This window comes from Streptomyces sp. NPDC002867 (assembly GCF_053591895.1).
In genome coordinates, this window is sequence record NZ_JBSFUR010000009.1 from 1 (window position 1) to 55524 (window position 55524).

A 55524-nucleotide genomic window follows, 5' to 3' on the forward strand; every position below is an offset into this window, starting at 1 on the left:
TGGTACTGCAGGGGGGACCCTGTGGGAGAGTAGGACGCCGCCGAACAATCATTGTGGGAAAGCCCCGGAACACTGTTCCGGGGCTTTCCTGCGTTTCAGGGTCTCAGGAAGACGAGGTCCGACCCCTGTGCTCGGTGCCCGAGCGACTGCCGGTAAGGTCAGGGGGCATCGTTGGTACGTTTCCCACAGGAGGCCCCCGGGTGGAGGTCCAGGAGACCCGCGTCCAGACGGAGCGGGTGCTCACCATCCCCAACATCCTCAGCATGGCGCGGCTGGTCGGGGTGCCGCTCTTCCTGTGGCTGATTCTTCGCCCCGAGTTCGGTGGGCCCAAGAGCGACGGCTGGGCATTGCTCGTGCTGATGCTGAGCGGAGTGAGCGACTATCTCGACGGGAAGCTCGCCCGCCGGTGGAACCAGATCAGCAGCCTGGGCCGCATCCTCGACCCCGCCGCCGACCGGCTCTACATCCTCTCCACTCTCGTGGGACTGACCTGGCGCGAGATTCTCCCGATCTGGTTGACCGCTGCACTTCTCGCTCGGGAACTGATGCTGCTGGTGATGGTCTACATCCTCCGGAGGCACGGTTATCCGCCGCCGCAGGTGAACTTCCTGGGCAAGGCGGCCACCTTCAACCTCATGTATGCCTTCCCCTTGCTGCTCCTGAGTGACGGAACGGGGTGGCTTGCGTCACTGGCCGCGATTTTCGGATGGGCGTTCGCCGGATGGGGTACAACTCTCTATTGGTGGGCAGGGATCCTCTATGTGGTTCAGGTCCGCCGACTCGTCAAGGCGGACGCAGAGGCCGATTGACCCCGAAGACACGGTGACCGGCAGTGTCGCCGGCCGTGGATGCCCCAGAGGGTTTGTTGCGCGGGTGAAGTCGGCTGGACCGTCATCTCTTCAAGGAGGACGCTTCCGACATGAAGGCCGTCGTGATGGCTGGTGGCGAAGGAACGCGACTTCGCCCCATGACCTCGAGCATGCCCAAACCGCTCCTGCCGGTGGCGAACCGGCCGATCATGGAGCATGTACTGCGGCTGCTCAAGCGGCACGGGCTCACCGAGACCGTCGTTACCGTTCAGTTTCTCGCCTCACTCGTCAGGAACTACTTCGGTGACGGCGAAGAGCTCGGGATGGAGCTCACCTATGCCAACGAGGAGAAGCCACTCGGCACCGCGGGGAGTGTCAAGAATGCCGAGGAAGCGCTGAAGGACGACGCGTTCCTCGTCATTTCCGGTGACGCCCTCACCGATTTCGACCTCACCGACCTGATCTCCTTCCACAAGGAGAAGGGCGCCCTTGTCACCGTCTGTCTGACACGGGTGCCCAACCCTCTGGAATTCGGCATCACCATCGTCGACGAGGAGGGAAAGGTCGAGCGGTTCCTCGAGAAGCCGACCTGGGGGCAGGTCTTCTCGGACACCGTGAACACGGGCATTTACGTCATGGAGCCCGAGGTCTTCGACTACGTCGAGGCCGACGTGCCCGTCGACTGGTCGGGGGACGTGTTCCCGCAGCTCATGAAGGAAGGCAAGCCGATCTACGGCTATGTCGCCGAGGGCTACTGGGAGGACGTCGGCACGCACGAGAGCTATGTGAAGGCGCAGGCCGACGTCCTGGAGCGGAAGGTCGACGTCGAGCTCGACGGGTTCGAGATCTCTCCCGGCGTGTGGGTCGCCGAAGGGGCCGAGGTGCATCCCGACGCGGTGCTGCGGGGGCCTCTGTACATCGGGGACTACGCCAAGGTCGAAGCAGGCGCCGAGATCCGCGAGCACACGGTGGTGGGCTCCAACGTCGTCGTGAAGTCCGGGGCGTTCCTCCACAAGGCCGTGGTCCACGACAACGTCTACATCGGGCAGCAGGCCAACCTGCGAGGCTGCGTCATCGGCAAGAACACCGACATCATGCGTGCCGCGCGCATCGAGGACGGTGCGGTGATCGGTGACGAATGCCTGGTGGGTGAGGAATCGATTGTTCAGGGCAATGTGCGGGTCTATCCGTTCAAGACCATCGAGGCCGGCGCGTTCGTCAACACCTCGGTCATCTGGGAGTCCCGTGGGCAGGCGCATCTGTTCGGCGCCAGGGGTGTCACCGGCATCCTGAACGTGGAGATCACGCCCGAGCTCGCCGTGCGCCTCGCCGGGGCGTACGCGACGACGCTCAAGAAGGGCGCCACCGTCACCACGGCCCGTGACCACTCCCGTGGTGCACGTGCCCTGAAGCGGGCGGTCATCTCCGCGCTCCAGGCCAGTGCCATCGACGTCCGGGACCTGGAGAACGTGCCGTTGCCCGTGGCGCGGCAGCAGACGGCCAGGGGCAGCGCGGGCGGCATCATGATCCGTACGTCCCCGGGCGTGCCGGACTCCGTCGACATCATGTTCTTCGACGAACGCGGTGCCGACCTGTCCCAGGGCGGCCAGCGGAAGCTGGACCGGGTGTACGCGCGCCAGGAGTACCGTCGTGCGTTCCCCGGCGAGATCGGTGACCTGCACTTCCCGTCGAGCGTGTTCGACTCGTACACGGGCTCCCTGCTGCGCAACGTGGACACGTCGGGGATCGCCGAGTCCGGGCTCAAGGTCGTCATCGACGCGTCCAACGGCAGCGCCGGCCTCGTTCTGCCGAGCCTCCTCGGTCGCCTCGGTGTCGACGCGCTGACGATCAACCCGGGTCTGGACGAGTCCCGGCCGACCGAGTCCGCGGACACGCGCAGGTCGGGGCTCGTGCGGCTCGGTGAGATCGTCGCCTCCGCGAGGGCCGCGTTCGGTGTCCGCTTCGACCCCGTCGGTGAGCGGCTGTCCCTGGTCGACGAGCGCGGGCGGATCGTCGAGGACGACCGGGCGCTGCTGGTCCTGCTGGACCTCGTGGCCGCCGAGCGGCGCAGCGGCCGGGTCGCCCTGCCGGTGACCACCACGAGGATCGCCGAGCAGGTCGCCGCGTACCACGGGACCCAGGTGGAGTGGACGACGACGTCGCCGGACGACCTGACCCGTGTGGGCCGGGAGGAGACCACGATCTTCGGCGGTGACGGCCGCGGCGGCTTCATCGTGCCGGAGTTCAGCAGTGTCTTCGACGGCACGGCTGCGTTCGTGCGGCTCGTGGGGCTGGTGGCCCGTACGCAGCTCACGCTGAGCCAGATCGACGCCCGGATTCCGCGGGCGCACGTGCTCAAGCGGGACCTGGCCACGCCCTGGGCCGTCAAGGGTCTGGTGATGCGCCGGGTCGTCGAGGCCGCGGGCGATCGACATGTCGACACCACGGACGGGGTGCGCGTCGTGGAGGCCGACGGACGCTGGGTGATGGTCCTGCCCGACCCGGCCGAGGCGGTCACCCATCTGTGGGCGGAGGGACCCGACGACGCCTCGGCGCAGGCCCTGCTCGACGAATGGGCGTCGGTCGTGGACAGCGCGGGTCGGTGAGGCGCCTGCCGGTGTGCTGCCCGCCTTTCCGGGGCGGTGTCCGGCACACCGGTGGGGCCATTCGGCGGTAGCGGCTGCGACATGCGACGATGTGCGGCATGTCGCAGCAGCCCCCCGTTCGGAGCACAGGTTCTCCGCCCGCGCGTCCCGATGCGTCGATGTCGCTGCTGACGAACGTGATGGAGCACAGTCTCGACGACGGGTACGCGGAAGCGGCCGCGCGCCGGGCCGAGCGCGGGGGACTGCCCCGGACGCTGCGCGCCAAGCTCGGGCTCGCCGCCGGCCTGGTGCTGGCGGCCGTCATCGTCACCGTGGGTGCCGCCGAGGCGCGGGTATCGGCACCGGTGCTGGCGAAGGAGCGCGAGGAGCTGATCGACCGCGTCCAGGCGCAGACCGAGTCCGTGGACGAGCTGGAGGAGAGCGTCGACGCGCTCCGCGACGACGTCCAGGAGCGCCAGCGCAGGGCCCTCAACACCCAGGGCGGCGACCAGGGCGCGCTCGTGGGTCTGCTGGCCGGCGCCACGGAGGTGTCCGGGCCGGGCGTGAAACTCGTCGTGGACGACGCCAAGGGCACCGACCAGGGTGGTGACGGGCCGCGTGAGAGCAGCGGGTTCTCCGACACGGGCCGGGTCCGCGATCGTGACATGCAGCGCGTCGTCAACGGGCTGTGGGAGTCGGGAGCCGAGGCCGTCGCCATCAACGGGCAGCGACTGACGGCCCTGTCGGCGATCCGCGCCGCGGGCGACGCCATACTGGTCGACAACAGGCCGCTGGTACCGCCGTACACGGTGCTCGCGGTGGGGGACGGGAACAAGCTGAGCACCGCGTTCCAGGACAGCGCCGACGGGCAGTATCTGCACGCGTTGAAGGAGAACTTCGGTATCCGCTCCAGCATTTCCGACGAGCAGACGGTGCGGTTGCCCGCGGCCCCCAGCTTGATCGTACGTACAGCAGAGCCGATGACCGCCGACGCCGACCGGGGCAGCGGGCCGGGGACGGCAGACACAGGGAAGGGCACATCGTGATCGCCGTACTGGGCCTCGTCGTCGGAGTCGTGGTCGGACTGTTGATCCGGCCCGAGGTGCCGGCGGTGGTCGAGCCTTACCTTCCGATTGCGGTCGTCGCCGCCCTGGACGCGGTGTTCGGCGGTCTGCGGGCCATGCTCGACGGGATCTTCGTCGACAAGGTCTTCGTCGTCTCCTTCCTGTCGAACGTGGTCGTGGCCGCGCTGATCGTCTTTCTCGGCGACAAGCTCGGCGTCGGAGCGCAGTTGTCGACCGGCGTGGTCGTCGTCCTCGGTATCCGGATCTTCTCCAACGCCGCCGCGATCCGCCGGCATGTCTTCCGGGCGTGACGAACATGAACAGCGAAGAGAAACCCCACCGCAGCTCGCCGGAGCCCAGGCGCGAGCCGCTGCCGCCGCTCGCCCCGCCGCCGGCGCAGCAGCCCGATCCCCCCGCGGACGAGAGCCCCTCGCAGACAGGACGGCAGCGGCTTCGTGCCGCCGTGTGGCCGCCTCGGGTGACGCGCGCCCAACTCATCGTCGCGGTGTTGTTGTTCGTACTCGGTCTGGGCCTGGCCATCCAGGTGCGTTCGAACAGCGACGAGAGCGCGTTGCGCGGAGCGCGCCAAGAGGACCTGGTGCGCATCCTCGACGAGCTCGACAACCGGTCGCAGCGCCTGGCGGACGAGAAGCAGCGCCTGGAGGACCAGCGCACCGAGCTGGAGAACAGTTCCGACCAGGCCGAGGAGGCGCGCAAGCAGACGCTCCAGAAGGAGCAGCAGCTCGGGATCCTCGCCGGCACGGTGGCCGCGCAGGGTCCCGGCATCACGCTGACCATCGGGGACCCGTCGGGCACGGTGGAGCCCGACATGCTCCTCGACGCGATCCAGGAGCTGCGGGCCGCCGGCGCGGAGGCGATCCAGGTCAACGGGGTCCGGGTCGTCGCGGACACGTTCTTCTCCGGTACGGCGGGCGACATAGAGGTCGACGGGAAGCGCGTCAACGCGCCGTACACCTTCAAGGTCATCGGCAAGCCGCAGGACCTGGAGCCCGCGCTGAACATCCCCGGTGGTGTGGTGCAGACACTGGAGAAGGAGCAGGCCACGGCGACCGTGGAGCGTTCAGAGAAGATCATTGTCGACGCCTTGCGACCGGCGGAGCGGCCTGACTACGCTCGGTCGTCCTCCCAGTGAAACGGGGAAGCATGGAGTCTGCCGGGCCAGGGCGGAAAATGGCAGGGGGGCGACGCGCCGGATCAGTGGCGCGTGGTGGAAACTGTCCGGTGGTTACGGACGTTGTGAAGATGTCCGGGTCGGCAGGTGTGTTCGTTCAGGATTCGTCCTGCCCCACGGGCGGGTCTATTTCGGTCAAGGGGAAACGCCCGTGAAGTTGTTTGGGAAGTTGTTCGGCAAGAGCGCACGCGAGGACGGCAACGCCCGCCATCGCGCGCCGCGCCACGGCCAGAGCGAGGAGCAAGGCGCCGAGCGGCCGCTGTTCCGCGACGAGGTCGCCGGTGGTGACAATTCGGGCGGACAGGGCGCGTCGTCTGTTGACCCTGCCGGTGCCGGGCGCATAGGTTTCGGGGAACCATCAACCTCAAGTGCGGGTGGAGGGTTTGCCCCCGATCCGTATGCGACCAATCCCCACGCGGGACAACCGCGGCAGGAGGATCCCTCCATGGCGGGTCTGCCGGTTTGTACGAGGTGCGGCCACCGGAACACCGAGGCCGGTCGGTTCTGCTCCAACTGCGGTGCGCCGCTTCGCGGTGGTGCTCCGGCCGAGCGCGCCTCCGAGACGACGTCGACCATCTCGATCTCCGGGATCGAGGCGTACGACTCCGAGGTCACCGGGCAGACCGCCCTGCCCTCGCTGTCGCCCGAGGCTCAGGCGGCGGTCGACGCCCTGCCGCTCGGCTCCGCCCTCCTGGTGGTGCGCCGCGGCCCGAACTCGGGCAGCCGCTTCCTGCTGGACGGTGACCTGACGACCGCGGGCCGTCACCCGCAGAGCGACATCTTCCTCGACGACGTGACGGTCTCGCGCCGCCATGTGGAGTTCCGCCGAGGCCCGGACGGCAGCTTCAGCGTCTCCGACGTCGGCAGCCTCAACGGCACGTACGTGAACCGCGAGCGGATCGACTCGGTGGTCCTGGCGAACGGTGACGAGGTCCAGATCGGCAAGTACCGGCTGGTGTTCTACGCGAACCAGCGGGGCGTGTGACCGTTTCCCCAGACTCCGTCCGGGGGGACTCCCACAGGGAAGGTACATGCTGCGTACACCGACGGGCGGTGCCGGACACGGCACCGCCGCCCCGGGCGACCGGCTGATGAGCATCGGCGCGGTGCTGGCACGGCTGCGCGACGAGTTCCCCGAGGTGACGATCTCCAAGATCCGTTTCCTGGAGGCCGAGGGGCTCGTCGAGCCGCGCCGGTCCCCGTCGGGGTACCGCAAGTTCAGTGCCCAGGACGTCGAGCGCCTGGCCCTCGTCCTGCGCATGCAGCGCGACCACTACCTTCCCCTCAAGGTCATCCGTGAGCAGCTGGACGCCCTCGAGCGCGGCGAGCAGATCCAGCTGCCCGTCCAAGGGGCCCAGCGCGAGCTGTTCGAGGGCGGTGACGGGGGCGAGAGCGACCGCCGTACCGCCCGGCGGCTCGGCCGGGCCGAGCTCCTGGCAGCCGCCGAGGTGGGCGAGGAGGACCTGGCCGAGTGGGAGTCGTACGGGCTGCTCACGGCCGACGCGAGCGGCGGTTACGACGCCGAGTCGGTGACGGTGGCCCGGCTCGTCTGCGAGCTCGGCAGATTCGGACTCGAGCCGCGGCATCTGCGGGCGATGAAGGCGTCCGCCGACCGGGACGCCGGGCTGGTCGAGCAGATCGTGGCGCCGCTGCGCAGACACCGTAATCCGCAGACCAGAGCGCATGCGGAGGCCACCACGAGAGAGCTGGCCGCGCTGTCCGTGAGACTGCACGCGGCCCTGGTCGAAAGCGCCCTCGGAGTGCGGCTGCACTGATCTTGGCCCAGCCCGACTACCCAAACCTCGTCCGCACGTCCTAGGGTTGCTGTGTGAACGAGCTCGACGTTGTGGGTGTCCGGGTCGAAATGCCCTCGAACCAACCGATCGTGCTCCTGCGTGAAGTGGGAGGCGATCGGTACCTCCCCATTTGGATCGGACCGGGGGAGGCGACCGCGATCGCCTTCGCGCAGCAGGGGATGGCCCCCGCCAGACCCTTGACGCACGACCTGTTCAAGGACGTCCTCGACGCGGTGGGCCAGGAGCTCACCGAGGTCCGCATCACCGACCTGCGCGAGGGCGTGTTCTACGCGGAGCTGGTCTTCGCCAGCGGTGTCGAGGTGAGCGCCAGGCCGTCCGACGCCATAGCGCTCGCCCTGCGCACAGGGACCCCCATCTACGGCAGTGACGGTGTGCTCGACGACGCAGGGATCGCCATCCCGGACGAGCAGGAGGACGAGGTGGAGAAGTTCCGCGAGTTCCTCGACCAGATCTCGCCGGAGGACTTCGGTTCCAGCAGTCAGTGAGGCCGTCGCGGGCGGTGAGCGCCCGGCCGTGCGGCATCGGCGCATTCGAGCAGCCTTTCCCCGGATCGGGGCACGAGAAACCACTCTCAGGGTGATTATCACTCGGCGTGCCGAGTGTGGCGATCGTTGACGCACCCCTGGTGACTCCCTACCTTCGAGGTGGCAGGTCAAGGACGGAGGTCGGCGTGAGAAGCAGCGGCGACAGTACGGCTGGGGGCGGCCCCGGAATCAGTCCGGTGGAAGGCGGGCCGTATCCGCTGCACGACAGCGCGGCCGACCCCTCAACGGACACCATCGGATACCGCGGACCGACCGCGTGCGCGGCGGCGGGGATCACCTACCGGCAGCTCGACTACTGGGCGCGTACGGGCCTGGTGGAGCCGAGCGTGCGGCCGGCGTACGGATCGGGCACGCAACGGCTCTACAGCTTCCGGGACGTGGTCGTCCTCAAGATCGTCAAGAGGTTCCTGGACACCGGCGTCGCGTTGCAGAACATCCGCGCCGCCGTCCAGCATCTGCGTGCCCGGGGCTTTCGCGACCTCGAGCGGATGACGCTGATGAGCGACGGGGCGACGGTGTACGAGTGCTCGTCGCCCGACGAGGTCGTCGACCTGCTCCAGGGCGGTCAGGGCGTCTTCGGGATCGCGGTGGGCGTCGTGTGGCGCGACGTCGAGGCGGCCCTGTCGCAGCTGCACGGAGAACGCGTCGACACGGGCGAGACCCTGATCGGCAACAACCCCGCCGACGAGCTGGCGAGGCGCAGGCGCGACCGCGCGGGGTGATCCGGGTGCCGCGCCCCAGCGGCACCAGGCGGCCGGGCGTCGCCGCGCTGTGCGCGCGGCGACGTTGTCAGTGGTGTAGGGCAGCATCGATGGTGTGAGATCCGCGCCGACGATCCTGCATCTGGACATGGATGCCTTCTACGCCGCTGCCGAGCAGGCGGCGAAGCCTTCGTTGCGCGGAAAGGCCGTGGTGGTCGGGGGGCTCGGGCCCCGCGGAGTGGTCGCCACCGCGTCGTACGAGGCGAGGCGTTTCGGCGTGCACTCGGCGATGCCGATGGCGCAGGCCAGACGCCTCGCGCCGAACGCGGCGTACCTGGTGCCGCGGTTCTCGCTCTACCGCTCGGTCAGCGAGCAGGTCATGGAGCTGCTGGGGCGGCTGTCGCCGCTCGTGGAGCCGCTCAGCCTGGACGAGGCCTTCGTCGACCTGGAGGCGGGCGGTGCCGCCGACGACTCGGCGTCGGCCCGTGCGACGGGAGAGCGGCTGCGGGCCGACATCCGGGCGATGACGGGGCTGACCGGGTCCGTCGGCCTGGCCGGCTCCAAGATGCTGGCGAAGATCGCCTCCGAGCAGGCGAAGCCGGACGGTCTCGTCCTGATAGAGCCCGGCACCGAAAGAGAGCTCCTAGGGCCCCTGTCCGTGCGGACACTGCCCGGCGTGGGCCCCGCGACGGGCGAGCATCTCCGACGCGCGGGGATGACCACGGTCGCCGACCTCGCGGAGGCAGGCGAGGACGAGCTCGTACGCCTGCTGGGCAGGGCCCACGGCACCGCGCTGTTCCGGATGGCGCTCGGGCACGACGACCGGCCGGTGGTCGCCGAGCGGGACGCGAAGTCGGTGTCGGTGGAGGACACCTTCGACGTGGACCTGCACGACCGGGTGCGGGTGCGGATCGAGGTGGAGCGCCTCGCCGAGCGCTGCGTGCAGCGGCTGCGGGCGGGAGGGCACTCCGGCCGGACGATCGTCCTCAAGGTCCGGCGCTACGACTTCTCGACGCTCACGCGCTCGGAGACGCTCAGGGGGCCGACCGACGACCCGGCCGTGGTGCGGGAGGCGGCAGGCCGGCTGCTGGAGTCCGTTGACACGACGGGCGGTGTACGGCTGCTCGGGGTCGGGGTCACGGGGCTCGCCGACTACACGCAGGAGGATCTCTTCGCGCAGGCCGCGGCCGAGGAGGCCGCGGCCTCGGCCGCGTCGTCGGTCGAGGCCGGTGAGCCGCCGGAGGGGGCCGAGCGCGATGAGGCGCCGGTGGAGCCCGGGCCGGCCGGGCCGATCGCGCGGCACTGGTCCGCGGGGCAGGACGTCCGGCATGCCGTGTACGGGGCGGGCTGGGTGCAGGGGAGCGGCGTGGGGCGCGTGACCGTGCGCTTCGAGGAGCCGGGGTCGGCGCCGGGCCGGGTGCGCACGTTCCGGGTGGACGACGAGGACCTCCAGCCGTCGGACCCGCTGCCGCTGGTGCCGGCGGCCTCTCCGCGGACCGATGCGTCCGGGGAGGAGGCGGTCGCCTCGGGCGGGCCGGCGGCGGGGGCCGATGGGCCCGGCAGAGACGCGGCCGCTTCGGGTGGGGCGGCCACAGGGCCCCCTCACGCGATCGCTCGGCCGGGGCCTGAGGCGCCGGGTGCCCCTCTGCCGGGGGCGGGGGAGGGGAGCGCGTCCGTACCGGGCGGCGACGAGCACCCGGTGGCGCCGAGCGCCTGACGGCCGAGGGAGGCCACAGACCGCAGGGGGCTCGTCGGGAGCGGACGGGTGCTCACCGGGCAGGGCGGTCGGGGCGCCCGCGTCGGAATGCCACGGCTCGCGGGCCCAGCCGGGGCTGAGGGGGAGAGGGACCGGCGTCAGTGCTTCTCACGGGGCCAGGGAGGCATGGCGTCCGATGCGGGAAATAGGGCCCCCGACCGAGGGCTGAGGTGGGAGGGAGGGACGGCGTCAGTCCTCCTGGCCCGTGACCTGGCCGAAGGAGCGGTCGCCGGCGGACGGGGCAGGCGTTGGGGGAACCGAGAGGTCGAGGCCGTAGTGGTGATAGAGCTGAAGCTCCTGCTCGGGGGAGAGATGGCGGCCGACACCGAAGTCTGGCGCGTCCTTGATCAGGGCGCGCTCGTAGGGGACGTGGAGTGCGTTGTCGAGGACTTCGCTCGGCTCCAGGGGCACGAAGGCGTCCCGGCTGAACAGTCCCGTACGTACGGCGGCCCACTCGGGCTCGCCCGTGGCGTCGTCCAGGTAGACCTCGTCGACAGTGCCGATCTTGTGGCCGTCGCGGTCGAACGCCTTGCGGCCTATCAGGCTGCGCGGATCGATATCGGTCTGCACGGTCCCTCCAATGGGTCGCACCTGTTCTCAGTCACTACAAAAGGGCACATCCCGGGTGACGGCCACTTGAAGGTTTTTCATAGGAACGCGCTGGTACCCTGGCAATCGGCTGTTGACCCTGTGCGGGAGAGTCCACCGGTGATCCCACCGGCGGCGCCGAAGGAGCAAATCCTCCCCGGAATCTCTCAGGCCCCTGTACCGCACGGACGAGGTCACTCTGGAAAGCAGGGCGGGCGTCGGACGGCATCCGCTCTCACCGACGGTGAAAGCCGGCGCGTCGCTCCATGGCGCCCGGTGAAGCTCTCAGGTTCGAGATGACAGAGGGGGAGGCCGTCCGGGCATCCGCGCCGCGATGCCCCTCGCAGGTCGCATAAGACCAGGAGGCCTCCCACATGACCGCCAACCGCATTCCGCTCTCCCAGCTGGAGCGAGGCACACCCTTCGAGCAGCGGCACATCGGCCCCGACGCCGCTGCCCAGGCGAAGATGCTCGCGCAGGTGGGGTACGGATCGCTCGACGAGCTGACCGCCGCCGCGGTGCCGGATGTGATCAAGAGCGCCGAGGCGCTGAACCTCCCCGACGCCCGCACCGAGGCCGACGTCCTCGCCGAGCTGCGTTCGCTCGCGGACCGCAACCAGGTGCTCGCGCCCATGATCGGCCTCGGCTACTACGGCACCTTCACGCCGCCGGTCATCCTGCGCAACGTCATGGAGAACCCGGCCTGGTACACCGCGTACACGCCGTACCAGCCGGAGATCTCCCAGGGACGGCTCGAGGCCCTCCTGAACTTCCAGACCGTCGTCGCCGACCTCACCGGCCTGCCCACCTCCGGCGCCTCCCTGCTGGACGAGGGCACCGCGGCCGCCGAGGCCATGTCGCTCGCCCGCCGGGTCGGCAAGGTCAAGGACGGCGTCTTCCTCATCGACGCCGACGCCCTGCCGCAGACCATCGCCGTGATCGAGACCCGCGCCGAGCCCACCGGCGTCGAGGTCGTCACCGCCGACCTCAGCGAGGGCATCCCCGCCGAGATCGCCGAGCGCGGCGTCTTCGGCGTGCTGCTCCAGTACCCGGGCGCCTCCGGCGCCGTACGGGACCTGAAGCCGGTCATCGAGCAGGCGCACGAGCTCGGCGCGATCGTCACCGTCGCCGCCGACCTGCTGGCCCTCACCCTGCTGACCTCGCCCGGCGAGCTCGGCGCGGACATCGCCGTCGGCACGACCCAGCGCTTCGGCGTCCCCATGGGCTTCGGCGGCCCGCACGCGGGCTACATGGCGGTGCGCGACAAGTTCGCCCGCAGCCTGCCCGGGCGCCTCGTCGGCGTCTCCGTGGACGCGGACGGCAACAAGGCCTACCGGCTCGCGCTCCAGACACGTGAGCAGCACATCCGCCGCGAGAAGGCCACCAGCAACATCTGCACCGCGCAGGTGCTGCTCGCCGTGATGGCGGGCATGTACGCCGTCTACCACGGCCCCGACGGTCTGCGCGGCATCGCGGAGCGCACCCACCGCTACGCCACCGTCCTCGCCGACGGGCTGCGGGCCGGCGGCGTCGAGGTCGTGCACGGCGCCTTCTTCGACACGCTCACGCTGCGCGTGCCGGGTAAGGCCGCCGACGTCGTTGCCGCCGCGCGTGAGGGCGGGGTCAACCTGCACCTCGTGGACGCCGACCACGTCTCCGTCGCCTGTGACGAGACCACCGGCCGCGACCAGCTGACGGCCGTGTGGTCCGCCTTCGGGGTCCAGTGCGACGTCGAGGCGCTGGACGCGGCGAGCGCCGACGGCCTGCCGGCCGCGCTGCTGCGCTCCGACGAGTACCTCACCCACCCGGTCTTCCACCAGCACCGCTCCGAGACCGCGATGCTGCGCTACCTGCGCAGGCTCGCCGACCGGGACTACGCACTGGACCGCGGCATGATCCCGCTCGGCTCCTGCACGATGAAGCTGAACGCGACGACGGAGATGGAGCCGGTCACCTGGCCGGAGTTCGGCCAGATCCACCCCTTCGCGCCCGTCGAGCAGGCCGAGGGCTACCTGACGCTCATCCACGAGCTGGAGGACCGTCTCGCCGAGGTCACCGGCTACGACAAGGTCTCGATCCAGCCCAACGCCGGGTCCCAGGGCGAGCTGGCCGGTCTGCTCGCCGTGCGCGCGTACCACCGCGCCAACGGCGACGAGCAGCGCACCGTGTGCCTGATCCCGTCCTCCGCGCACGGCACCAACGCCGCCAGCGCCGTGATGGCCGGCATGAAGGTCGTCGTCGTGAAGACCGCCGACGACGGCGAGGTGGACGTCGAGGACCTGCGCGCCAAGATCGAGCAGTACGGCGACGAGCTCGCCGTACTGATGATCACCTACCCCTCGACGCACGGCGTGTTCGAGGAGCACGTGGCCGACATCTGCGCCCAGGTGCACGACGCGGGCGGCCAGGTCTACGTGGACGGCGCCAACCTCAACGCACTGGTCGGTCTCGCCAAGCCGGGCAAGTTCGGCGGCGACGTCTCGCACCTGAACCTGCACAAGACCTTCTGCATCCCGCACGGCGGCGGCGGTCCCGGCGTCGGCCCGGTCGGCGTGCGCGCACACCTCGCGCCCTACCTGCCGAACCACCCGCTGCAGCCGACCGCGGGCCCCGAGACGGGCGTCGGCCCGATCTCGGCCGCACCGTGGGGCTCGGCGGGCATCCTTCCGATCTCCTGGGCGTACGCCCGTCTCATGGGCGGCGAGGGTCTCAAGCGGGCCACGCAGGTGGCCGTTCTCGCGGCGAACTACATCGCCAAGCGCCTGGAGCCGCACTACCCGGTGCTGTACACCGGCCCGGCGGGTCTGGTCGCCCACGAGTGCATCGTCGATCTGCGGCCGCTGTCGAAGGCGACCGGTGTCAGCGTCGACGACATCGCCAAGCGCCTGATCGACTACGGCTTCCACGCGCCGACCATGTCGTTCCCGGTGGGCGGCACGCTGATGATCGAGCCGACGGAGAGCGAGGACCTGACCGAACTCGACCGCTTCTGCGACACGATGATCGCGATCCGTGCCGAGATCGAGAAGGTGGCGTCGGGCGCATGGCCCGCGGACGACAACCCGCTGCGCAACGCCCCGCACACCGCGGCCGCCCTCGGCGGTGAGTGGAACCACGCCTACAGCCGTGACGAGGCCGTCTTCCCGGCGGGTGTGAGCGCTGCGGACAAGTACTGGCCGCCGGTCCGCCGTATCGACGGCGCCTTCGGCGACCGCAACCTGGTCTGCTCCTGCCCGCCGCTGGACGAGTACGACAACTGACGCCCCGCGCGCGGCGCGCATGGATCGGGGCCGGTACGGAGAACTCTCCGGCCGGCCCCTGGTCGTCTCGGCGACCGCTCTACGCGGCCGTCATCACCTGGCCGGTCTCACGCGGCCGGTGCGGAGCGATGATCTGCCCGTCGGGCAGCAGTTCACCGGTGTCCTCGAAGAGGAGCACACCGTTGCACAGGAGGCTCCAGCCCTGCTCCGGGTGGTGTGCCACCAGGCGCGCCGCCTCCCGGTCGGCTGAGTCGGGCGTAGGGCAGGCTGGCTGGTGCTGGCACATGGATGGGTTCTTTCCCTGCGATGTGGTGAGTGTCCTGCGGCTCGATGAGCTGTTCATGGCCGCCCCCCGTCTGTGTCGGTCCGGTCCCAGTGTTCCCCCACGGGCGTCGATCCGCAGGGATTTCACAGCAGCTCTTCCTACTGATTCATGACGCATCACCCGTGCGAGCGGTTCAGCGCAACCGGCCTGTCCTTTCGGGTGGTTCGAAGTGACCCGGCAGGGCTAGTCCGGCCGGGCCATGCGCTGGTCAGCAGTACGCCCCGCGACCGGCCGGTCGCGGGGCGTACTGGAGGTGTGGTGAGGTCAGGCGGCCGGTGAGTCGAGCAGGGGCTGCGGTGTCAGCCGCAGGGTCAGCACGGGCAGCAGATCGGCGACCTGGTGCGGCCGGTGAGCCGCGATGCCGGGCGGGGCCGGTGCCAGCGGCACCAGAACGTCGGTCGGCTGAAGAGTGCCGGCGGACGCGTCGGCCTCGATGTCGCGGTGCAGCCAGAGCGTGAGCATGTACAGCTCCGGTACGGACAGCAGGCGCGGCTGGAAAGGTGCTCCCATCGCCTCTGCCTGGCGCAGCGCACGTTCCGTGGAACCGAGATAGGGCCCTTCGAAGAAGTGGGAGAAGGCCCAGCCGTCCGGCGTCAGTCTCGTGTCCGCCGCGGCCACCGCACGATCGCCGTTGCGGATGAGGAAGCGCCAGCCGGCGAGCCGGGTGTACGGGGCACCGGCGGTCGGGACCACACGGTCCAGGACATGGACCGGAAGGGGCAGTTCGGGGCTCAGAGGTCCCTGGACGGACCTGAGAGCGGGTGTCGGAGCCTCACGGACGGCCGTGGGGGAACCGAGTGCTGCGAGAACGCTGCGCAGGGCGGGCACGGGGGCCGGGGAAACATGCAGCGGCATGATGGGTCGCCTCTCACTCAAGAGACACGGTGATGCGGGGAGATGCAGACGGCACTGTCGGCGTACGGGCCGCGCGGGGCCGGAAAGACCACCTGGCGCCGAATCCCGGCCCATCCGCAGAGTTTATACGACCCGTGTTCAGTGATTGTTTCCGCTAGCCTTCCCGGTGATTTTCCGCAAGGCGAATACCGGACCCGCCGAGCCTGGGTTTCCGGCGTGTTCTCCGGGGGGCGAGGACGTGGCCTGCGGTTTCTTCCGCGGAGTGGTAGGCCGAATCCGTACGGTGTTTTCGCCCCGGCCGGATCCGGAAAGTGACCGTCGCATCACACCGTGGGAAGTGCCCGGCGAATGTGCCCCGTGCGCACTGACTCCAGACTATCGGGAGCGGACCTGCCGCGCGGGCGTTACGGATCAAAGAGTCTGGGCATTATCGTCCGTGACGCGAGCGGCCCACGCTGCGTGGCTGCCCACTCGAGGAGGGACCCTTCGATGGGGGAGAAGATCGTGGCAGGCGGGTTCGACCTGTCCGATCGTCAACGGTACCGGCGCAAGCTCCAGCAGTGCCTGGCGGGACTGGGGCGGCTGCTGGCGGAGAAGAGGTTCGACCGGCCCAGGAACCTCATGGGGCTGGAGATAGAGTTGAATCTCGCGGATGCGGACGGGACGCCGAGGATGATGAATGCGGAAGTACTCTCCCGCATCTCGAGTCCTGATTTCCAGACCGAACTGGGAATGTTCAACCTGGAAGTAAACATCGTTCCGCACCGGCTGGGCGGGCACGTTTTCGATCAGTTGGCAGAGGAGTTGCGGACCGGTCTGGGATATGCCGACCGCAGGGCCGCCGAAGTGGGCTCCGGGCTCGTGATGATCGGAATTCTGCCCACCTTGCGGCAGCACGACCTCGTCTCCGCCAATCTCTCCGACGTCGACCGCTACATGCTGCTCAACGATCAGATCGTGGCCGCGCGCGGCGAGGAGTTCACCCTCGACATCGAGGGCGTCGAGAGGCTGACCTGCACCTCGTCGTCGATAGCCCCGGAATCGGCCTGCACGTCGGTCCAACTGCACCTGCAGGTGACACCCGCCCGGTTCGCCGACGTGTGGAACGCGGCGCAGGCGGTGGGGGCCGTCCAGGTCGCCGTCGGCGCCAACTCGCCCTTCCTGTTCGGCAGGGAACTGTGGCGCGAGTCGCGGCCGCCGCTGTTCCAGCAGGCCACCGACACCCGCCCGCCCGAGCTCCAGGCGCAGGGAGTGCGGCCGCGTACCTGGTTCGGTGAGCGCTGGGTGAACTCCGCGTACGACCTCTTCGAGGAGAACCTGCGCTACTTCCCCGCGTTGCTGCCGATCTGCGACGAGGAGGACCCCCTGCGGGTGCTCGACGACGGCGGGGTCCCCCGGCTCCAGGAGCTCGTCCTGCACAACGGCACCGTGTACCGGTGGAACAGGCCGGTGTACGCCGTCGTCGACGGCGTGCCGCACCTGCGGGTGGAGAACCGCGTCCTGCCCGCCGGCCCCACGGTCGCCGACGTCGTCGCGAACGCGGCCTTCTACTACGGACTGGTGCGGGCACTGGCCGAGGAGACGCGGCCGGTGTGGACCCGGCTGCCCTTCGCTGCCGCCCACGAGAACTTCGAGGCCGCCTGCCGTCACGGCATCGACGCCGAACTGCTGTGGCCGCGCCCCGGGCGCGGCGGCGGCGTCACCCGCGTGCCCGTCGCCAAGCTCGTGCGCGACGAACTGCTCCCGCTCGCCGCGGCCGGCCTCGACGCGTGGAACATCGAGCCCGCCGACCGCGACCGGTACCTCGGCATCATCGAGGAGCGGTGCAGGCGGCGCACGAACGGCGCCTCCTGGCAGGCGGACACCTTCCACCGGGCACTGGAGGCCGGTCTCGAACGGGACGCGGCGCTCGTGGCGACCACCCGGCGTTACGGCGAGCTGATGCGCGAAGGGGAGCCGGTGCACACCTGGCCCGTGGGATTCCCCGGCGCGGCGTCGTGAGCCGGCCGAGCGTCAGCCGGCCGCGCGGCCCTTCTGCCCCACCGCCATGATCGCCTTGAGGATCACCGACGTGATCTCCGCGGGGTCGCTGACCTCGTAGCCCGCGCCGCCCGTCGCCCTGGCGATCTCGTCCACCTCCTGCAGGTCCGCCTCCGGACCGATGGCGACGGCGATCACGGGGACCGGGGTGTGGGGATTGCTCAGCTGGTTCAGCTCGGAGATCAGATTGCTGCGCGTGATGCTGAACCGGTCCTGGTTCGAGCCGTCGGTGAGCACCACCATCGCGTTCAACTTGTCCTTCACATACGTGTCCTGGGCCTTCTTGTAGACCGCGAGCGTGGTGTCGTACAGGCCGGTCGCGCCGTTGGGGACGGCGGCGAGGCCCTCGAAGGCCTTGGAGAGGCGGGCGCGCTGGGTGCCGGGCCTGCCCGCCGGACCGAGCGGGTCCGTGGGCACGACCTCGCGGTAGTCGTTCGAGCCGTCGAGCCCCGTCGCGAACTCCCACAGTCCGATCTCGTCCTCCGGCGTGAACTGGTCCAGCGTCTTCTGCAGTGCCTCCCTGGTGACGTCGAGCCGGGTCCGGGCGCCCCGCCCCGGCACCGGTGTCTGCATCGACCCCGAGACGTCGACGACCGTCGTGAGCCGGGCGCTCTGCACGGTGATGGTCCACATGCCGAGCGTCTGCTGGATCGCGTCCGCCGGGAGCGCATCGGCCGCCGCGCCCTCGGCCGCGAACGGCTGCGGAGCCCGGCCGCCCGCCGCGCGGACCAGCCGAGCGTCCACGGGCTTGTCCGGCACCCGGAACCCCTGCCGTGCGAGCGCCGTGCGCGAGCGCGGCTCGTCCAGCAGCGCCATGAAGCGGGTGGCCGCCCGGCTCTCGTCGGTGGACAGGTCGGTCTCGTCGACGAGCTCGTACGGGTAGTCCAGCATCGGGGTGCCGTCCTCGGGATAGAACAGCCGCAGGTCGGGGACGCCTTCGCCGGCCGACGCGTTGTACGCGAAAGCGGCCTGCTCCGTCAGGAACACGGCCTGGTTGCGGGCCGGGTCACCGGCGGCCTCGCCCGCGTCCGCGCGTGCCAGGGTGCTCGCGGCCTCCGTGTCCGTGTCCGACAGCCGCTGGGAGAGCAGCTTGGCCGTCGCCGCCACGCCGGTGTCCGCGTCCGGGTCCGTCCGCTGTGCGGAGCGGGAGACGCTCGTGAGCGCGAGCAGCCCGGTGGCGCTGCGGGCCGGATCGGCCGAGCCGAGGCGCACGTCGTCCGTCGCGGTGGCGGCGGCGGTGAGCTCCGCCCAGGTGTACGTCCTGCGGGGCCAGCCCAGCTGTGCGCCGGCCGACGGCACGGTGGCCAGGGTCACGGGCGTGCGGGCGACGTTGCCGGCGGGCGTGAGCGGCACGCCGTCGCCCGTGCTGCGGACGCGTTCGGCCCAGACCCCGGAATCCGGCAGCCAGACCTCGTAGTCGGGGCTGTTCGACCCCGTCGCGAGCAGGTCCGCCACCTCGTGGTTCTCGCGGGAGACGACGTGCACGTCCATGCACTGGCCGTCGGACCTGACGCCCTCCTCACGGGCCCGTTCGGCGATCTCCTCGACGGCGGGGGCGATGTCGGGGGACGCGGCCAGATCGATCCTGACGGCGGAGTCCCGGCAGGAACCCGCGAAGGAGAGCAGCCCGCTCTGCACGGCCGCCCCCGCCCCGGCCGCGACGCCGAGCACGAGAGCGGTGGCGATGACGGTCGTGCGACGGCGCACGCGGGGACGGGACCTGCCTCCCTCCGTCACCTCGGCGTCGGGCAAGCTGTGACGTCCCATGCGGTGGTGCCCCTCCTTGTGCGGTGTGCAAAGGAAAAAGGGGACCGCGTCATCGTGATGACGTGTGTCCCCCGGCCTGTCGCGTGACCTTCGTACCTGCATTCGAGACCCTAGCGGGACGAGGATGAGGACGAGACGGGATTGGCGAACTGGAGGCAGTTGTGCAGGCGGAGCCGGAAGGCATGGCCGGATCTCTTCCCCGGGAGGGCGCGTCGCAGAAGACCTTGCGGTCCGAGACGGTGCTCGTCCTCGCGCTGTCGCTGGGCGCGAGCGCGGTCTCGTCCCTGATCAGCTTTGTCGGGTCGCTGACGAAGCCAGGGGGGCTCAAGGACCAGGCCGCGATGCTGAACTCGTCGGCGGCCCCGGGGCGGCCGTGGCTCGATCTCGCCTGGCAGCTCTTCGGGATCACCACCGCTCTGGTGCCCGTGCTGCTCGTCGCGCACTTCCTGGTCCGCGAACGCGCCGGGCTCGGGGCGATCGGCTTCGACCGGAGCCGCCCGTGGTCGGACCTGGGCAGGGGCGCACTCGTGGCGGCGGGCATCGGAAGCGCCGGGCTGGCCTTCTACCTCATCGCGCGCGCCGCCGGCTTCAATCTCACCGTCGTGCCGGAATCCCTGCCGGACGTGTGGTGGAAGTACCCGGTGCTGATCCTCTCGGCGATCCAGAACTCCGTGCTGGAGGAAGTGATCGTCGTGGGCTATCTGCTGCGCAGACTGGGGCAGTTGGGGTGGTCGCCGACGGCCGCGCTGGCCGCGAGTTCGCTGCTGCGCGGCTCCTACCACCTCTACCAGGGGATCGGCGGGTTCGTCGGCAACATGGTGATGGGCGTGGTCTTCGTGCTCCTCTACCGCCGCTGGGGCCGGGTCGGCCCCTTGGTGGCGGCCCACGCGCTGCTCGACATCGTGGCCTTCGTCGGCTACGGGCTGCTGGCCGGTCATGTGTGCTGGCTGCCCACGCCGACAGGCCGCGAGAGCTGCTGACCCCGGGGCGTACGGCACCGGCCGTACGCCCCCGCGCCATGTCAGGGCGCCGTCAGCAGCTCCCCGTCGATGACGGTCACGGCGCGGCCGGTGAGCAGTGTGCGCCCGCCGCGCAGCGCCGTGCGGACCAGGCCGGAGCGGGCGGACGCCTGGAGTCCGGTCAGCTCGTCGCGGCCCTGGCGTGCGGACCAGAACGGTGCGAGCGCGGTGTGCGCGCTGCCTGTGACCGGGTCCTCGTCGATGCCGAGGCGGGGAAAGAAGCCGCGTGACACGAAGTCGTACCCCGCCGACGGGTCGGCGGCCGCCGCGGTCACGATGACGCCCCGCTCGGAGTGCGTCACCAGGGCCGCGAAGTCCGGGGTCAGGGAGCGGACCGTCGCCTCGTCGGTCAACTCCACCAGCAGGTCGCCGACGTGCTCGCCGGTGTCGTGGGCGGAGAGGACCTCGGCGCCGAGTGCCTTGGTGATGCCGTCGGGAACGGGGACGGGGGTGAGCGGCGCGGTGGGGAAGTCGAGCGTGATGGCCGCGTCGTCGTGGGCGGTCGCGGTCAGGACGCCGCACCGTGCGCCGAAGCGCACGGTGCCGCTCGCCGCGCCGGTGCTGCGCAGGACGTGGGCGGTGGCGAGGGTGGCGTGCCCGCACATGTCGACCTCGGCGACCGGCGTGAACCAGCGCAGCGCCCAGTCCGCCTCGCCCCCGCCGGGCAGCGGGTGGGCGAAGGCGGTCTCGGAGAGATTCACCTCCTTGGCCACGTCCTGGAGCCATGCGTCGTCGGGGAACGTGCCGGAGTCGAGCAGCAGGACTCCGGCGGGGTTGCCGGCGAAGGGGCGGTCGGTGAAGGCGTCGACGATTCGAATCCGCATGCCGTGACCGTAGAGCCCGCGTAAAGGCGCAGGCCAAGGCCAATCCGGGAGAGCTGGCCCTGCCGGGTATTGTCATGCGACAGATTCCGATATATCGTTGACGCATCGCGACAGGTCAACGATGGAAGGAGCGTAGCGATGCGTTCACATGGACACGGTCAGGAAGGCGAACACGGCCGAGGTCGTGGGCACTGCGGGCCCGGCCATCAGGGTCAGGGTGAACGGGAGGGCCGGCGCGCGGCGTTCGGGCCCTGGGGGCCTCCGTTCGGCGGACCCTTCGGCCGCGGGCGCGGCGGCGGCCGGGGGAGGGCGCGGCGCGGTGATGTGCGCGCCTCGATCCTGGCCCTGCTCAAGGACCGGCCGATGCACGGCTACGAGATGATCCAGGAGATCGGCGGGCGCAGCGGCGGGGCCTGGAAGCCCAGCCCCGGCTCGGTCTACCCGACGCTCCAACTGCTCGAGGACGAGGGGCTGATCGTCTCCGAGAGCGAGGGCGGCAAGAAACTGTTCACGCTCACGGACTCCGGTCGCGCCGAGGCCGAGACAGGGCCCGAGGCCCCGTGGGAGGAGGCCGGGCGCGGCGTCGACTGGGACACGGTCAACGAGGTCCGCCAGGCCGGCTTCGGGCTGATGGAGGCATTCGGCCAGGTCTGGAAGACGGGCAGCACCGAGCAGCGGCAGAAGGCCGTGGCGGTCATCAACGAGGCCCGCAAGAAGCTCTACCTGATCCTCGCCGACGAGCACTGAACCGCCCGCCGGCGCCGAGGGGTCCCGCACCGCGGGGCCCCTCGCCCGTGCTCAGGTGACCAGTCCGCCCAGCTTGCGCAGCGACTCGTTGAGCGCCGCCGTGGCCGAGTCCTTGAGCTTGCCGGCCATGAGGGAGACCGCCGCGCCCGTGAACTCGCCGTCGATGCGCACCGTCGTCGCCGAGCCGTCCGGGACGAGTTCGTAGCGGGTGCCGACGTCGACGGACATCGGCCCCTTGCCCCTGATGGCGAGCACCCGTTCCGTCTCCAACTCCTCGACGGTCCAGGTGACCTCGGCGGGGAAGCCCATCAGCTTCATGTTCTCCGCGAACGTGGCCCCCCTTTCCAGCGGCTCGGGGCCGCCCCTCGGGAAGCTGGTGTGCGTGGCGTTCCAGCGGCCGTACGAGGTGAAGTCCGTCAGCTGGGCCCAGACCTTCGCCGCCGGCGCCTCGATGCGTGCCTCCGCGCTGACCTCGGCCATGCGGCCACCCCTTCCAGTCGGGTTACGGTGCCGCGGAACGTAGCTCCAGGCGCGCGAACATTCAATACTGACGGCTCGTCAGATGCAGCGGCCGGGACAAGGCGGCGCGCCGCCCGGAGGGGGAGTTGTCGTGATCTCATCCGTGAGGAGGAGAAACCGGCCAGGTGCGCCCGACCTGCGTGGGACGCGGAAATGCTCCCCCGCGGGGACGCTGCGGCCGTCGGCCCCTGATGAGGTGGGACCTGTGCAGAACCCCATGCCACCGGTGCCCCGGCAGCCCGCCCCCGTCCATGCCGGGATCGAGGCCTCGCTCACCGTCGAACTGGCCTCCGTGGTCGCGGGCGCCCGCCGGAGGGCGCTGCGCGACGGTGACCGGCAGATCGACACGGCCCATCTGCTGCACTCGCTGCTGGAGTCGGACGCCGAGGTGCGGGTGGCGGTCGGCGACGGGGCGCAGGTCGCCCGCGTCCTGGGCTACCTCGTGCAGCGCAGCATCGGCTACGGACTGCGCTGGCAGGGGTCGGTCGAGGGCTCCGGGGTGCTCCCGCTGGTGCGGGCGGCGGCCGCCGTGCCCGGCTGGTCTCCGTCGGCCGTCGCCGCCATGACGGGCGCTCTGGCACGGGCGCAGATGCGCGGCGATCTGCGGGCCCGGGGCATCGACGTGCTCGCCCGCGTCGTCACCGATGCCGAGTGCCGTGCCGTCGACGTCCTGTGCCGTGCGGGTGTCGACACGGCGCAGGTCGGCGAGCGGATCGCGGCAGCGTCTCGACATGCGTCACGGGGGTGACGGTACTGACGCGCGCTGACATGATGGCCCGATGCGCACGTCTTCGGGAAGAAGCGCCGGCCTGGGCATCGCCCTCGGGTCGGCCTTCGCGTTCGGTGGGTCAGGGGTCGCGGCCAAGCCGCTGATCGAGGCGGGGCTCGACCCGCTCCATGTGGTGTGGCTGCGGGTGGCGGGCTCCGCCCTCGTCATGCTGCCGCTGGCCTGGCGTCATCGCGCCCTCGTCCTGCGCAGGCCCGCGCTGCTCGCCGGCTTCGGCCTGCTGGCCGTCGCGGGCGTGCAGGCCTGTTACTTCGCGGCGATCTCCCGCATCCCCGTCGGTGTCGCGCTCCTCATCGAGTACCTGGCGCCGGCCCTCGTGCTCGGCTGGGTCCGCTTCGTGCAGCGGCGTCCGGTGACCCGCGCCGCGGTCGTGGGCGTCGTCCTCGCGGCCACGGGACTCGCCTGCGTCGTCGAGGTGTGGGCCGGGCTGAGCTTCGACGTCCTCGGCCTGCTGCTCGCGCTCGGCGCCGCGTGCTGCCAGGTCGGCTACTTCGTCCTGTCGGACCAGGGCGGCGACAGCGACGACGCACCCGACCCGCTCGGCGTCATCGCGTACGGCCTCCTCATCGGCGCGGCCGTCCTCACTCTCGTGGCCAGGCCCTGGGGCATGGACTGGTCACTGCTGGCGGGCAGCGCCGGTATGAGCGGCACCCAGGTGCCCGCGGCGCTGCTGCTCGGCTGGATCGTACTGATCGCGACCGTGCTCGCGTACGTCACCGGCGTCGTCTCGGTGCGCATGCTCTCCCCGCAGGTGGCCGGTGTCGTGGCCTGCCTCGAGGCGGTCATCGCGACCGTGCTCGCCTGGGTGCTGCTCGGTGAGCACCTGTCCGCACCGCAGATCGCCGGCGGCGCCGTGGTGCTGATCGGCGCGTTCATCGCCCAGTCGCAGGCGCCCAAGGCGCCGTCGGGACCGGTCGCCGAGGGCGGACGGGAATCCGTCCGCGGCGCCGGGGCCGTCGGGGAGTTGTCCGCCGGACACCCCGGACCGTAATGTGGCGATCATGCATTCGACCGTACTTCCGCCGCCTGCCGCTTAGCGCGGGCGGCCGTTTCCTGACGAGGACCGGGCTCGGGGTGTTCCCGAGCGGTTCGCCGCTGCCCGCGTGACGGAGCCGAGCGACCTTCATCCCCTGTCCTCCACACGGAGAAGTCACGTGTCGAATTCCTCTGCAGCTCCTGTCGGCGTCCCCGTCGGACGGAGCCTCGTCTATCTCGTCTTCGCCGGCGTCGCCTGGGGCACCGCCGGTGCGGCGGCCTCCCTCGTCTTCGCGGTGAGCGACCTCGGTCCCCTCTCGCTGTCCTTCTGGCGCTGTGCGGGCGGACTTCTGCTGCTGCTCGGCGTCCTGGCCGTACGCGCCCGCGGGCGTGCGGCGGCTCCCGCGGCCTGCGCCGTCGCCGAGTCCCGCGGGCGCAAGTACCTGCGTATCGTCGGCACCGGCGTCGGGCTGACCCTCTTCCAGAGCGCGTACTTCGCGGCCGTCGAGGCGACCGGTCTCGCCGTGGGCACGGTCGTCACGCTCGGCGCGGGACCCGTTCTCATCGCCGTCGGCGCCCGGCTCACCATGGGCGAGCGCCTCGGGCGCGGCGGCACGCTCGCGGTGGCCGGAGCGCTCACCGGGCTCGGCGTGCTGGTGCTCGGCGGCGAGGGAGGCACCGTACGGCCCGTGGGCGTCGTGCTCGCCGTGCTGTCCGCCGCAGGCTACGCGGCGATCACCCTGCTGACGCGATGGTTGGGCCGGGAGGGCGGAGGCGGCGACTCGCTGTCGACGACGGCGTGGGCGTTCGCGATCGGCGCGGTCGGCCTGCTGCCCATGGCGTTCGCCGAGGGGCTGCTGCCGCACACCGCGGACCCGGTCCGGGTGGTGTGGCTGCTCGTCTACGTCGCGGCCGTGCCCACGGCGCTCGCGTACGCGCTGTACTTCGCGGGCGCGGCCGTGGTCCGCGCCGCCACCGTCTCCGTGATCATGCTGCTGGAGCCGGTCAGTGCGGCCGTCATCGCGGTGACGCTGCTCGGCGAGCACCTGACGGTGGCGACCGTCGTCGGCACACTGCTCCTGCTGACCGCCGTGGCCGGGCTCGCGGTGGCCGAGGCATGCGTCGCCGCCGTCCGCAGGCGGGCGATGGCCACGGTGTGAGAGACGGGGGCGGGGACGGCGCGGCCCCGCCCGCGGTCGCCGCACCGGTGCGTGTCAGCCGAGCGCGGCCAGGTAGTCCGGCAGGGCCACCGACTCCGCGAGGTCCGCGGACGGGACAGGGGCGCCGTACACCGGAGCCACCGGGACGACACCGGCCCAGTGCGGGAGCGCCATGTCCTCGGGCTCGTCGTTCGGGCCGCCCGTGCGGGACTTGGCGGACACCTCGGCGAGGTCGATACGGATCACGGCCGTCGCCGCCAGTTCCTTGGCGTTCGCCGGCCGTGAGTCCGCGGAGCGGCCCGCGACCGCGTGGTCGACCAGGGCGTCGAGGGCCATGCGCTTCTCGTCCTCGTCGGTGACCTGGTACGCCTTGCCGTGGATCACCGCCGAGCGGTAGTTGAGGGAGTGGTGGAAAGCCGAGCGCGCCAGCACCAGGCCGTCGACGTGGGTGACCGTCAGGCACACGTCCAGGCCCGGGTCCTCCTGGCCCGCCATCCGCAGCGGCCGCGAACCGGTCGAACCGTGGACGTACAGCGTCTCGCCGACGCGCGCGTACAGGGTCGGGAGCACGACCGGCGCGCCGTCCCGGACGAAGCCGAGGTGGCAGACGTAGGCGCTGTCGAGTATCGAGTGGACGAACTCGCGGTCGTACGAGGCCCGGTCCCGGCCCCGCGTGGGAACCGTGCGGCCGGTCGGCTCGTACGCGGGGGCGGTGTCCGGCTGGGCGGTGGGCGACATTGCGGAACTCCATTGCACTAGTGCATAATCAGTTTTGTGCTAGGAGAGTATCGGATCACGGGCCGGCGTGCATCGGAGATTGCCGCGAGCGTCGAGCGCGCGGTGGGCTCGGGCGACCTCGAACCGGGGCAACTGCTGCCTCCCATGCGGGAGTTGGCGACCGACCTCGGGGTCAATCCCAATACCGTCGCCGCCGCCTACCGCACCCTGCGCGAGCGCGGCGTCATCGAGACCGCCGGCCGCCGGGGGAGCCGAGTGCGCCCGCGCCCCGCAAGCACGCCCCGCAACGCCATCCGCGTCGAGGCGCCGCCCGGCGTGCGCGACCTCGCCGCGGGCAATCCCGACACCGCCCTCCTGCCGCCGCTCGACGAGGCGCTGGCCGCCGCCGCCCGTCACCACGCGAAGTACCCGACGCTCTACGGCCAGGGGCCGCTCGACGCCGAGTTCGCGCGCCTCGCCAGGGCCTCCCTCGACGCCGACGGTGTTCCCCCCGGGCCGCTCGCCGCCACCTCCGGCGCGCTGGACGCCATCGAGCGCGTGCTGGCCGCCCATCTGAGGGCCGGAGACGCGGTGGCGGTCGAGGATCCGGGGTGGGGGAGTCTGCTCGACCTGGTCACCGCCCTCGGACTCAAGGCACTGCCGGTCGGCCTGGACGACGACGGGCCGCTCCCCGCCGACGTCGAACGGGCCCTCGCGGCCGGGGCCCGCGCCGTCGTCGTCACCGACCGGGCGCAGAATCCCACCGGCGCGGTCCTGACGGCCGCGAGGGCAGCCGAACTGCGGTCCGTCCTCGGCCGGTTCCCGCACGCCCTCGTCGTCGAGGACGACCACGGGTACGCCATCGTCGACCAGCCGCTCCACCCCCTCGCCGGTGCCACCGCGCACTGGGCCTTCGTGCGCTCGGCGGCCAAGGCGTACGGGCCGGATCTGCGCGTCGCGGTCCTCACCGGTGACACCGTCACCGTCGACCGGGTGCTGGGGCGCCTGGGGCTCGGCCCGGGCTGGGTCAGCACGCTGCTGCAACGCGCGGTCGCCCACCTGTGGGCGTCGGGGGCGGTCGACGCCAGGGCCGTGGCCCGCGCGTACGGCGAACGGCGGGATGCGCTCATCGGGGCGCTGGCGCGCCGTGGTGTCCCGGCGTACGGGCGCAGTGGGATGAACGTGTGGGTGCCCGTGCCGGACGAGACCGGCGCGGTGACGCGGCTGCTGCACGCCGGGTGGGCCGTGGCCCCCGGGGCCCGGTTCCGGATGTCCGCGGCGCCGGGCGTGCGCATCACGGTCTCCGCCCTCACGCAGGCGGACATCGAGCCGATCGCCGCGGCGGTGGCCGCGGCGATCGGCCCGGTGCCGACGCGCAGTTACGGCTGAGCGGCGCGAGCCGGGGTGACGGCGGGCGAGGCCGCTTCCGGTGCGACACCGGCCGGGCCCGGCGCCGGGTCCGGAGCCGTGGGGGTACGCGCGCTCCTGGCGCGGCTCTGCGTGAGTGCTGCCCCCGCCAGCACGATCAGCGCGCCGACGGGCGTGTTCCAGGCGAGCTGTTCGCCCAGCAGTGTCACACCCGCCGCGGTGGCGATGACCGGGATGAAATACGTGACCATCTGCGCCGTCGTCGGACCGACTTCGGCGACCAGCCCGTACTGCATCAGCAGCGCCAGTCCCGTCCCCAGCGCGCCGAGCGCGACGACGGCGAGCAGGGGCGCGAGGGGGAACGAGGCCGGCACGCTGGTGAACAGCGGCGTGACAACGCCCAGTTGGATGGTGGCGAGCCCGAGCTGAGCGCCGGTGAGCGACAGATGGGAGTGGCTCGACCCCGCGAGCGTACGGCGCACGTAGATCCAGCCGACCGGGTAGCTGAGGGAGGCGAGCAGCGCCATCGCCGTGCCGCGGACGTCGAGGCCCGAGAAGCCCTGCCAGGCGCCGAGGACCGTCAGCACACCGAGGAACCCGATGCCCAGTCCCGCCACCCGCCGCCGGGTCGGCCGGTCCTCGGACAGCGCGACCAGGGACAGCGCCATGCCCCACAGCGGCGACGTGGCGTTGCAGATGCCTGCGAGCGTCGAGGGGATCGTCAACTCGGAGTAGGCGAAGAGGGAGAAGGGCAGCGCGTTGAGCAGGAACGCCGCGACCGCGAGATGGCCCCAGGTGCGCAGCCCGTGCGGCAGCCGCTCCCGCCGGAACGCCATGGCAGCGGCCAGGACGGCGGTGCCGAAGAAGAGCCGGCCGAAGGTGACCTGGAACGGCGCGTACGCCCCCGTGCCGACCTTGATCAGAAGGAAGCTGAAGCCCCAGACCGCCGAGAGCACCGCGAACCGGATGCGCCAGTCGACGGCGTGGGGGCGGGATACAGCGGAGGGAAGGGACGGGCGGGTACGGCCGGACGAGGCCGGCGCCGGGGCAGCGGTGGTCATGTACTCAACGATCCCGGGTTCGATATCTTAGGACAAGCGAGAAAAATTGGACCTGTTCGCTTAGTATCACTTACATGTTGAACCTGGAGCGCCTGCGCACCCTCGACGCCCTCGCCCGGCACGGTTCCGTGAGCGGCGCCGCCGACGGACTGCATGTGACGACCTCGGCCGTCTCCCAGCAGATGGCGAAGCTGGAGCGGGAGGTCGGTCAGCAACTGCTCGCCAAGAACGGGCGCGGGGTGCGCCTGACCGACGCCGGCCGACTCCTCGCCGACCATGCCGCGCGCATCCTGTCCCAGGTGGAGCTGGCGCAGTCCGACATCGAGGCGCAGCGCGGACAGGTCGTGGGGGAGGTGCGGCTCGGCGCCTTCCCCACCGCTGCCCGAGGCCTGTTCCCCGTCGCCGTCGCCGCGCTCCGCGGCGACCACCCCGACCTGCGGGTGCAGACTCGCGAGCTGGAGCCCGAACTGGGCATCCGGGCGGTCATCCGCGGCGACCTCGATCTCGCGGTGGTCCTCGACTGGAGCAACAAGCGCCTGCCCGTGCCCGGCGGCCTCAGCCAGGCCCGGCTGCTCGACGACGTGCCCGATGTCGCCATGCCGGCCGGCCATCCCCTCGCAGACCGCGACGAGGTGGACCTGGAGGAGTTCGCGGACGACGAGTGGGTCTCCTGGCCCGAGGGGGAGTTCTGCCACGACTGGCTGGTGTTCACCCTGCGCGCCAAGGGGTTCGAGCCCCGGATCGCGCACCTCGCGGGCGAACACCACACCCAGCTGGCGCTCATCGCGGCCGGTCTCGGTGTGTGCGTCGCCCCCCGGCTCGGCCGGGGACCCGTGCCCGAGGGCGTCGCGCTCGTCCCCGTACGGCAGCGGATGCGCCGCCATGTGTACGCGGTGTGGCGCACCGACGCCGACCGCAGGCCGTCCATCAGGGCGGCCGTCGACGCGCTGCGCACGGCCGCGGGGTCAGAGGGCTGACAGTTTCCTGAAGTCCCAGGAGGCGATCGCGTCGGGCGTCAGCCGCAGCCAGGCGTGCCGGCCGTCGTGCGGCATCGCCTCCAGGCCGAAGTTCTTGCGGGCGAACAGGGCCTCGGGCGCCGCCAGTTCGGGGCAGTCCGCGCCCGTTCGCGGGGCCTCGCCGACGAACACGGCGGTGCCCGCGAGCTCGACGCCCCTGAGCTCCCCGTACTCCTCGCCGTCGTCGACCACCACGGCGATGCGCGGGTCGCGGCGCAGGTCGGCCCAGCGGCGGCTGCGGGTCAGCGAGTACAGCCACAGGGACGTGCCGTCCCAGGCGAACCACAGGGCGCTCACGTGCGGGCGGCCGTCGGCCGAGACGGTGGCCACCCGGCAGGTGCGCCGCTCGGCGAGGAAGGCGTCCAGCTCCTCGGGGGTCATCATGATGCGCCGGCCGCGGCGCTGGGTGACGGCCATCGGCGTACCCCTCCCATGTGCTGACGGTGTGTCAGAAATCATGGCGCCGCTTCCTCCCTCGCGCAATGGCGGCTACTCTCGCGCGCCCCGGCACAGCGAGGAAGGGACACGCCATGGCGTCCAGGGAAGAGCTCGCCGAGCAGCTGGATCCCGCCACCACCGTGCTGCTCACCGTCGAGTGCCAGGAGGGCGTCGTCGGAGCCGGGAGCGCACTGCCCGAACTCGCCGCACAGGCCCGCTCCTCGGGCGTGCTCCACAACATCGCGCGCCTGGTGGACGCGGCGCACGAGGCGGACGTTCAGGTGATGCACGCCGTCGCGGAGCGGCGGCCCGACGGACGCGGAGCGAACGGCAACGCCCGGCTGTTCCGGTCCGCGGCCCGGCTCCCGGTGCAGCAGCACTGCGGCTCGGCCGCGGTCCGCGTCGCGTCGCCGATCACCGTGGCGGACGAGGACATCGTCGTCCGCAGGCTGCACGGCCTGTCTCCTGTGGCGGGCACCGGGGTCGATCCGGTGCTGCGCAACCTCGGCTGCCGCACCCTGGTCGTCACCGGCGTCTCGGCCAACATCGCCGTCCCGGCCGCCGTCTTCGACGCCGTCAACCTCGGCTACACCGTCGCCGTGGTGGCGGACGCCATCGCGGGGGTGCCGGCCGAGTACACCCCCGCGATGATCCGCAACACGCTGTCCCTGGTGGCGACGATCGCGACCACCGACACCGTGCTGGGTTGCTGGAAGCGGCCGCGCGGGCCCTGCGCGCCTGATGTCGCGCACACCCCTGACCCGGCGGCGGCCGCCTCCCACGCGTGACCCCCGAGGCGGTTCCGGCGCCTGACCCCGTGCGCCGGAACCGGCCGAGTCACGCGAGCTTGATGGAGTCGCCTTCCACGGTGATTTCCGCCGGGGGCAGCGGCGCGGTCGCGGGACCCGCCTTGACGCTGCCGTCCGACGCGTCGAACGCGCTGTTGTGGCAGGGGCATGTGATGACCCCGTCCGCCACGTCCTTGACCGCGCAGCCCTGATGCGTGCACTTGGACGAGAACGCCTTGAACTCGCCCGCCCGGGGCTGTGTGATCACCACGTCCCCGACGACCTTGCCGCCGCCCTCCGGGATCTCGGTGGTCCGTGCGACGACCGAGCCTCCGCCCGTGCCGCCCGTGCTGCCCGTCGCCCCGCCGCTCTGGTCGGCGGGCTTGTCGGACACCGACCCGGCCGAGTCGTCCGAACCGCCGCAGGCGGTCAGGGCGACGGCGAGACCGGCGCCGCCCGCCGCGGCGACGACGGTACGACGCGCCACGGTCCGTGCGGTCCCCTGCGATCCGGTCATGTTGGCTCCCTCTCCACGGTCGGCCCTCTGCCGGCCGGTTCGTGATGGTGTACGGGCCATCCGCCGTCGATGTTCACCCCTTCCCCGGATTGTTGCGGGCCCGTGCTCTGAGCGGTCACCGTGCGGCGGTACGTCACGCTCCGGCGCGGGCGGCCCGGTCCTCCGGTCGGACCGCCGGAGAGCCTGGGTCGATGCTCGGCGAAATCACAGCGACGCGCTCGTGGTCGCCGTGCTCCTCACGGGCCGTCAGAAGCGCCGCGACACGAGGCCGCTCGGGTCGTGGAGGGCTCCGTGGTACGCCGCACTCGAAGAACGCCGCCTCGGCGTCGCGAGCAGCGCCGGGCGACGCTCCTGCCGCTCTGTGACCCATGCCACATGCCGTTCCTGTCAGCAATCGGGGCGCTGTTCCGCTCAACTCACGACTCACCGGGAGCAAGCGAACCGACAGGAGCAACAGATGAAGCACCGCATCGTCGTCCTCGGCGCCGGCTATGCCGGGGCCTACGCGGCCGGGAACCTGGCCCGCCGGCTGTCCCCGGCGGACACCGAGATCACCGTGGTCAACGCTGGGCCGGACTTCATCGAGCGGCTGCGGCTGCATCAGCTCGCGGCCGGCCAGGAGATCGAGGCTCGGAAGCTCGCCGACGTCTTCGCGGGCACGGGGATACGGCTGCGCCTGGCTCGTGTCACCGCCGTCGACCCCGAGCGCCAGGTCGTCGCCGTGGCCGACGCCGACGGTGGCGGCGAACTCGGCTACGACACGCTTTTCTACGCGCTCGGCAGCCACGTCGCCGACAGCGGCGTCCCCGGCGTGGCCGAGCACGCCTTCGACGTCACCGGCCGGCCCTCGGCGCTGCGCCTGCGCGAGCGCCTGGACAGCCTGGGCAGGCGGGGCGAAGGCGGGAGTGTGCTGGTCGTCGGCGACGGGTTGACCGGCATCGAGACCGCCACCGAGATCGCCGAATCCCGGCCCGGCCTGTCGGTGTCGCTGGTCGCCCGCGGCGAGCTGGGCGCCCGGCTCTCCGCCGGAGCCCGCAGCCACCTGCGCCAGGCCTGCGACCGGCTGGGCATCACCGTCCTGGAGCACACCAGCGTCGAAGCCGTCGAAGCGACGCGGGTGCTGTGCGCCGACGGCACTGCCCTGGCGTCCGACGCAACCGTGTGGACGGCCGGGTTCGCGGTCGACCCCATCGCCGCCGCCGGTGGGCTGGAGGTCACCGACAACGGTCGGATCGTCGTCGATCGCACCATGCGGTCCGTCTCGCACCCGAACGTCTACGCCGCCGGCGACAGCGCCTACGCCATCGGCGACAACGGCCTGCCGCTGCCGATGTCCTGCGCATCGGCCGGCGACACCGGCCGGCAGGCCACGGAGGCGATCGTGGGGCGCCTGACCGGCCGTGAGATCGCGAACATCAAGCTGGCCTACCTGGGCAACCACATCAGCCTCGGGCGGCAGGACGGGATCCTGCAGATGGTCGACGACGAAGCGCAGGCAAAGCCGAAGTACGTGGGCGGCCGGAAGGCCGCGCGGATCAAGGCAGGCATCCTCAAGATCTCGCTGTGGGCCATCTCGCACCCGACCTTCGGCCTGCCCCAGCGCAAGCGCCGCCTGGCCGCCGCGCCGGATGCGTCCACCGAGAACCGCGTTGCCGCCTAGGGTGGTCCGCGTGGACATGACTGCCACTGATCGCTTCGACACCAGTCGGTTCGAGGCCGGCCGGAACCGGCTGGCCTCGCTGGCGTACCGGCTGCTGGGCTCCGCCGCCGACGCCGAAGACGCCGTGCAGGATGCGTTCCTGCACTGGCAGGCCGCCGACCGGCAGCGGATCAAGGTGCCGGAAGCCTGGCTGACCAAGGTCGTCACCAACCTGTGCCTCGACCGGCTCCGCTCGGCACAAGCCCGCCGCGAACGCACCGTCGGCGCCTGGCTGCCCGAACCGCTCCTCGACGGCGACCCGATGCTCGGCCCGGCCGACACGTTCGAGCAGCGCGAATCGGTCTCCCTGGCCGTGCTGACTCTCATGGAGCGCCTGTCACCCCTCGAGCGGGCCGTCTACGTCCTGCGCGAAGCGTTCTCCTACAGCCATGCCGAGATCGCCGAGATCCTCGACATCACCGAGTCCGCAAGCCAGCAGCACCTCCACCGTGCCCGGCGCCGCATCACCGCCGCGGGCCGCCGCGGCGGCGGCGAAGTCGACCCGGAATCCGCCCGCAGGATCGTCGAGGAATTCCTCGCCGCTGCCTCCTCGGGCCGCACCGAACGGCTGGTGGCGCTGCTCACCGACGACGCGACCGCGATCTCCGACGGCGCCGGCCTGACCAAGACGCTGCTGCAGTACGACACTCCGCAGCGCATCGCCACCGTCGCACGGGCCGGCTTCAAACCCACACCCGCGAAACGGCGACTTGTCGGCGGCACGCTCGCCGTCCACTACGCGCTCGTCAACGGCGCCCCCGCCCTTCTCTTCGTGCTCGGCGACCGGGTCCTCGGCGCCGTGACGTTCGACATCACCAACGGCAGGATCGCAACCGTGCGCGGCATCGCCGCCCCCACCCGCCTCGCCCGCCTCACCGAAGCCTGGCGGCAGCACGAACCGGACACGCCGCTCATCACCCAGTGGTGAATGTGAACCGTGCCCTCGCCCGCCGTGAGCAGGCCGAGCGCCCCCGCCCCGACCTGCGCGCAGGGGCGGGGGCATCGCTGCGACCCACCGCGGGTGACCTCGCTCAGCTCTTGACCGCACCCAGCGTGAGCCCCGCGACGATGCGGCGCTGGAGGAGAAGCGTGAGCAGCACGACCGGAATCGAGTAGACCGTCGCCAGAGCCGTCATCGACCCCCACTGCAGTCCGAACTGCGTCTGGAACTCGGCGATGACCAGCGGAGTGGTCTGCGCCGTGACCCCGGTGAGGAGGAGCGCGAACAGGAACTCGTTCCACGAGGCCAGGAAGGCGAAGATCGCGGTGACGGCCAGGCCGCCGGAGACCACGGGCACGACCACGCGCAGCATCGCTTCGAGCCGGTTGCAGCCGTCGACCTTGGCGGCCTCCTCCAGTTCGCCGGGAACGGCTTCGAGGAAACTCGTCATGAGCCAGATCGACAGCGGCAGCGACACGGTGGTGTGAGCCAGCGCCAGCCCGAAGGGAGTGTCGGTCAGATGGAGCGTCTTCATCATGCCGACGAGCGGCACGCCGACGGCGACCGGCGGCACCATCCTCGTCACCAGGGCGGCGAGGATGAAGACCCGCCCACTCGGGGTCCTGAACCGCGTGACGGCGTACGCAGCCGGAACCGCGAGGACCAGGGAGAGCACCGTGCTGATGGTTGCGGTGCTGATGCTGTTGACGAACGAGGCGAGAACGCCGGACTCGGAGAAGGCGTTCGCGTAGTTCTCCCAGCTCCACGTGTTCGGCACGAGCGTCGGAGGAACCGAGATCGCCTCGGTAGATCAGCAGGCTCAGCGTCTGCGACGCGTTCTCGGGCCCGCCGTTGGTCTGGATGAGGATGACGTCGAAGGCGCGGGCCGCGTCGATTCCCCGGACGACGAGGGCCACGGTGATCACCGGGCGCAGGAGCGGCAGGATGATCCGCAAAAGCATCTGCACCGGGTTCGCCCCGTCGAGACGGGCCGCTTCGAGGACGTCGCCGGGAAGGTTCTGCAGGCCGGCGAAGAGGACGAGCGCCATGAACGATGTGGTCAGCCAGATGTCGGGAAGGGCGACCGAGAACAGGACGATGTCGGGATCGCTGAGCCAGCCGATGGCATCAGGATCGTCGATGACGCCGAACCCGGTGAGCAGCTCGTTCACGATGCCGAAGTTGTCGATCATCAGGAACCGCCACAGCAGACCGGCGACGACCGGCGCGATCATGAGCGGGTAGAGGAACACCGTGCGCAGGACCCGGGAGCGCCGGCCGAGGGCATGGAACAGGAGGGCCGCCGCCAGGCCGAGCACGAACTCGGCGCCGACGACGAGGAGCGTGTAGAGCACGGTGCGCACCGAGGCGCCGATGAACTCGGAGGATCCGAAGGCCTCGCGGTAGTTGTCCACTCCGGTGAAGCGGCGCTCACCGGCCATCGGGGAGATGTCGTAGAAGCTGTCGACGACCAGGCTCACCAGCGGCCAGAGGACGAACGCCGCGAGGAAGACACCGGCCGGCGCCATGAGCAGAAGGGCGAATCCGCGGTCGGTGAGCCGCACGGCCCGGGACCTGGGACGACCGGGATCGCCGGGGGCGTGGCCGGACCGGGGGAGGCCGGTCCGGCCACGCTCGCGGCTAGCCGACGAGACGCTCGACATCGGAGCGGGCTCCCTTCAGCAGCGCCTCGTAGTCGGCTCCGGGGGTCAGCGACTTCTGGATCGTGGGGATGAGCACCGTGTCGACGATCTGCTGCCACTTCGGCGTCGCCGGGCGCGAGCGGGTGGCGGGCGAGGACAGGGTCTGCACCAGCGGCTTGAAGTGCTCGTGACCGGGCTTGTCCTGGTACTCCTCGAACGCCGAGACGCGGGCGGCGAGTCCGAGCGAGGACTGGATGCCGAGCGCGTTGTTGTCGTAGCAGAACTGGACGAACTCCGTCGCCAGGTCGGCCTTCTTGGTGGCCTGAGGCACGGACAGGTACCACGGCCCCGGTACGCCCGCGATGCCCGCCGCACCGGCGATCATGGGCGCCGCCCCCACCTTCCCGTGGACCGGCGAGTCCCCCGGAACCAGCGGGAAGGCATGCGCCCAGAACCGCATCATCGCCGTCCTGCCCGGGTTGAACAGGTTCTGTGCGCCGCCCCAGTCGAGCTGCTTGGCACCGGGGGGAGCGACCTTGGCCTTGGTGCTGAGGTCGCTGCAGAAGCGGAGGGCGTCCAGGTGCTGCCGGTTGTCGATGATCACCTTGCCCTGGTCGTCGAGGACCGCCCCGGGCGATCCCGCCTGCAGGACGTGGGCGAGCCATTCGGTTTCGACCGCGCCCTTCACGTCCGTGCCGTACAGGGCGTTCTTTCCCTTGGTGTCGCGTGTGAAGAATTCCGCCGCGTCGGTGAACTGGTCCCAATTCGTGGGCGGGGAGAGCGGATAGCCGTACTTCTTCTCGAAGGCGGCCTGCTCCTTGGAGTCCTCGAACAGATCCTTCCGGTAGAACAGGATCTCGGAGTTGGTCCAGGCCGGCATGCCGAGATACCTTCCCTTCACCTGCGCTCCCTGGACGAGGGAAGGAAACAGGTCCTTCTTCACGGCCTCGGTGAACAGGTCGTCGAGAGGACGCAGAACGCCTTCTGCGAATGCGGGAAGCCAGATCGCGTCGAGGGCCGCGACGTCGAAGCTCACGGCTCCCGAACTGAATTCGCCGAGCAGCCGGTTGAACAGTCCGTCGTAGGGGAGCTCGACGAACGTCACCGAGGTGCCGGTCTTCTTCTTGAACAGCTCGGCGATCTTCAGCAGTTCCTGCTTGCCACCGGCTTCGCACAGCACGCGCAGTGAGCCCGAGCCGCCCGACGAATCGTCCGCCGTGCCGCCGGCGCCGCAGCCGGTCGCTGTCAGCAGACCGAGCCCGGCCAGGCCTCCGAGCTTCAGTACGTTCCGGCGCGGCAGCCCCGCGGCACCGGGTGCAGGACTCCACTTGTTCATGACGTGCTCCAGTTCGAGTTGAACGACATTGCTGAGATTTCGGAACGATGGGGAACGGGGAACCGGGGAGGCGAGGGAGGATTCCCTTTACCTCCCCTATGCGTCGACCGCCGGAATCCGGGACTTCCGGACTCCGCGCTACGGGGTGGCGCGGAATGTGTGATTCTGTGTATCCGCCCGAAATTCGGACGCCGTCGCGCTGTCCAGCACTTTGGTGGCGGTCGTGGTCGATGACAGCAGTACACGCGTCGCCGCGACATTGCAGACGGCCCGGTTGTTCGAGACCAAGGAGGCGGAGGCGTGCGCGGATCGACCGCGCCGCGGCGTGGTTCCCCACTTCGGCGGACCGAGGAGCGCTGCTGTGCCGACGGCACAGGGAAATGCCGTACGAGTGCTGTGCGGGAACGCGGCGAGACAGAGAGAAGGCGGTGCCTACCGGCCGGCGATCCGCGGCCGACCGCCGGGCAGAGCCCGCCCGGCCGTCACCGCAAGGCGATCACTTCGACGGATGCACGGCTCAGGGGTGCGAGCCGCACGAGCGGCGAATGCGCAGCCGGGGCTCGGCAAGGATCCTGGAGAGCGCCCGGTCGGGCTCGGCGATACGTGCGAAGAGCAGGTCCGCCGCGGTCCGCCCGATCTGCTCGATCGGCTGCGCGGCGACGGTGAGCGGAGGTTCCAGAAGGTCGAACAGGGGGAGGTCGTCGAAGCCCACCAGTGCCATGTCCTGCGGGACGCGCACGTCCCGCTCGCGCAGGGCACGCACAACTCCCTCCGTCAGGAGGTTGTTTCCGCAGAACAACGCCGTGGGCCGTTCGTCGCCGTCCATGTCCAGCAACTCGGCGACCACACGCCGGCCCAGGTCGAGAGTCCGCGCCACCCCGATCGCGTCCTGCGGTTTGCCCTCACAAACCGTCAGACGCACACCCGAGCGGCCCTCCAGCGCCTCCCGGCAGCCGGCCAGCCGCTCCCGGGTGGGGGTCGCCGTGGTGGTGCCGACGACTGCCGCGATGTGCCGATGGCCGTGATCCAGGAGGTGGTCGACGAGAGCGCGGGCTCCGGCTCGGTGGTCGATCGACACCGAGTCGAACAGATCCCCCGACACTCGCCGGTCCACGGTCACCGTCGGGGTGCTCGTGTCGACCAGCTTCTCGAGTGATGCCGGGTCCTCGGTGGAAGGCGCGATGATCACACCTGCCACACTTTCGGCAATCATCAGGTCGAGGTAGAGATCTTCCTGCTCGAGTCGCTCCGTAGTGTTGCAGAGCAGCACCGCGTAGCCCCGGTCGGCGGCGACGGCCTCCACGGCCCGTGCCACCGACGCGAAGAACGGGTTCTCCACATCCGAGATCAGCAGGCCGATGGCGTCGGCCCGTTGGGTTCGCAGGGCACGTGCCGCCTTGTTCGGACGATAACCGAGTTCCGCGGCGCTCGCCCGCACCCGCTCGGCCAACTCCGCCCTCACGAAGTCCCGTCCGGCCAGGACCCGGGACACCGTCGCAGTCGACACGCCGGCATGCGACTGGCTCGGCACAGGTATAGCGGCGGCTCGTCGGCGGCGTCAAGGCATGGGACCGACCGAGCGCCTGACGATACGTCAGGCAGGATCCTTCCGGCCCGGAGACTCCACGTACACCTCGGGCCGCCTCGGCATCAACACCTTCAACGGCACCGGCGAATTCCAGGACGTCAACGTCTTCATCGAGTGACGAGCCGCGAGGCGCCCAGGAGTGCTCCTGAACGCCTCTTCGGACCCGTTGCGCCTGCCCGGCCGTCATGCGACGGCCGGGCAGCCGCGGTTCCGCTAGCTCGGAGTTGCCACCATGAAATGGTTGGTCGTGAAGGCATCGAGCTGCGCGGTGGTGGCGCTGTGGAGCACCCTCGTGGCCGTGGTGCTCGCGTCGAGGACGACCTTGGCCGCCACGTTGCTGGTGATGTGGTTCGACGCCAGGTAGTTGTTGTCGCCGCTCTTGACCAGCACGATGGTCGGGGCCTGGCCCGCGGGCGTGATGTTCTGCGACGGGACATCGAAGGAGAACTGATTGCCCGTCACGGTGTTCTTGTTTCCGGCGATGTGCACCATGCCGAACTTGTCGTCGAAGCGGGTGCTGGTGCCGTCTCCGTAGACCCGTCGGAAATGGTTGGCGGAGATCAGGTTCTCGGAGCTGTTGTCCAGCAGGGCGATCTGGCTGGGGAAGTTGCTGAGCAGCTTGTTGCCGGTGATGGAGGCGCGGTTCCCCCTGGACAGTGTGATGTTGCAGGCCCACAGGATGGTGTTGCCGGAAATGTGAAGCCCCTCGGCGTTCTCCGCGAAGATGGAGTAGCCGGCCCAGGCGCTGATCAGGAAGTTGTTGGTGATCTTGGCGACCTGTGACGCTCCTGTCAGTTCGATGGAGGAGCCGCACTCCGCGATGAAGTTGTTGGTGATGTTGGGAGCGTCCGCGCCCTTGATGACGAGGGCGTGCGCGAGGTACACGAAGCCCATGCCCTCGATGCGGACCGCGTCGTTGTCGGACTGGAACGAGATGCCGGTCTTGCCGTTGCCCGGAAGATAGGGCTTGCCGGCGGTCACCCCGTCGAGACAGAAGTCCTGGAAGACGATGCTGTTCAGCCGCCCGACCGTGGCGGGGGCCCCGGTTCGGCTGACCAGGAACGCTTCGTTGTGACCGTCGTTGTTCTTGACCCGGATGTGACTGGCGCCCGGAAGCGTCTCGACCCAGGACCCGGTCTGCGACTCGTCACGGATGGCCTCGGACAGGAATCCGTGGCCGGCCCCCTTGATCTGCAGGAAGCTGACATCGACGACCACCCGCGTCAGGAGGTCGTAGTGGCCGGGCGGGATATAGATGACCGCGCCGGGTCTGGTGGTCTGCGTCGTCTGCTTCGACTTGATGTCGGCGATGATCTGGTTGATCACGGCGCCGATGTCGACGTACGGGGAGACTGTCGCCCCGGCCCACGTCGTGACGTCGTACACGGTGTCTGCCATGTCCGTCCTTTCTGAACGGTCTGGTGCGGGTGCTGTGTGTGCGGAGTGCTCAGAGAAGGCCGACGATGGAGTGGTACGACGGGTGCGGGGGAGGCGGTGCGGTGGGCTGTGCCGTTGCGGCCCGAGCGGTGCTGCGCTGCGCGGTGTTGAGGGACACCGCCGCTGTCAGAGCTCCCGTGAGCCCTGCGAGCACACTGCGACGTGAGATCCGCGGCTTTTCCTGATGCATGGCGGCTCCTGGACGAAGGATCGGGGTGTCCGTGTGTCCCGGTGCGGGCACCGACGCCCGCACCGGACGGAGCACACGGTCGTGCGGATCGGCTCCTTTCGACGGCTCAGCGGATCGCGCCGGCGGTCATGCCCGCGATGACCTGACGCTGGAAGACCGCGTAGATGATCAGCTGAGGGACGAGCACGAGGGTCGCGGACGCCATCATCGCGCCGTAGTTGACGCTGTAGACGCCCTGGAACTGGGAGATCCCGAGCGAGATCGTCGTCAGCTCCGGCTTGTTGATCAACGTCACCGCGAAGGGGAACTCGTTCCACACGTAGATGACGTTGAGGATGGCGAGGGTGGCGACGACCGGGCGCATCAGCGGGAACACGACCTTCCACGCCATCGACCACAGCCCCACCCCGTCGATGACCGCCGCCTGCTCGATCTCCTCGGGGAACTCGCGAAGGAACCCGGTGAGGAGAAGGATGTTGAAGGGGATCGAGACGGCGATGTACGGCAGGATCAGCGCGGCATGCGTACCGAACAGACCCAGCGCGATGTCGAGCCGGTACACCGGGAAGAGCAGAATGTATACGGGTACGGCCAGGCCGGCCAGGAGGTAGTACCTCGTCGCGTTCTGGACGCCGCGTCGTCCGCTGCGGAAGACCATCCGCGTCAGGGCGAAGGCGGCCATGTAGGAGATGACCAGGCCGATGGTCACGGAGAACACCGCCAGGATCAGCGTGTTCTTGTACATGATCATCAGGTCGAGCGTTTCGAGGGCCTGTCGGTAGTTGGCGAGGCTGAGATCCGACAGGGAGAACGGGTGCGCCAGGATGTTCTCGTTGGTCTGGAACGACAGGAGCATGATCCAGAGCAGCGGCAGCAGGATCACGAAGGTGATCAGATAGGCGAGGGCCGAGGCGATGACGCGGCCGCGGCGCGGGCGCCGGCCCGGCAGGGACTTGGCGGGCAGGGACTTGGCGTGAGACGCGGTGCGCCGGGTGCTCGTCGTTGCGGTGCGTGGGGTGCTCGTCGTCTTCACGCCGCAGCCCTCCTCTTGAGACCGAACAGAGTGGCGACGGCGGCGACGACGCCGATGACGAACACCACGACTGCCAGCGCCATGCCGTAGCTGTACTGCAGTGTGGTGAAGGTGACGTGGTACATGTAGCTCACCATGACCTCGGACAGATGGACCGGGCCGCCGCCGGTCAGGGCGTAGACCAGCTCGAAGATCTTGAAGACGCCGGTCACGACGAGGGCCGTGCAGATTCCGAACGACTCCCGCAGCATCGGCACCGTGATGTACCGGAGTTGCTGGAAGCGCGTCGCCCCGTCGAGGGTGCTGGCCTCCATCACGTCACGCGGCAGCATGCGGATGGCGGCGTAGAGGATGGTGACGATGAAGCCGATCTGCTGCCACAGATAGACGAACGCGACGGAGTAGGGGCTGAGGGTGCTCCCTCCGATCCACTGCGGCTGGACGGCTGTGCCGACCGCCTGCAGTACCGCGTTGACCAGGCCGATCTCGGGGTCGAGGATGAAGATCCAGATCAGCCCGACGAGAATCGGTGCCACGATCGCCGGCGCGAAGACGAGTGGCCTGAGGATCGCGCTTCCCTTGACGTCGCCGCTGAGCAGGACCGCCAGGAGGAACGCCAGGGGGACCAGGAGCGTCACCGCGACGCCGAGGATGATCCCGGTGTTCTGGACCGAGGTCCGGAACACCGTGTCCTGCGCCATCTCGCGGTAGTTGTCGAGTCCGGAGAACGTCGCCGGTGAGACGCCGTCGTAGCTGGTGAAGCTGTAATAGACCGAGTACAGGATCGGGTAGACCATGTACACGGTGTAGAGGAGCAACGCCGGCGCGATCATGAGGGTGAAAGTCCGGCGTGTGGTGAGCCAGTTCATGCTGTCCTTGCCATTCGGACCAGGGTGGGCGGCCCCGGTCGTCTCCGGACGGCGTTCGCCGTCGGCTGCCTTGTGCGTCGGCTACGTGAGGGTCCGCTGAACGAGCTGCACGGCGTCCTTCGGACTCATCGCACCGGACATCACGCCGTAGAGGCTGTCGTACATGGCGTTGGCGGTCTCGGCCGAGACGACCAGGTCCGGCTGTGCCTTGGGGCTCGACAGGTCCTGCCGGGCGGCCTCCTCGAGCACGGCCCAGAACACGGAGGACTTGGCCTTGTCCACGATCGGCACGTAGGTGGTGACGGGCGGCTGCGCATTCTCGACCAGGATCTGCTGGCCCTCGTCGCTGTAGTAGAACTGGAGGAACTTCTTGACGGCCGCGTACTTCTTCGGGTCCTTCTTGACCTCGGCGCTGGCGACGAGCGGCGCCGAGGGGGCGTTCATCACCAGGTTCTGGTCGCCGACGCCGTCGGAGAAGGTGGGACCTGCCCAGAAGCCGACGTTCTTGCCGACGGGGCTCTCCTGGATCTTCGCGGCGTCCCACACCCCGGAGTCGAGGAAGGCGGCCTGTCCGGAGGTGAACGAGGCGACGGCCTGGGTGTAGGTCTGCGTCGTCATGTTCGGAGGAAAGGCGCCGGCCTTGGCCAGGTCTTCGATGTGCTCGTACAGGCGCAGGAAGTCGGGGTTGTCGTAGCTCTGCTTCTTGTCGAGGATCGCCTGGTACTTGTCCTCGTAGCCGAAGCGGTCGAGCATCGTGAGGAAGGCCCATACGCTGAACGAGGAGTTGTTCGCGCCCTGGGCGATCGGCACGACGCCCTTGGCCTTCAGCTTCTTCACCGCGGCGAGCAGGTCGTCGTGGGTCTTGGGGACGGCGATGCCGTGCTCGTCCAGGATGGCCTTGTTGTAGTAGAAGCCGGTGACCAGCGCCTGGTAGGGGACGCCGTACTGGACGTTCCCCTGCTTGAAGCCCGAGAGCATATGGGGGGCGAACTTGGCGTCCAGCTTCTTCTCGGCGAGGACCGGCTGCAGATCGAGCAGGTCGCCGTTCTTCGCCATGTTCTTCGCCAGCGCGTTGTAGACCCAGAAGACCTCGGGCAGGGTGTCGCTCTGCGCCGCGATCGTCATCTGCTGCTGGTGCTGCTCCATCGGCCGGCCGACGAGCTTGACCTTCATCGTCGGGTTCTTCGTGTTGAACGCCTGGACGAGTTCGTACGTCGCGGGGTCCTGCTGCTGGATGTTCGGGTTGTGCATCGCCAGGGTGATCGCCCCGTCGGCGGAGGCGCCACCGGAGTCCGAGCCGCATGCCGTCACCATCGCGGCCGTCAGGGCCGTCGCCGTGACACCGCTTGCGAGCCGACGTATCCGCGGGGAGCGAGATCTGTCGGTCTCGCGTGTCATCGTTGACATAGTGCTGCACCTTTCACTGACATCTTCTGAGGCGGGGTCTGCTGACTGCACCGAGATGAGCGGCCCGGATCGGCTGCTGGAGATGGCTTGGTGACGGCCGGCGCGGGGCTCTTGTGAGCGAGGCTCGCCGGGCGGGGCAAACGTTTCGATGAAAGATACTCGGCCGGATTCGCGTGTCAAGACTGTGTACCAACGGGATTTCCGTACTGCGGGGATACGGCTCACCGCACCGCGCGGGATGCCGTCGGGCGCTGATCAACGGCCCTCGCGCCCGTTGACGGCGCTGTCGAGGCATGCCATCTTTTGCGTAAACGTTTCGATTACGTAAGGCGGAGATGGGCGAGTGGCAACGATCGTCGACGTCGCGCAGATGGCGGGCGTCTCCACGTCCACCGTGTCTCACGTCCTCAACGCGACGCGCCCCGTCCGGGAGGACACCCGAGCGCGCGTCGAGGCGGCGATCCGGGCCACGGGATACCGGCGCGACAGCGTGGCCCGGGCCATGCGCCGGGCACGGACCGACTCGATCGGCCTCGTCGTGTCGGACGTGACCCAGCCCGCCTTCGCCGAAATGGTCCGGGGCGTCGAACACGAGGCGACTGCCGCCGGCCTCACGCTGCTGCTCGCGAACTCGGGCGAGGACCCCGCGCGCGAGCGCCGTGCGCTGGAGGTGCTGACCGAGCGCCGGGTGGACGGCCTGATCATCGCCCCGGTCGGCCGTTCACACCGCAAGGAGATGGCGGACATCCAGCAGCGGGGCACCCCTTTGGTCCTCATGGACCGGCTGGGGGGCCTGCGCGCCGACCAGGTGGGCGTCGAGAACACCGCCCCCATGCGCGACGTGGTCCTGCACCTCGTCGAGCACGGTCACCGGCGCATCGCGCTGGCGGCCGGCGACGCCTCGGTCCCGACCATCGCCGAGCGGCGGCAGGGCTACCTGGACGCCCTCGAGGAGGCGGGCATCGAGGCCGACGACTCGCTGATCCTCATGGGCAGCGGTCTCGCGCCCGACACCCGGCACAGCATGACCGGGCTCTTCCAGGAGCCGGACCGTCCGACGGCCGTGGTGGCGGTGAGCACCGAATCCGCCGTCGGCGTGCTCCAGGCGGCACGGGCGCTGGATCTGCACACCCCGCGCGACTTCGCGTTCGCCGCCTTCGACGGCTTTCCGAACGCGGACCTGTTCCGGCCTCGGATCAGCACCATCACGCAGCCCGCGTACGAAATCGGCAGCACAGCCATGCAGCTCCTGCTCGGCCGCCTGGAGGACGACACCAACAGCTACCGCTCCGTCCGGCTGGCGCCCGAGATCACGTACCGGGAGTCGTGCGGCTGCCCGGACTGACCCGGCGCCACCGATCGGACGTCGCCTATCCGGAGCGCGCGTCCGGTGGCGGTACGGAGCGTCAGGCGGCGGGGGAGGCCAGTCCCCCGCCGCCTTGCAATCAGCGACTGACACATCACTGAAAGGCAGATGGTAATGCCCTCCCTCCGGTCACCCCTGCCCCTCTTGCTGATCCGGCGCATTGTGCCGATCCGACGCACCTCGGCGATCCGGCGCGCCGGACCTCGCCCCGCGGGCCCTTGCCGCCAGGCGGCACCAGATGACACGGGCCGTCTCCCTGCGCGGCGTCAGCAAGACCTACGCTCGCGCCGCCACTGCCGTCGACCGGTTCTCGCTCGACATCGCACCGGGAGAGTTCCTGGCCCTGCTCGGCCCCTCGGGCTGCGGCAAGTCCACCGTCCTGCGCATGATCGCGGGCCTGGAGGACATCACCGAGGGCGAGCTGCTGCTGGACGGCGCGTACGCCAACGACGTGCCACCGCGCGAACGCGGCATGGCCATGGTGTTCCAGAACTTCGCGCTCTACCCGAACATGACGAACCGGCACAACATCGGTTTCCCCCTCAAGCTGCAGCATCCGCACGAGGACCACAGTGCGCGCATCGAGGCAACCGCCCGGATGCTCGGGATCGACGACACCCTGGACTCCTACCCGAATCAGTTGTCCGGCGGCGAGCGCCAGCGCGTCGCCATGGGCCGGGCCCTCTCCCGGCAGCCGTCCGTCTTCCTGATGGACGAGCCGCTGTCCAACCTGGATGCCAAGCTCCGTAACCATCTGCGGGCCGAAATAGCCAAACTGACCGCGGATCTGGGCGTCACCACGATCTATGTGACACACGATCAGGCCGAGGCGATGTCGCTCGGCGACCGGGTCGCGGTGATGCGCGCCGGTGTGCTCCAGCAGGTGAGCACTCCGCGGGAGACCTATGCGCTGCCCGCGAACGTGTTCGTCGCCGCCTTCATCGGCACTCCTCGCATCAATCTGCTCCAGGCCGTCGTCCACGCGCCGCTGGGGGAACGGATGTGTGTCGAACTCGGCCGGCAGAGACTGCCGCTGGCCGAACCGCTCAGCAGCGACCACCAGTTGTTGCGCATCCAGCAAGGGCGGCCGGTCGTCGTCGGACTGCGCCCCGAGGCCGCCCGCATCGCCCCGCCCAGCCACGCCCGGCCCGGCGAGGTCCCGCTGACCGGCGTCGTCGAGCACACGGAGTACCAGGGCCACGAGGCCCTGGTGCATCTGAACACGGGCTCGCGCCGTGCGGTGGTGCCCGATCTGGAATCGGCGCGGCCCGGTCCCGGCCGTCGGGGCCGTACGCCCGGCCGTCTCGGACGGATCAAGGAGCGAGCCCGGGCGCACGCAAAGCCCCAGGCGTCCGCGCCGGACGGGTCGAAGGACCGGGCGCCGGGCGCGCACGCCCCGGATCGGGGCACGATCACGGCCGGCGACCTGGTGCTGCGTACGGGACCGGACGTACGGCTGCGGGCAGGCGCCCAGGTGCCGCTGCTCGTGGACCTCGGGCAGCTGTACGTCTTCGACCGCCGCGGCCGCCGCATCTGCCCCGCTCCGACCGAGACTCCGGGCCTGTACGAGTAGGACGCGACGCGGTGCGTTCCCGGCGCCCCTCCTGTGCCCGGAGGGGCGCGGCACCCCGGTGCCGGGGGCCACGGGGATGGTCCCTGCGCCGGGCGCTGGGTGCGCGGGGACACCTCCCACGCAGGAGGCCGCGGGGGAGTACAAGGCACGCGTTGCCCCCGGCGCTTGAGGCACAGGGGCCCGGGGCCTGCGTGCAGCCCCGAGCCCGTGGAAGGGCTCACCCCGAGTGAAGCGACCACCGGCAGCAACGACCAACGGCCCCTGCCCTGGTGAGCCGCGACGCCGTAAGCGTCCACGGCGAACAAGGGAGTTGAGGCATCCGACGCCTTGACACCCGTCGCGGCACGCGACAACAATCGGCGCAAACGTTTCGCGCAAACGTTTCGATTAAGGGAGGTGACGTGGCGACCATCGTCGATGTGGCGCAGTTCGCCGGGGTGTCCATCTCGACCGTCTCGCACGTCGTGAACGGCACCCGGCCGGTGGCGGAACGGACCCGCAGGCGGGTGCTGAAGGCCATCGAGCAGACCGGCTACCGCCAGGACACGCTCGCCCGGTCGCTGCGCCGCGCACGCAGCGACTCCATCGGACTCGTCGTCTCCGACGCCGGCCAGCCCACGTTCGCCGACATGGTCCGGGGCGTCGAGCACGAGGCGGCCCAGGCGGGATACACGCTGCTCCTCGCGCACTCGGGGGAGGATCCCGCCCAGGAGACCCGATCGGTCCAGGCACTGGCGGCCCGCCGGGTGGACGGCCTCATCGTCGCCCCGGCCGCACAGTCGACGGGCAGGGAGACCGAGGCCGTGCGCCGCAGCGGGACGCCAGTGGTGATCCTCGACCGGATCGGCGAGCCCGGGACCGGCGACCAGGTCGGCGTGGACAACACCACGCCGATGCGCGAACTCGTGGAGCACCTGCTCGGGCACGGCCACCGCGGCATCGCCCTGGCCGCCGGAGATCTCGCGGTCTCCACCATGGCCGAGCGCCACCGCGGCTATACGCAGGCGCTTCGGGCAGCAGGCATCGAGCCGGACCCCGAGTGGGTGATCACCGGGTCGGGACTGGCGGGGGAAACCCGCCTTTCGGCCCTGCGCATGCTCGGCGGCGAAGGGAGGCCGGAAGCAGTGGCCTGCGCCAGTACCGAAACAGCGGTCGGAGTCATGGAGGCCGCCGCGGAGATCGGCCTGCGCATCCCGAGCGACCTCAAGCTCGCGGTGTTCGACGGCTTCCCGCAGTCCGACCTCTTCGAACCCCGTATCACCACTGTTGTGCAGCCGGCCTTCGACGTGGGAGTCGCCGCGATGACCCTGCTGCTGCGACGGGTGAACGGCGACACCAGCGACGCGAGCGAGACGATCCGCCTCACGCCGCGTGTCATCTACCGCACCTCGTGCGGCTGCACCACTGGATAGCGCACCACTGGATAACCCCTCAGCGGGCGGTGGCGGAGGCCAGTCCACACCGTCCGAACGATCCGACATCAGCGACTGACACCACGAAAGGCATTCCCCCCATGTCTACTCCCCTTGGCGATCTGACCCGCCGGAAGGCGGCGCGCAGCGCCCGTACGTCGAGCTGGGACCAGCGCGGCCGCAACCAGGACTACTGGACGACCCCCGCGCACTCCAGCCGGGTCCTCGCCGACCTGGAAGGCCCGGGCCAGATCACGCACATCTGGATGACGCAGTTCTGCCGGAAGACACTCGGACCCGGTCTGATCGACCCGCTGGAGGCGGACACCGTCGCGCCGGTCATGGAGATCCACAACGCGCTCGGCGTCAACTGGGAGGAGCCGGACCCCGACTACTACCGCAAGGTCCTGATCCGCATCACCTGGGACGACGAGGAGGAGCCGGCCGTCCTCGTGCCGCTCGGCGACTTCTTCGGCGTGGGCCACTGCATGCCCAACAGCTACCAGTCGGCGCTCTTCACGGTCTCGGCCAAGCCCGAGGAGTCCCTGATCTTCGGCGGCAGCGCCGCGCTGAACTGCTGGGCGCCGATGCCGTTCAACAAGCGGGCCCGCATCGAGCTGGTCAACGAGAACGACCTGCCGATCCAGCAGTACTTCTACATCGACTACGAGCTGTTCCCCGAGGAACTGCCCGAGGACACCCTCTACTTCCACGCCCGCTGGAACCGCAGCAACCCGTGCAACGGCTGGGCCCCGGACATCCAGACCAACAGCCCCGAGGTGAACATCGTCGATGTCACCGGCGAGGACAACTACGTCATCCTCGACACCGAGGGCACCGGCCACTACGTCGGCTGCAACCTCTCCGTCCACCACCGGCAGGGCAGTTGGTGGGGCGAGGGCAACGACATGATCTGGATCGACGACGACTTCCTGCCCGACGGCTCCACCGTCTGGCCGCCTTCCCTGCACGGCACCGGCACCGAGGACTACTTCAACCACGCCTGGGGCATGCAGAAGAACGCCTATCTCTACCACGGAGCGATCCTCCACGAGGCCGACGTCCCGGGCTACTCCGTCAACTACCGTTTCCATGTGACCGATCCGGTCCGCTTCGAGGAACGCATCAAGGTCTCCATCGAGCACGGCCACGGCAACCATCTGAGCGACGACTGGGCCTCGACCGCCTACTGGTACCAGACGCTCCCCTCGCCGAAGGCGTCCATACCGCCGCTCGAGCAGCGCCTGCCGGTACGCCCCGCCGGCCTGCCCATGCCCACCCCGGCGCCCCGCGCCGGCGCCGTCGCCGAGGAGATCGCCCAGATGCGTGAACGCTACCGGGCCCGTTTCGAACGGCACATGGAGCACCTCGCCGAGCGCACCCGCCTGCGCGGGGAGCGTTCGCTGCAGGAGTCCGAGGCCAACACCAAGCAGGCCGCGGACGTGCGGCACCGCTACGACGAGCGCACCCGTGGCTGACCCCGTGGACGCCGTCGAACGGCCCCCTGCCGTGTCCGCTCCGCCGGGGGACCCGCACTTTCCCGCGCTGCACCTGCGCCCGCCGCACAACTGGCTGAACGACCCCAACGGGCTGGTCTTCCACGACGGCCACTACCACGTCTTCTTCCAGTACAACCCGGGGAGCGCCCGCCACGCCGACATGCACTGGGGGCACTTCCGCAGTGCCGACCTCCTCACCTGGGAGCTGCTGCCCATCGCCCTGGCCCCCACCTCCGACGGGGAGGATGCCGGGGGAGTCTGGTCCGGCAATGCCGTCGAGGCGGACGGCGAGCTCGTCGCCTTCTACTCGGCCCGGCACCCCGACCGCTGGTACCAGCCGGTCGCCCGGGCGGTGTCCCGGGACGGCGGTCTGACCTTCACCAAGCACGAGCGGCTGCTCGTCGCCGAACCGCCCGCCGGGACCAGCATGTTCCGCGACCCCTTTGTGTGGCGGGACGGCGAGCGCTGGCGCATGGTCGTCGGCGCCGCCCTGGAGGACGGTCGCGGGGCGGCCGTGCAGTACTCCTCGACCGACCTGGTCGAGTGGGAGGACCAGGGCGTCTTCCTGGCCCGGGCGCCCGAGCCGCTGCCCGGCGGTGGCAACACCGAGGAGGGCTGGGAGTGCGCCCAGTACGCGTACTTCCCCGACGGCCGCGGGGTGGTGCTGGTCAGTGCCTGGGACCCGGACGAAGGGGCGCTGTGCACGGCGGCCTGGCCGGGTCACGAGGAGAACGGGGCGTTCGTCGCCGGCTCTCCCCGCCGTCTCGACCACGGACCGGACTTCTACGCGCCGGCGCTGCTGCCCGCCCCCGACGGCCGCTGGCTGATGTGGGCCTGGATCTGGGAGGCACGGGACGAGGAACGGGTCGGCGCCCCCAGCGCGTGGACGGACGAGGTGGGCTGGGCCGGGATGCTGTCCCTGCCGCGTGAGGTGACCCTCGGCGACGACGGGGAAATCCTGCAGCGTCCCGCCCGGGAGGTCGACCGGCTGCGCCGGGACTGCCGTTTCGCCGCGACGGGTGAGGCGCGCGCCGATCGGCCTGCCGACCTGGGCGGGATCGGTCCCGCCTGCGACATCGTCGCCCGCCTCGGAGCCGCAGGAGGACTGCGGCTGATCACCGACGCGGCCGGCGGCGAGTACCTGGACATCGTCCGCGACCCGGACACCGGCGAGGTGGTCGTCGACCGGTCCCATGCCTCGCTCGAACCGCGTGCCAAGGGCGGCAGTTGGCGCCTGCCCGCGCAGCCGGGGCCGGTGGACCTCCGTGTCGTCCTCGACCACTCCGTCGTCGAGGTGTTCACGGCCGACGGACAGGCGCTCAGCCTCCGCTTCTACCCCGTCGGCGGCACCCCGTGGCGCCTGCAGGCGACGGCCACGGGCACGGGTCCGGCCCACTACGCCGTCGAGGCATGGGACCTCGCCGGCGTGCAGATCCACGACAAGCGGCCGGAGGGCGACAGGCGGCCGGAATCGGAGCGGGCGTCATGACCGCCGTCGTCATCGGCGAGTCGCTGGTCGATCTCGTGTGGCGCAGCGGGGGCACAACGATCACCCCCATCCCGGGCGGCAGTCCCGCCAATGTCGCGGTCGGCCTGCACCGCCTGGAGCGTCCCGTCCGCCTCACCTCCTGCTGGGGCGACGATCCGCCCGGCGTGCTGGTGCGTGACTACCTGTACGCCACCGGTGTGCCCATCGACCGTACGGAATCCGCCTCGGGCCGCACCACCCTGGCCCTGGCCTGCGTCGACGACGCCACCGGTGCCGCCACGTACGACTTCCTGGCCACCTGGGATCCGCTGCTGCCGGAGTTGCCGTCCGATGCCACGCTCCTCCACACCGGTTCACTGGCCATCGTGGTGGAGCCGGGTGCCGGCCGCGTCGTGCGGGCCTGTCGCGCGATCCGGTCCCGGCCCGGCGGAGCAGTCGCCGTGGATCTGAACGTACGTCCCGGTGTCCAGCCGGACCGGGCCGCCTACCGGCGTGCGGTCGAGCGGATCGTGGCGACCGCCGATGTGGTCAAGGCGAGCGACGAGGATCTGGCCTGGCTGTATCCGGACCGGCAGCCGGTCGACGCCGCCCGTGACCTGCTCGGCATGGGCCCCCGCCTGGTGGTGACCACGATCGGCGCCGAGGGCGCCCGTGGTCTCCTCGCCGGCGCGGAGGTCACGGTGGCGGCGCCACCGGTGAAGGTCGTCGACACCATCGGCGCGGGCGACGCCTTCCAGGCGGCGCTGCTCGCGGGGCTGCTCCGGCCCAGGGAGGACGGCACCCACCGGGTGCACCTGCCCGAGGACCGGGACGCCCTGGGGCAGCTGCTGCGCCAGGCCGTGACCGCCGGCGCGCTCGCCTGCGCACAGGCCGGCGCCCAGCCGCCCACCCGGGCACAGCTGGACGCCGCCCTCGGCGTCGCTCCGTAGCACCGGCAGCGTGCGGACCTTCCGTACGGCAGGCCGTCCTCGGCGGACGGCCTGCCGTACGGGGTGAACCGCCCCTTGGAGGTCTTCGCGGACCGGGGCCGCGACACCGGTCCCCGGTCCGCCGAACACCCCTTGCCTTCCCACCACTTCACCGGGAGACGCATGCCCATGTCCGTTCCCTCCTTCTCCCTCGGAGACGACCTGCTCGGCCGGGCTGCCAAGCGCCGCCGGGCCCGCTCGGCGCGCGTGGCCAGCTGGGACCACACCGGCCTGAACGAGGACGCGTTCGTCGTCATGCCGGGCGAGACCGCGGTCCTGGCCGACCTCGAAGGTCCCGGGGCCATCACCCACCTCTGGTTCGTCCAGGGCTGCCGGCTCGTTCTCGGCCCCGGCCTGTTCGACGCCCGGCAGGCCGGCACCGCGATGGTCGAGTTCAACAACGCCCTCGGCTACAACTGGGAGGTCAACGACCCCGACTACTACCGCAAGGTCGTCATTCGCATGTACTGGGACGACCAGGAGCACCCCAGCGTCGTCGCACCGCTCGGCGACTTCTTCTGCGTCGGCAACTCCCTGCCGGCGAGCTTCCAGTCGCTGCCTTTCACCGTCTCCGTCAAGGAGGACTCCGAGCGCAGGTTCGGCGGTCCGGCCGCCTTCAACTGCTTCCTGCCCATGCCGTTCAACTCCCGGGCCCGTATCGAGGTCGAGAATCAGGGAGACGTGGCGTACATGCAGTACTTCTACGTCGACTACGAGCTCTACGCCGAGGACCTGCCCGAGGACACCCTCTACTTCCACGCCCAGTGGCGCCGCAACAACCCGTGCGACGGCTGGGGGCCGGACCTCCAGGTCAACAGCCTGGAGACCCAGGTCCCCAACCTGGACGGCAGGGACAACTACGTCATCCTCGAGACCGAAGGCGCCGGCAACTACATCGGCTGCAACCACACGGTCACCCACTTCACCGGGACATGGTGGGGCGAGGGCGACGACATGATCTGGATCGACGACGACTTCCTCGCCGACGGCAGCACCCGCTGGCCGCCCAGCATGCACGGCACGGGAGGGGAGGACTACTTCAGTCACGGCTGGGGGATGCAGAAGATCAATTACCCCTTCCACGGCACGATCGTCCACGAGGACGACGTCCCCGGCTACCAGATCAGCTACCGCTGGCACCTGGCCGACCCGCTCCGCTTCGAGGAGCGGATCAAGGTCACCATGGAGCACGGCCACGCCAACCATCTGTCGGACGACTGGGCCTCGACCGCGTACTGGTACCAGACCCTCCCCGGACCCCGCTTCGACGTCCCACCGGTCGGGCTGCGTCTCCCGCGCCGCCCGGACACCCCGTCGATGAAGGACCTCCCGGCCCCCGACCGTGGCCGTCTCGACGCTCTTCGCACGGCGATGTACGAGCAACGCGACGCCCGGATGGCCGACTTCGCGGCGCAGCGTCAGGAATGGCTCGAGCGCCGCGCCGAGGAGTCGCGGCAGCGGTCGGCGAGCAACGCGGAGTACGCACGCGAGGTACGGCGCCGGTTCCTCAGCCGAGCGGGGTCAGGAACGTGAGCACGGACTCCTTCTCGTTGATCAACGGCTGGAGCTCCGTGTTGAAGGGCTTGCCGTAGGGCGCTGCCAGATGGGCCCGGAAAGCGGCCTCGTCCTCGTACACCTCGAAGATCCAGTACGCCAGGGGATCGGCTTCCTTGGTGTACACCTCGAACGCCAGGTTCCCGGGCTCCTCACGGACGCGAACGGCGTAGTCCTTGACCAGCTCGGCGACGCGTTCCTCGTTTCCGGGGCGCACGGTGAACTCGGCCAGCAGCGTCTTCTTCATGCCCTGTTTCCTGTCTCTCGCCGGCGACACCGGCATGGCGGGACGGTGCGGGGCGGGGGGCCGGTTCCGGCACTCCGCCCCGCACCGTCGACGTACCCGCTGGGGCCGGTCGGCTTCCTTGGCCGCATCGACTCAGTGCGCCGCTGCGGCTCTGCGGGATTCGCCCCCAGCCTGTGCCTCACCGGCGCGCCGCGGAACGAGCAGCCGTTCCACGAGGTGGCCGAAGATCAGTCCGAACCCGGCCCAGAGGGAGAGCTGGGTGGCGAGGGAGCCGAGGCGGAACTGCCAGAGGACAGCAGCCGGGAAGCCCTCCGGCGCCTCGTTGAACGACGGCAGGAAGGCGTAGGCGAGACCAATGGCGACGACGAATCCGGCCACGGCAGCGACGGTCGCGTTCCAGTTGCCCAGCCGGGGCGCCAGCCGCTTGCCGAGAATGACCGCGGCGACAGCGAGCAGCACGCTGAGCGCTATCAACAGGAAGTACAGGGCCGTGCGCCGGCCGATCGTGCCGGGATCCCCGACAGCCGGCGGATTGGCCGGGTACTTCAGAAAGGGGACGACGCAGACGGTCAGCGCCGCGCCCAGCGAGATCAAGCCCGCGGTTGCACGCGGGCCGATGCGGCCGATGCGACCGAGCGCGACGCAGAACGCCAGGGCGGCGATACCGCCCAGGGCGACGCCGGCCAGCAGGATGCCGGTGGCGAGTCCGGCCGTGGACTGCACGGCACGGCTGACGAGTTCCTCCTCGCCATGGCCGTGGCTGCCCTGTTCCTCGAAGGCGATGGCCGCGTCCACGGGAGACTCGCCGAGCAGATAGGCGACGGCGAAGGCGAGCACGCCGGCGAGGAGACCGGCGAGCATGCCGCGTACGAGCAGGGCTCTGACGGGTACGGAGTTCATGAGTGGCTACCTCTGACTTCGGCGGTTGTCAGTGGCAGGGGAAGCCGAGCAGATGACGGCCGTCGTGGACCCACTCGTGGACGCTCTCGCCGGAGAGGAGTGCGACGGCGCCCTGTTCCGCGCCGACGAAGTACAGGACGACGAGCATGAGGACGCCGGCGAACAGCGCCCAAGGGGCGATCGCCTTCAGCGAGATGGGGGTGATGGCCGGTGCGGCGGGGGTGGCCGGCGCGGGGGCAGCGGAGAGTGCCATGGCAGAACCTCCTGGGGAACACGCGTCCCGATCGTTGGTGCCTTGGACGACGGTGGCGGGTCTGACTCGCCTGTCCCGATCTCGTACGCGAGGACAGGCTTCACAGTGGCGCGACCGTGCCGGATTCTCACCGGACTTCCGTCACACCGTCGTCATGTCCACGTGAAAGTACCGCGTCGCGACCTGCGGCGCCACGGCGCGCGGGCCCGTACTCGTGTGCCCTTAGTCTCTATGCGACACGGAAGGGGAGGGGGAGAGATGCCGGTACGCGTGATGCTGGTGGCACCCGCCGTCAATGAGGGTTTGCGCCAAGCGCGTTTCGGTGGGGACAGTCCCCTGGACGAGGTCGGGCAGCAGCAGGCGCGCGCGGCTGCAGCCGGGCTTCCCCCGTCGACCACGCAGACGTCTTCCCCCTCGCTCCGCTGTCGTCAGACCGCCACCGTGCTCGGTCTGGACGCCCGGTCCCTGACGGAGTTGGACGATCTGGACATGGGGCGCTGGCACGGGAGGTCGCTGGAAGAAGTGACCGAGTCGGAGCCGCGGGCAGTTGCCACCTGGCTCTCGGACCCCGATGCGGCGCCTCACGGGGGTGAGTCGTTGACCGGGCTCGTCGGTCGCGTCGGCGCCTGGCTGAACGACCGTGCCGACGGCACGGAAAGGGTGCTGGCCGTGGTGGAACCGGCGGTGATCCGCGCGGCCCTCGTCCACGCACTGGGCCTTCCGCCGCAGGTGTTCTGGCGGCTCGATGTACGGCCGCTGTCACTGACCGAGATCACCGGCCGGGCCGGGCGCTGGAACCTGCACTGCGGAAGGCCGTTGGCTCCGGTCGCAGCGACCACCGGGCCGTGAGGATTTCGCTGCGGACGCGCCCAGGGCTACCT

The 55524-nt window shown here is 70.4% G+C and carries 53 protein-coding genes, 1 pseudogene and 1 riboswitch (1 of these 55 only partly in view); of the genes and pseudogenes, 31 read left to right on the top strand and 23 right to left on the bottom strand.

Features of this window, described 5'->3' with window-relative positions; all coding sequences use genetic code 11:
* Positions 1–200: 200 nt before the first annotated feature.
* The 10 genes from ACWD0A_RS11140 to ACWD0A_RS11185 all read left to right on the top strand — a co-directional run bounded on the left by ACWD0A_RS11140 (position 201) and on the right by ACWD0A_RS11185 (position 10430).
* Positions 201–809 carry a CDP-alcohol phosphatidyltransferase family protein gene (locus tag ACWD0A_RS11140; protein WP_451296815.1) on the top strand — a complete coding sequence of 203 codons (609 nt, stop codon included), beginning with the start codon at positions 201–203 and terminating at the stop codon, positions 807–809.
* A gap of 110 nt (positions 810–919) precedes the next feature.
* Entirely contained in the window at positions 920–3415 is a 2496-nt protein-coding gene (locus ACWD0A_RS11145; protein WP_451296817.1) for a sugar phosphate nucleotidyltransferase, read from the top strand.
* 98 nt (positions 3416–3513) lie between these two features.
* Complete coding sequence (locus ACWD0A_RS11150) at positions 3514–4440, top strand: DUF881 domain-containing protein (RefSeq protein WP_451296819.1); 927 nt, start codon at positions 3514–3516, stop codon at positions 4438–4440.
* Positions 4437–4769 carry a small basic family protein gene (locus ACWD0A_RS11155; protein WP_010469069.1) on the top strand — a complete coding sequence of 111 codons (333 nt, stop codon included), beginning with the start codon at positions 4437–4439 and terminating at the stop codon, positions 4767–4769. Before ACWD0A_RS11150 ends, ACWD0A_RS11155 begins: the two co-directional genes overlap by 4 nt.
* A gap of 5 nt (positions 4770–4774) precedes the next feature.
* Entirely contained in the window at positions 4775–5611 is an 837-nt protein-coding gene (locus ACWD0A_RS11160) for a DUF881 domain-containing protein (RefSeq protein ID WP_451297186.1), read from the top strand.
* 61 nt (positions 5612–5672) lie between these two features.
* Complete coding sequence (locus ACWD0A_RS11165; protein WP_451297188.1) at positions 5673–6635, top strand: FHA domain-containing protein; 963 nt, start codon at positions 5673–5675, stop codon at positions 6633–6635.
* A 46-nt stretch (positions 6636–6681) separates the two neighbouring features.
* The gene (gene ftsR, locus ACWD0A_RS11170; RefSeq protein WP_451296822.1) at positions 6682–7425 is read left to right on the top strand and encodes a transcriptional regulator FtsR; all 744 of its coding nucleotides are present in this window, start codon (positions 6682–6684) and stop codon (positions 7423–7425) included.
* 53 nt (positions 7426–7478) lie between these two features.
* Positions 7479–7952 carry a bifunctional nuclease family protein gene (locus tag ACWD0A_RS11175; protein WP_177152903.1) on the top strand — a complete coding sequence of 158 codons (474 nt, stop codon included), beginning with the start codon at positions 7479–7481 and terminating at the stop codon, positions 7950–7952.
* 185 nt (positions 7953–8137) lie between these two features.
* The gene (locus ACWD0A_RS11180; RefSeq protein ID WP_451296824.1) at positions 8138–8734 is read left to right on the top strand and encodes a MerR family transcriptional regulator; all 597 of its coding nucleotides are present in this window, start codon (positions 8138–8140) and stop codon (positions 8732–8734) included.
* 94 nt (positions 8735–8828) lie between these two features.
* The gene (locus tag ACWD0A_RS11185) at positions 8829–10430 is read left to right on the top strand and encodes a DNA polymerase IV (protein WP_451296826.1); all 1602 of its coding nucleotides are present in this window, start codon (positions 8829–8831) and stop codon (positions 10428–10430) included.
* Between the two features lie 228 nt (positions 10431–10658).
* Here the strand turns inward: ACWD0A_RS11185 and ACWD0A_RS11190 are convergent, their stop codons facing one another.
* On the bottom strand, positions 10659–11051 hold the full coding sequence (locus tag ACWD0A_RS11190) for a PRC-barrel domain-containing protein (protein ID WP_451297190.1): 393 nt from the start codon (positions 11049–11051) through the stop codon (positions 10659–10661).
* 101 nt (positions 11052–11152) lie between these two features.
* Positions 11153–11250, top strand: a riboswitch (glycine riboswitch).
* Positions 11251–11431: 181 nt separating this feature from the next.
* On the opposite strand from ACWD0A_RS11190, the gene gcvP reads away from it, so the two are divergent.
* The gene (gene gcvP / locus ACWD0A_RS11195; RefSeq protein WP_451296828.1) at positions 11432–14317 is read left to right on the top strand and encodes an aminomethyl-transferring glycine dehydrogenase; all 2886 of its coding nucleotides are present in this window, start codon (positions 11432–11434) and stop codon (positions 14315–14317) included.
* Positions 14318–14396: 79 nt separating this feature from the next.
* Here the strand turns inward: gcvP and ACWD0A_RS11200 are convergent, their stop codons facing one another.
* Both ACWD0A_RS11200 and ACWD0A_RS11205 read right to left on the bottom strand, forming a co-directional pair.
* Positions 14397–14603, bottom strand: a complete 207-nt coding sequence (locus tag ACWD0A_RS11200; RefSeq protein WP_305737813.1) for a DUF5999 family protein — start codon at positions 14601–14603, stop codon at positions 14397–14399.
* Positions 14604–14906: 303 nt separating this feature from the next.
* Positions 14907–15497 carry a hypothetical protein gene (locus tag ACWD0A_RS11205; protein WP_451296829.1) on the bottom strand — a complete coding sequence of 197 codons (591 nt, stop codon included), beginning with the start codon at positions 15495–15497 and terminating at the stop codon, positions 14907–14909.
* 489 nt (positions 15498–15986) lie between these two features.
* Here ACWD0A_RS11205 and ACWD0A_RS11210 point away from each other — a divergent pair, with 489 nt between their 5' ends.
* A complete protein-coding gene (locus tag ACWD0A_RS11210) occupies positions 15987–17498 on the top strand; it encodes a glutamate-cysteine ligase family protein (protein WP_451296830.1) in 1512 nt (503 codons plus the stop codon).
* Between the two features lie 12 nt (positions 17499–17510).
* On the opposite strand, the gene ACWD0A_RS11215 is transcribed toward ACWD0A_RS11210, so the two are convergent.
* Positions 17511–19304 (bottom strand): substrate-binding domain-containing protein, encoded by a 1794-nt coding sequence (locus tag ACWD0A_RS11215; RefSeq protein ID WP_451296832.1) that lies wholly within the window; start codon positions 19302–19304, stop codon positions 17511–17513.
* Between the two features lie 182 nt (positions 19305–19486).
* Between ACWD0A_RS11215 and ACWD0A_RS11220 the strand changes: the two genes are divergently transcribed.
* Entirely contained in the window at positions 19487–20284 is a 798-nt protein-coding gene (locus tag ACWD0A_RS11220; RefSeq protein ID WP_451296834.1) for a CPBP family intramembrane glutamic endopeptidase, read from the top strand.
* Positions 20285–20325: 41 nt separating this feature from the next.
* Here the strand turns inward: ACWD0A_RS11220 and ACWD0A_RS11225 are convergent, their stop codons facing one another.
* Positions 20326–21147, bottom strand: coding sequence for a PhzF family phenazine biosynthesis protein (locus tag ACWD0A_RS11225; RefSeq protein ID WP_451296836.1), 822 nt, complete (start codon positions 21145–21147; stop codon positions 20326–20328).
* Between the two features lie 138 nt (positions 21148–21285).
* Between ACWD0A_RS11225 and ACWD0A_RS11230 the strand changes: the two genes are divergently transcribed.
* Positions 21286–21894 carry a PadR family transcriptional regulator gene (locus tag ACWD0A_RS11230; protein WP_451296838.1) on the top strand — a complete coding sequence of 203 codons (609 nt, stop codon included), beginning with the start codon at positions 21286–21288 and terminating at the stop codon, positions 21892–21894.
* A 51-nt stretch (positions 21895–21945) separates the two neighbouring features.
* On the opposite strand, the gene ACWD0A_RS11235 is transcribed toward ACWD0A_RS11230, so the two are convergent.
* Entirely contained in the window at positions 21946–22374 is a 429-nt protein-coding gene (locus tag ACWD0A_RS11235) for a type II toxin-antitoxin system Rv0910 family toxin (RefSeq protein WP_451296840.1), read from the bottom strand.
* 244 nt (positions 22375–22618) lie between these two features.
* Here ACWD0A_RS11235 and ACWD0A_RS11240 point away from each other — a divergent pair, with 244 nt between their 5' ends.
* The 3 genes from ACWD0A_RS11240 (at position 22619) to ACWD0A_RS11250 (ending at position 25335) form a co-directional block, all read left to right on the top strand.
* A complete protein-coding gene (locus ACWD0A_RS11240; RefSeq protein WP_451296842.1) occupies positions 22619–23161 on the top strand; it encodes a peptidase in 543 nt (180 codons plus the stop codon).
* A gap of 31 nt (positions 23162–23192) precedes the next feature.
* Positions 23193–24191 (top strand): EamA family transporter, encoded by a 999-nt coding sequence (locus ACWD0A_RS11245; RefSeq protein WP_451296844.1) that lies wholly within the window; start codon positions 23193–23195, stop codon positions 24189–24191.
* A 163-nt stretch (positions 24192–24354) separates the two neighbouring features.
* The gene (locus ACWD0A_RS11250; RefSeq protein ID WP_451296846.1) at positions 24355–25335 is read left to right on the top strand and encodes a DMT family transporter; all 981 of its coding nucleotides are present in this window, start codon (positions 24355–24357) and stop codon (positions 25333–25335) included.
* A 54-nt stretch (positions 25336–25389) separates the two neighbouring features.
* On the opposite strand, the gene ACWD0A_RS11255 is transcribed toward ACWD0A_RS11250, so the two are convergent.
* A complete protein-coding gene (locus tag ACWD0A_RS11255) occupies positions 25390–26073 on the bottom strand; it encodes a pyridoxamine 5'-phosphate oxidase family protein (RefSeq protein ID WP_451296848.1) in 684 nt (227 codons plus the stop codon).
* 36 nt (positions 26074–26109) lie between these two features.
* On the opposite strand from ACWD0A_RS11255, the gene ACWD0A_RS11260 reads away from it, so the two are divergent.
* Positions 26110–27441, top strand: a complete 1332-nt coding sequence (locus tag ACWD0A_RS11260; protein ID WP_451296850.1) for an aminotransferase class I/II-fold pyridoxal phosphate-dependent enzyme — start codon at positions 26110–26112, stop codon at positions 27439–27441.
* Here ACWD0A_RS11260 and ACWD0A_RS11265 read toward each other — a convergent pair.
* Positions 27432–28481, bottom strand: a complete 1050-nt coding sequence (locus ACWD0A_RS11265) for a DMT family transporter (RefSeq protein WP_451296852.1) — start codon at positions 28479–28481, stop codon at positions 27432–27434. The genes ACWD0A_RS11260 and ACWD0A_RS11265 overlap by 10 nt on opposite strands.
* A 74-nt stretch (positions 28482–28555) precedes the next feature.
* Here ACWD0A_RS11265 and ACWD0A_RS11270 point away from each other — a divergent pair, with 74 nt between their 5' ends.
* Positions 28556–29458 carry a LysR family transcriptional regulator gene (locus ACWD0A_RS11270; RefSeq protein ID WP_451296854.1) on the top strand — a complete coding sequence of 301 codons (903 nt, stop codon included), beginning with the start codon at positions 28556–28558 and terminating at the stop codon, positions 29456–29458.
* Here ACWD0A_RS11270 and ACWD0A_RS11275 read toward each other — a convergent pair.
* Positions 29447–29914, bottom strand: coding sequence for a pyridoxamine 5'-phosphate oxidase family protein (locus tag ACWD0A_RS11275; RefSeq protein ID WP_451296856.1), 468 nt, complete (start codon positions 29912–29914; stop codon positions 29447–29449). The genes ACWD0A_RS11270 and ACWD0A_RS11275 overlap by 12 nt on opposite strands.
* Before the next feature lie 113 nt (positions 29915–30027).
* On the opposite strand from ACWD0A_RS11275, the gene ACWD0A_RS11280 reads away from it, so the two are divergent.
* A complete protein-coding gene (locus ACWD0A_RS11280) occupies positions 30028–30723 on the top strand; it encodes a cysteine hydrolase family protein (protein ID WP_451296858.1) in 696 nt (231 codons plus the stop codon).
* 49 nt (positions 30724–30772) lie between these two features.
* Here ACWD0A_RS11280 and ACWD0A_RS11285 read toward each other — a convergent pair whose 3' ends face one another.
* Complete coding sequence (locus ACWD0A_RS11285) at positions 30773–31240, bottom strand: Rieske (2Fe-2S) protein (protein WP_451296860.1); 468 nt, start codon at positions 31238–31240, stop codon at positions 30773–30775.
* 457 nt (positions 31241–31697) lie between these two features.
* Here ACWD0A_RS11285 and ACWD0A_RS11290 point away from each other — a divergent pair, with 457 nt between their 5' ends.
* Together ACWD0A_RS11290 and ACWD0A_RS11295 are read left to right on the top strand one after the other, a co-directional pair.
* On the top strand, positions 31698–32900 hold the full coding sequence (locus ACWD0A_RS11290) for an NAD(P)/FAD-dependent oxidoreductase (protein WP_451296862.1): 1203 nt from the start codon (positions 31698–31700) through the stop codon (positions 32898–32900).
* Between the two features lie 16 nt (positions 32901–32916).
* Positions 32917–33867, top strand: a complete 951-nt coding sequence (locus ACWD0A_RS11295) for a sigma-70 family RNA polymerase sigma factor (RefSeq protein ID WP_451296864.1) — start codon at positions 32917–32919, stop codon at positions 33865–33867.
* A gap of 103 nt (positions 33868–33970) precedes the next feature.
* On the opposite strand, the gene ACWD0A_RS11300 is transcribed toward ACWD0A_RS11295, so the two are convergent.
* From ACWD0A_RS11300 to ACWD0A_RS11320, 5 genes and pseudogenes are all read right to left on the bottom strand, one after another.
* Positions 33971–34657, bottom strand: a complete 687-nt coding sequence (locus ACWD0A_RS11300) for a carbohydrate ABC transporter permease (RefSeq protein WP_451296866.1) — start codon at positions 34655–34657, stop codon at positions 33971–33973.
* 115 nt (positions 34658–34772) lie between these two features.
* Positions 34773–35543: pseudogene (locus tag ACWD0A_RS11305) on the bottom strand (carbohydrate ABC transporter permease); the annotation flags it as partial.
* A complete protein-coding gene (locus ACWD0A_RS11310) occupies positions 35521–36858 on the bottom strand; it encodes an ABC transporter substrate-binding protein (RefSeq protein WP_451296868.1) in 1338 nt (445 codons plus the stop codon). The pseudogene ACWD0A_RS11305 and the gene ACWD0A_RS11310, both read right to left, overlap by 23 nt.
* A 138-nt stretch (positions 36859–36996) precedes the next feature.
* Positions 36997–37146, bottom strand: coding sequence for a hypothetical protein (locus tag ACWD0A_RS11315; protein ID WP_451296870.1), 150 nt, complete (start codon positions 37144–37146; stop codon positions 36997–36999).
* Positions 37147–37375: 229 nt separating this feature from the next.
* Entirely contained in the window at positions 37376–38365 is a 990-nt protein-coding gene (locus tag ACWD0A_RS11320) for a LacI family DNA-binding transcriptional regulator (protein WP_451296872.1), read from the bottom strand.
* Positions 38366–38423: 58 nt separating this feature from the next.
* Here ACWD0A_RS11320 and ACWD0A_RS11325 point away from each other — a divergent pair, with 58 nt between their 5' ends.
* A complete protein-coding gene (locus ACWD0A_RS11325; protein ID WP_451296874.1) occupies positions 38424–38564 on the top strand; it encodes a hypothetical protein in 141 nt (46 codons plus the stop codon).
* 95 nt (positions 38565–38659) lie between these two features.
* On the opposite strand, the gene ACWD0A_RS11330 is transcribed toward ACWD0A_RS11325, so the two are convergent.
* From ACWD0A_RS11330 to ACWD0A_RS11345, 4 genes are all read right to left on the bottom strand, one after another.
* Complete coding sequence (locus tag ACWD0A_RS11330; protein WP_451296876.1) at positions 38660–39844, bottom strand: NosD domain-containing protein; 1185 nt, start codon at positions 39842–39844, stop codon at positions 38660–38662.
* Positions 39845–40179: 335 nt separating this feature from the next.
* A complete protein-coding gene (locus ACWD0A_RS11335; protein WP_451296878.1) occupies positions 40180–41106 on the bottom strand; it encodes a carbohydrate ABC transporter permease in 927 nt (308 codons plus the stop codon).
* Positions 41103–41975, bottom strand: a complete 873-nt coding sequence (locus ACWD0A_RS11340; protein ID WP_451296880.1) for a carbohydrate ABC transporter permease — start codon at positions 41973–41975, stop codon at positions 41103–41105. The genes ACWD0A_RS11335 and ACWD0A_RS11340 overlap by 4 nt, the downstream gene beginning before the upstream one ends.
* Positions 41976–42056: 81 nt before the next feature.
* Positions 42057–43373, bottom strand: coding sequence for an ABC transporter substrate-binding protein (locus tag ACWD0A_RS11345; protein WP_451296882.1), 1317 nt, complete (start codon positions 43371–43373; stop codon positions 42057–42059).
* Positions 43374–43725: 352 nt separating this feature from the next.
* Between ACWD0A_RS11345 and ACWD0A_RS11350 the strand changes: the two genes are divergently transcribed.
* The 7 genes from ACWD0A_RS11350 to ACWD0A_RS11380 all read left to right on the top strand — a co-directional run bounded on the left by ACWD0A_RS11350 (position 43726) and on the right by ACWD0A_RS11380 (position 53222).
* Positions 43726–44727: a LacI family DNA-binding transcriptional regulator gene (locus tag ACWD0A_RS11350; RefSeq protein WP_451296884.1), complete on the top strand. Its 1002-nt coding sequence runs from the start codon at positions 43726–43728 to the stop codon at positions 44725–44727.
* Between the two features lie 259 nt (positions 44728–44986).
* Positions 44987–46321, top strand: coding sequence for an ABC transporter ATP-binding protein (locus ACWD0A_RS11355; protein WP_451296886.1), 1335 nt, complete (start codon positions 44987–44989; stop codon positions 46319–46321).
* A 401-nt stretch (positions 46322–46722) separates the two neighbouring features.
* Positions 46723–47733 carry a LacI family DNA-binding transcriptional regulator gene (locus tag ACWD0A_RS11360; protein WP_451296888.1) on the top strand — a complete coding sequence of 337 codons (1011 nt, stop codon included), beginning with the start codon at positions 46723–46725 and terminating at the stop codon, positions 47731–47733.
* 101 nt (positions 47734–47834) lie between these two features.
* Complete coding sequence (locus tag ACWD0A_RS11365; protein ID WP_451296890.1) at positions 47835–49211, top strand: glycoside hydrolase family 172 protein; 1377 nt, start codon at positions 47835–47837, stop codon at positions 49209–49211.
* Positions 49204–50721: a glycoside hydrolase family 32 protein gene (locus tag ACWD0A_RS11370; RefSeq protein WP_451296892.1), complete on the top strand. Its 1518-nt coding sequence runs from the start codon at positions 49204–49206 to the stop codon at positions 50719–50721. Before ACWD0A_RS11365 ends, ACWD0A_RS11370 begins: the two co-directional genes overlap by 8 nt.
* On the top strand, positions 50718–51650 hold the full coding sequence (locus tag ACWD0A_RS11375) for a carbohydrate kinase family protein (protein WP_451296894.1): 933 nt from the start codon (positions 50718–50720) through the stop codon (positions 51648–51650). Before ACWD0A_RS11370 ends, ACWD0A_RS11375 begins: the two co-directional genes overlap by 4 nt.
* 168 nt (positions 51651–51818) lie before the next feature.
* Positions 51819–53222, top strand: coding sequence for a glycoside hydrolase family 172 protein (locus tag ACWD0A_RS11380; RefSeq protein WP_451296896.1), 1404 nt, complete (start codon positions 51819–51821; stop codon positions 53220–53222).
* Here the strand turns inward: ACWD0A_RS11380 and ACWD0A_RS11385 are convergent.
* The 3 genes from ACWD0A_RS11385 to ACWD0A_RS11395 form a co-directional block, all read right to left on the bottom strand.
* On the bottom strand, positions 53197–53490 hold the full coding sequence (locus ACWD0A_RS11385) for a putative quinol monooxygenase (protein WP_451296898.1): 294 nt from the start codon (positions 53488–53490) through the stop codon (positions 53197–53199). The two genes, ACWD0A_RS11380 and ACWD0A_RS11385, sit on opposite strands and share 26 nt — an antisense overlap.
* Positions 53491–53622: 132 nt before the next feature.
* The gene (locus ACWD0A_RS11390) at positions 53623–54390 is read right to left on the bottom strand and encodes a CbtA family protein (RefSeq protein ID WP_451296900.1); all 768 of its coding nucleotides are present in this window, start codon (positions 54388–54390) and stop codon (positions 53623–53625) included.
* A 28-nt stretch (positions 54391–54418) separates the two neighbouring features.
* On the bottom strand, positions 54419–54643 hold the full coding sequence (locus ACWD0A_RS11395; RefSeq protein ID WP_451296902.1) for a CbtB domain-containing protein: 225 nt from the start codon (positions 54641–54643) through the stop codon (positions 54419–54421).
* A 273-nt stretch (positions 54644–54916) separates the two neighbouring features.
* Here ACWD0A_RS11395 and ACWD0A_RS11400 point away from each other — a divergent pair, with 273 nt between their 5' ends.
* Positions 54917–55492: a histidine phosphatase family protein gene (locus tag ACWD0A_RS11400; protein WP_451297192.1), complete on the top strand. Its 576-nt coding sequence runs from the start codon at positions 54917–54919 to the stop codon at positions 55490–55492.
* Positions 55493–55518: 26 nt separating this feature from the next.
* Here the strand turns inward: ACWD0A_RS11400 and ACWD0A_RS11405 are convergent, their stop codons facing one another.
* Positions 55519–55524, bottom strand: the 3' end of a protein-coding gene (locus tag ACWD0A_RS11405) for a hypothetical protein (protein ID WP_451296904.1). 531 nt of this gene lie beyond the right edge of the window; 6 of the gene's 537 nt are visible here — the last part of the coding sequence; its start codon lies off the right edge, out of view; its stop codon occupies positions 55519–55521.

Coding starts and splice junctions, on each gene's coding strand:
- ACWD0A_RS11145 (WP_451296817.1), top strand. CDS start 920: ATGAAGGCCGTCGTGATGGCTGGTGGCGAAGGAACGCGACTTCGCCCC.
- ACWD0A_RS11150 (WP_451296819.1), top strand. CDS start 3,514: ATGTCGCAGCAGCCCCCCGTTCGGAGCACAGGTTCTCCGCCCGCGCGT.
- ACWD0A_RS11160 (WP_451297186.1), top strand. CDS start 4,775: ATGAACAGCGAAGAGAAACCCCACCGCAGCTCGCCGGAGCCCAGGCGC.
- ftsR (WP_451296822.1), top strand. CDS start 6,682: ATGCTGCGTACACCGACGGGCGGTGCCGGACACGGCACCGCCGCCCCG.
- gcvP (WP_451296828.1), top strand. CDS start 11,432: ATGACCGCCAACCGCATTCCGCTCTCCCAGCTGGAGCGAGGCACACCC.
- ACWD0A_RS11200 (WP_305737813.1), bottom strand. CDS start 14,603: ATGTGCCAGCACCAGCCAGCCTGCCCTACGCCCGACTCAGCCGACCGG.
- ACWD0A_RS11205 (WP_451296829.1), bottom strand. CDS start 15,497: ATGCCGCTGCATGTTTCCCCGGCCCCCGTGCCCGCCCTGCGCAGCGTT.
- ACWD0A_RS11210 (WP_451296830.1), top strand. CDS start 15,987: ATGGGGGAGAAGATCGTGGCAGGCGGGTTCGACCTGTCCGATCGTCAA.
- ACWD0A_RS11215 (WP_451296832.1), bottom strand. CDS start 19,304: ATGGGACGTCACAGCTTGCCCGACGCCGAGGTGACGGAGGGAGGCAGG.
- ACWD0A_RS11220 (WP_451296834.1), top strand. CDS start 19,487: ATGGCCGGATCTCTTCCCCGGGAGGGCGCGTCGCAGAAGACCTTGCGG.
- ACWD0A_RS11225 (WP_451296836.1), bottom strand. CDS start 21,147: ATGCGGATTCGAATCGTCGACGCCTTCACCGACCGCCCCTTCGCCGGC.
- ACWD0A_RS11230 (WP_451296838.1), top strand. CDS start 21,286: ATGCGTTCACATGGACACGGTCAGGAAGGCGAACACGGCCGAGGTCGT.
- ACWD0A_RS11235 (WP_451296840.1), bottom strand. CDS start 22,374: ATGGCCGAGGTCAGCGCGGAGGCACGCATCGAGGCGCCGGCGGCGAAG.
- ACWD0A_RS11245 (WP_451296844.1), top strand. CDS start 23,193: ATGCGCACGTCTTCGGGAAGAAGCGCCGGCCTGGGCATCGCCCTCGGG.
- ACWD0A_RS11255 (WP_451296848.1), bottom strand. CDS start 26,073: ATGTCGCCCACCGCCCAGCCGGACACCGCCCCCGCGTACGAGCCGACC.
- ACWD0A_RS11265 (WP_451296852.1), bottom strand. CDS start 28,481: ATGACCACCGCTGCCCCGGCGCCGGCCTCGTCCGGCCGTACCCGCCCG.
- ACWD0A_RS11270 (WP_451296854.1), top strand. CDS start 28,556: ATGTTGAACCTGGAGCGCCTGCGCACCCTCGACGCCCTCGCCCGGCAC.
- ACWD0A_RS11275 (WP_451296856.1), bottom strand. CDS start 29,914: ATGGCCGTCACCCAGCGCCGCGGCCGGCGCATCATGATGACCCCCGAG.
- ACWD0A_RS11280 (WP_451296858.1), top strand. CDS start 30,028: ATGGCGTCCAGGGAAGAGCTCGCCGAGCAGCTGGATCCCGCCACCACC.
- ACWD0A_RS11285 (WP_451296860.1), bottom strand. CDS start 31,240: ATGACCGGATCGCAGGGGACCGCACGGACCGTGGCGCGTCGTACCGTC.
- ACWD0A_RS11290 (WP_451296862.1), top strand. CDS start 31,698: ATGAAGCACCGCATCGTCGTCCTCGGCGCCGGCTATGCCGGGGCCTAC.
- ACWD0A_RS11295 (WP_451296864.1), top strand. CDS start 32,917: ATGACTGCCACTGATCGCTTCGACACCAGTCGGTTCGAGGCCGGCCGG.
- ACWD0A_RS11310 (WP_451296868.1), bottom strand. CDS start 36,858: ATGAACAAGTGGAGTCCTGCACCCGGTGCCGCGGGGCTGCCGCGCCGG.
- ACWD0A_RS11325 (WP_451296874.1), top strand. CDS start 38,424: ATGGGACCGACCGAGCGCCTGACGATACGTCAGGCAGGATCCTTCCGG.
- ACWD0A_RS11330 (WP_451296876.1), bottom strand. CDS start 39,844: ATGGCAGACACCGTGTACGACGTCACGACGTGGGCCGGGGCGACAGTC.
- ACWD0A_RS11340 (WP_451296880.1), bottom strand. CDS start 41,975: ATGAACTGGCTCACCACACGCCGGACTTTCACCCTCATGATCGCGCCG.
- ACWD0A_RS11345 (WP_451296882.1), bottom strand. CDS start 43,373: ATGACACGCGAGACCGACAGATCTCGCTCCCCGCGGATACGTCGGCTC.
- ACWD0A_RS11355 (WP_451296886.1), top strand. CDS start 44,987: ATGACACGGGCCGTCTCCCTGCGCGGCGTCAGCAAGACCTACGCTCGC.
- ACWD0A_RS11365 (WP_451296890.1), top strand. CDS start 47,835: ATGTCTACTCCCCTTGGCGATCTGACCCGCCGGAAGGCGGCGCGCAGC.
- ACWD0A_RS11375 (WP_451296894.1), top strand. CDS start 50,718: ATGACCGCCGTCGTCATCGGCGAGTCGCTGGTCGATCTCGTGTGGCGC.
- ACWD0A_RS11380 (WP_451296896.1), top strand. CDS start 51,819: ATGTCCGTTCCCTCCTTCTCCCTCGGAGACGACCTGCTCGGCCGGGCT.
- ACWD0A_RS11385 (WP_451296898.1), bottom strand. CDS start 53,490: ATGAAGAAGACGCTGCTGGCCGAGTTCACCGTGCGCCCCGGAAACGAG.
- ACWD0A_RS11390 (WP_451296900.1), bottom strand. CDS start 54,390: ATGAACTCCGTACCCGTCAGAGCCCTGCTCGTACGCGGCATGCTCGCC.
- ACWD0A_RS11395 (WP_451296902.1), bottom strand. CDS start 54,643: ATGGCACTCTCCGCTGCCCCCGCGCCGGCCACCCCCGCCGCACCGGCC.
- ACWD0A_RS11400 (WP_451297192.1), top strand. CDS start 54,917: ATGCTGGTGGCACCCGCCGTCAATGAGGGTTTGCGCCAAGCGCGTTTC.